Origin of the sequence: Nonomuraea sp. 10N515B (genome assembly GCF_052245915.1) — a bacterium.
Classification (GTDB): domain Bacteria; phylum Actinomycetota; class Actinomycetes; order Streptosporangiales; family Streptosporangiaceae; genus Nonomuraea.
Window position 1 is genome coordinate 225,919 of sequence record NZ_JBQQBQ010000010.1, and the last position, 55,812, is coordinate 281,730.

The 55,812-nt window shown below is 69.9% G+C and carries 55 protein-coding genes (2 of these 55 cut by a window edge); 36 read left to right on the top strand and 19 right to left on the bottom strand.

Annotated elements, in window-relative coordinates; translation table 11 throughout:
* Positions 1-167 carry the 5' portion of a glycosyltransferase family 2 protein gene (locus tag ACTWQA_RS17710; RefSeq protein WP_443160292.1) on the bottom strand. The gene continues 853 nt to the left of window position 1, outside the view, so 167 of the gene's 1,020 nt are visible here — the first part of the coding sequence; its start codon is at positions 165-167; its stop codon lies beyond the left edge, outside the window.
* Entirely contained in the window at positions 164-1,807 is a 1,644-nt protein-coding gene (locus tag ACTWQA_RS17715) for a carbamoyltransferase family protein (protein ID WP_443160293.1), read from the bottom strand. The genes ACTWQA_RS17710 and ACTWQA_RS17715 overlap by 4 nt, the downstream gene beginning before the upstream one ends.
* Before the next feature lie 170 nt (positions 1,808-1,977).
* Between ACTWQA_RS17715 and ACTWQA_RS17720 the strand changes: the two genes are divergently transcribed.
* Genes ACTWQA_RS17720 through ACTWQA_RS17730 form a run of 3 tightly spaced genes read left to right on the top strand, consistent with a single transcriptional unit; the run spans position 1,978 to position 3,806 of the window.
* Positions 1,978-2,577, top strand: a complete 600-nt coding sequence (locus ACTWQA_RS17720; protein ID WP_327580963.1) for a D-glycero-alpha-D-manno-heptose-1,7-bisphosphate 7-phosphatase — start codon at positions 1,978-1,980, stop codon at positions 2,575-2,577.
* On the top strand, positions 2,574-3,494 hold the full coding sequence (locus tag ACTWQA_RS17725; protein WP_443160294.1) for a glycosyltransferase: 921 nt from the start codon (positions 2,574-2,576) through the stop codon (positions 3,492-3,494). Before ACTWQA_RS17720 ends, ACTWQA_RS17725 begins: the two co-directional genes overlap by 4 nt.
* Positions 3,495-3,524: 30 nt before the next feature.
* A complete protein-coding gene (locus ACTWQA_RS17730; protein ID WP_443160295.1) occupies positions 3,525-3,806 on the top strand; it encodes a WhiB family transcriptional regulator in 282 nt (93 codons plus the stop codon).
* Here the strand turns inward: ACTWQA_RS17730 and def are convergent.
* A complete protein-coding gene (gene def / locus ACTWQA_RS17735) occupies positions 3,745-4,206 on the bottom strand; it encodes a peptide deformylase (protein ID WP_305921426.1) in 462 nt (153 codons plus the stop codon). The genes ACTWQA_RS17730 and def overlap by 62 nt on opposite strands.
* A gap of 249 nt (positions 4,207-4,455) precedes the next feature.
* Between def and ACTWQA_RS17740 the strand changes: the two genes are divergently transcribed.
* Both ACTWQA_RS17740 and ACTWQA_RS17745 read left to right on the top strand, forming a co-directional pair.
* Positions 4,456-5,622 carry a uroporphyrinogen-III synthase gene (locus tag ACTWQA_RS17740; RefSeq protein ID WP_443160296.1) on the top strand — a complete coding sequence of 389 codons (1,167 nt, stop codon included), beginning with the start codon at positions 4,456-4,458 and terminating at the stop codon, positions 5,620-5,622.
* Positions 5,622-6,335 carry a sirohydrochlorin chelatase gene (locus tag ACTWQA_RS17745; RefSeq protein ID WP_443160297.1) on the top strand — a complete coding sequence of 238 codons (714 nt, stop codon included), beginning with the start codon at positions 5,622-5,624 and terminating at the stop codon, positions 6,333-6,335. Before ACTWQA_RS17740 ends, ACTWQA_RS17745 begins: the two co-directional genes overlap by 1 nt.
* 39 nt (positions 6,336-6,374) lie before the next feature.
* On the opposite strand, the gene ACTWQA_RS17750 is transcribed toward ACTWQA_RS17745, so the two are convergent.
* The 3 genes from ACTWQA_RS17750 to ACTWQA_RS17760 all read right to left on the bottom strand — a co-directional run bounded on the left by ACTWQA_RS17750 (position 6,375) and on the right by ACTWQA_RS17760 (position 8,811).
* On the bottom strand, positions 6,375-6,875 hold the full coding sequence (locus tag ACTWQA_RS17750; protein ID WP_443160298.1) for a hypothetical protein: 501 nt from the start codon (positions 6,873-6,875) through the stop codon (positions 6,375-6,377).
* A gap of 277 nt (positions 6,876-7,152) precedes the next feature.
* The gene (locus ACTWQA_RS17755) at positions 7,153-8,007 is read right to left on the bottom strand and encodes a PAC2 family protein (protein WP_305921430.1); all 855 of its coding nucleotides are present in this window, start codon (positions 8,005-8,007) and stop codon (positions 7,153-7,155) included.
* 345 nt (positions 8,008-8,352) lie between these two features.
* Positions 8,353-8,811: a universal stress protein gene (locus ACTWQA_RS17760; protein WP_443160299.1), complete on the bottom strand. Its 459-nt coding sequence runs from the start codon at positions 8,809-8,811 to the stop codon at positions 8,353-8,355.
* A gap of 120 nt (positions 8,812-8,931) precedes the next feature.
* On the opposite strand from ACTWQA_RS17760, the gene metH reads away from it, so the two are divergent.
* The 8 genes from metH to ACTWQA_RS17800 all read left to right on the top strand — a co-directional run bounded on the left by metH (position 8,932) and on the right by ACTWQA_RS17800 (position 19,972).
* Positions 8,932-12,396: a methionine synthase gene (gene metH / locus ACTWQA_RS17765; RefSeq protein ID WP_443160300.1), complete on the top strand. Its 3,465-nt coding sequence runs from the start codon at positions 8,932-8,934 to the stop codon at positions 12,394-12,396.
* A 165-nt stretch (positions 12,397-12,561) separates the two neighbouring features.
* Positions 12,562-13,206 carry an HAD family hydrolase gene (locus tag ACTWQA_RS17770; RefSeq protein ID WP_443160301.1) on the top strand — a complete coding sequence of 215 codons (645 nt, stop codon included), beginning with the start codon at positions 12,562-12,564 and terminating at the stop codon, positions 13,204-13,206.
* A 100-nt stretch (positions 13,207-13,306) separates the two neighbouring features.
* Complete coding sequence (locus tag ACTWQA_RS17775; RefSeq protein ID WP_443160302.1) at positions 13,307-13,801, top strand: cellulose synthase; 495 nt, start codon at positions 13,307-13,309, stop codon at positions 13,799-13,801.
* A 225-nt stretch (positions 13,802-14,026) separates the two neighbouring features.
* Positions 14,027-15,019: an ABC transporter permease gene (locus ACTWQA_RS17780; protein ID WP_305921434.1), complete on the top strand. Its 993-nt coding sequence runs from the start codon at positions 14,027-14,029 to the stop codon at positions 15,017-15,019.
* A 47-nt stretch (positions 15,020-15,066) separates the two neighbouring features.
* The gene (locus ACTWQA_RS17785; protein WP_443160303.1) at positions 15,067-16,830 is read left to right on the top strand and encodes an ABC transporter substrate-binding protein; all 1,764 of its coding nucleotides are present in this window, start codon (positions 15,067-15,069) and stop codon (positions 16,828-16,830) included.
* Positions 16,831-16,917: 87 nt separating this feature from the next.
* Positions 16,918-17,931: an ABC transporter permease gene (locus ACTWQA_RS17790; RefSeq protein ID WP_443160304.1), complete on the top strand. Its 1,014-nt coding sequence runs from the start codon at positions 16,918-16,920 to the stop codon at positions 17,929-17,931.
* Positions 17,928-18,953, top strand: a complete 1,026-nt coding sequence (locus ACTWQA_RS17795; protein ID WP_443160305.1) for an ABC transporter ATP-binding protein — start codon at positions 17,928-17,930, stop codon at positions 18,951-18,953. The genes ACTWQA_RS17790 and ACTWQA_RS17795 overlap by 4 nt, the downstream gene beginning before the upstream one ends.
* Positions 18,954-18,985: 32 nt before the next feature.
* Positions 18,986-19,972, top strand: a complete 987-nt coding sequence (locus tag ACTWQA_RS17800) for an ABC transporter ATP-binding protein (protein WP_443160357.1) — start codon at positions 18,986-18,988, stop codon at positions 19,970-19,972.
* Between the two features lie 13 nt (positions 19,973-19,985).
* Here ACTWQA_RS17800 and ACTWQA_RS17805 read toward each other — a convergent pair whose 3' ends face one another.
* From ACTWQA_RS17805 to ACTWQA_RS17815, 3 genes are all read right to left on the bottom strand, one after another.
* A complete protein-coding gene (locus ACTWQA_RS17805; RefSeq protein WP_305921438.1) occupies positions 19,986-20,669 on the bottom strand; it encodes a response regulator in 684 nt (227 codons plus the stop codon).
* Positions 20,666-21,841, bottom strand: a complete 1,176-nt coding sequence (locus ACTWQA_RS17810; protein WP_443160306.1) for a sensor histidine kinase — start codon at positions 21,839-21,841, stop codon at positions 20,666-20,668. The genes ACTWQA_RS17805 and ACTWQA_RS17810 overlap by 4 nt, the downstream gene beginning before the upstream one ends.
* A gap of 197 nt (positions 21,842-22,038) precedes the next feature.
* Positions 22,039-22,899: a RecB family exonuclease gene (locus tag ACTWQA_RS17815; RefSeq protein ID WP_443160307.1), complete on the bottom strand. Its 861-nt coding sequence runs from the start codon at positions 22,897-22,899 to the stop codon at positions 22,039-22,041.
* 156 nt (positions 22,900-23,055) lie between these two features.
* Here ACTWQA_RS17815 and ACTWQA_RS17820 point away from each other — a divergent pair, with 156 nt between their 5' ends.
* Together ACTWQA_RS17820 and ACTWQA_RS17825 are read left to right on the top strand one after the other, a co-directional pair.
* Positions 23,056-24,192, top strand: a complete 1,137-nt coding sequence (locus tag ACTWQA_RS17820; protein WP_443160308.1) for a site-2 protease family protein — start codon at positions 23,056-23,058, stop codon at positions 24,190-24,192.
* Positions 24,193-24,682: 490 nt separating this feature from the next.
* On the top strand, positions 24,683-26,197 hold the full coding sequence (locus ACTWQA_RS17825; RefSeq protein ID WP_443160309.1) for an FHA domain-containing protein: 1,515 nt from the start codon (positions 24,683-24,685) through the stop codon (positions 26,195-26,197).
* Between the two features lie 517 nt (positions 26,198-26,714).
* On the opposite strand, the gene ACTWQA_RS17830 is transcribed toward ACTWQA_RS17825, so the two are convergent.
* The 3 genes from ACTWQA_RS17830 to ACTWQA_RS17840 all read right to left on the bottom strand — a co-directional run bounded on the left by ACTWQA_RS17830 (position 26,715) and on the right by ACTWQA_RS17840 (position 29,754).
* Positions 26,715-27,545 carry an SDR family oxidoreductase gene (locus tag ACTWQA_RS17830; RefSeq protein WP_443160310.1) on the bottom strand — a complete coding sequence of 277 codons (831 nt, stop codon included), beginning with the start codon at positions 27,543-27,545 and terminating at the stop codon, positions 26,715-26,717.
* 378 nt (positions 27,546-27,923) lie between these two features.
* Positions 27,924-28,421 carry a hypothetical protein gene (locus tag ACTWQA_RS17835; RefSeq protein WP_443160311.1) on the bottom strand — a complete coding sequence of 166 codons (498 nt, stop codon included), beginning with the start codon at positions 28,419-28,421 and terminating at the stop codon, positions 27,924-27,926.
* A gap of 241 nt (positions 28,422-28,662) precedes the next feature.
* On the bottom strand, positions 28,663-29,754 hold the full coding sequence (locus ACTWQA_RS17840; protein WP_443160312.1) for a GNAT family N-acetyltransferase: 1,092 nt from the start codon (positions 29,752-29,754) through the stop codon (positions 28,663-28,665).
* A gap of 55 nt (positions 29,755-29,809) precedes the next feature.
* On the opposite strand from ACTWQA_RS17840, the gene ACTWQA_RS17845 reads away from it, so the two are divergent.
* From ACTWQA_RS17845 to dop, 5 genes are all read left to right on the top strand, one after another.
* The gene (locus ACTWQA_RS17845) at positions 29,810-30,661 is read left to right on the top strand and encodes a tRNA (adenine-N1)-methyltransferase (protein WP_443160313.1); all 852 of its coding nucleotides are present in this window, start codon (positions 29,810-29,812) and stop codon (positions 30,659-30,661) included.
* 204 nt (positions 30,662-30,865) lie between these two features.
* Positions 30,866-32,629 carry a proteasome ATPase gene (gene arc / locus ACTWQA_RS17850; RefSeq protein WP_327580982.1) on the top strand — a complete coding sequence of 588 codons (1,764 nt, stop codon included), beginning with the start codon at positions 30,866-30,868 and terminating at the stop codon, positions 32,627-32,629.
* A 388-nt stretch (positions 32,630-33,017) separates the two neighbouring features.
* Positions 33,018-33,272, top strand: coding sequence for a hypothetical protein (locus tag ACTWQA_RS17855; RefSeq protein WP_443160314.1), 255 nt, complete (start codon positions 33,018-33,020; stop codon positions 33,270-33,272).
* A gap of 88 nt (positions 33,273-33,360) precedes the next feature.
* Positions 33,361-34,458, top strand: coding sequence for an acyltransferase family protein (locus ACTWQA_RS17860; protein WP_443160315.1), 1,098 nt, complete (start codon positions 33,361-33,363; stop codon positions 34,456-34,458).
* 86 nt (positions 34,459-34,544) lie between these two features.
* Positions 34,545-36,059: a depupylase/deamidase Dop gene (gene dop, locus ACTWQA_RS17865; protein WP_443160316.1), complete on the top strand. Its 1,515-nt coding sequence runs from the start codon at positions 34,545-34,547 to the stop codon at positions 36,057-36,059.
* A gap of 3 nt (positions 36,060-36,062) precedes the next feature.
* Here the strand turns inward: dop and ACTWQA_RS17870 are convergent, their stop codons facing one another.
* Positions 36,063-36,470 carry a hypothetical protein gene (locus ACTWQA_RS17870; RefSeq protein WP_327580986.1) on the bottom strand — a complete coding sequence of 136 codons (408 nt, stop codon included), beginning with the start codon at positions 36,468-36,470 and terminating at the stop codon, positions 36,063-36,065.
* Positions 36,471-36,616: 146 nt separating this feature from the next.
* Between ACTWQA_RS17870 and ACTWQA_RS17875 the strand changes: the two genes are divergently transcribed.
* Positions 36,617-36,826 (top strand): ubiquitin-like protein Pup, encoded by a 210-nt coding sequence (locus ACTWQA_RS17875; protein ID WP_305921452.1) that lies wholly within the window; start codon positions 36,617-36,619, stop codon positions 36,824-36,826.
* 185 nt (positions 36,827-37,011) lie between these two features.
* Complete coding sequence (locus ACTWQA_RS17880) at positions 37,012-37,860, top strand: endonuclease VII domain-containing protein (RefSeq protein WP_443160317.1); 849 nt, start codon at positions 37,012-37,014, stop codon at positions 37,858-37,860.
* Between the two features lie 6 nt (positions 37,861-37,866).
* Here the strand turns inward: ACTWQA_RS17880 and ACTWQA_RS17885 are convergent, their stop codons facing one another.
* The 5 genes from ACTWQA_RS17885 to ACTWQA_RS17905 are packed head-to-tail and all read right to left on the bottom strand — an operon-like array spanning position 37,867 to position 43,124.
* Positions 37,867-38,925 carry a DNA polymerase IV gene (locus ACTWQA_RS17885; RefSeq protein WP_443160318.1) on the bottom strand — a complete coding sequence of 353 codons (1,059 nt, stop codon included), beginning with the start codon at positions 38,923-38,925 and terminating at the stop codon, positions 37,867-37,869.
* Between the two features lie 48 nt (positions 38,926-38,973).
* Positions 38,974-40,038, bottom strand: a complete 1,065-nt coding sequence (locus ACTWQA_RS17890; RefSeq protein ID WP_443160319.1) for an ABC transporter ATP-binding protein — start codon at positions 40,036-40,038, stop codon at positions 38,974-38,976.
* Positions 40,035-40,853: a carbohydrate ABC transporter permease gene (locus ACTWQA_RS17895; RefSeq protein ID WP_327580990.1), complete on the bottom strand. Its 819-nt coding sequence runs from the start codon at positions 40,851-40,853 to the stop codon at positions 40,035-40,037. Before ACTWQA_RS17895 ends, ACTWQA_RS17890 begins: the two co-directional genes overlap by 4 nt.
* The gene (locus ACTWQA_RS17900) at positions 40,850-41,776 is read right to left on the bottom strand and encodes a carbohydrate ABC transporter permease (protein WP_443160320.1); all 927 of its coding nucleotides are present in this window, start codon (positions 41,774-41,776) and stop codon (positions 40,850-40,852) included. Before ACTWQA_RS17900 ends, ACTWQA_RS17895 begins: the two co-directional genes overlap by 4 nt.
* The gene (locus ACTWQA_RS17905) at positions 41,751-43,124 is read right to left on the bottom strand and encodes an extracellular solute-binding protein (RefSeq protein WP_443160321.1); all 1,374 of its coding nucleotides are present in this window, start codon (positions 43,122-43,124) and stop codon (positions 41,751-41,753) included. The genes ACTWQA_RS17900 and ACTWQA_RS17905 overlap by 26 nt, the downstream gene beginning before the upstream one ends.
* Positions 43,125-43,410: 286 nt before the next feature.
* Here ACTWQA_RS17905 and prcB point away from each other — a divergent pair, with 286 nt between their 5' ends.
* The 8 genes from prcB (at position 43,411) to ACTWQA_RS17945 (ending at position 50,849) form a co-directional block, all read left to right on the top strand.
* Positions 43,411-44,178: a proteasome subunit beta gene (prcB, locus tag ACTWQA_RS17910; RefSeq protein WP_327580993.1), complete on the top strand. Its 768-nt coding sequence runs from the start codon at positions 43,411-43,413 to the stop codon at positions 44,176-44,178.
* A 21-nt stretch (positions 44,179-44,199) separates the two neighbouring features.
* Positions 44,200-44,988: a proteasome subunit alpha gene (gene prcA, locus ACTWQA_RS17915; protein ID WP_443160358.1), complete on the top strand. Its 789-nt coding sequence runs from the start codon at positions 44,200-44,202 to the stop codon at positions 44,986-44,988.
* 350 nt (positions 44,989-45,338) lie between these two features.
* Entirely contained in the window at positions 45,339-45,863 is a 525-nt protein-coding gene (locus ACTWQA_RS17920) for a hypothetical protein (RefSeq protein WP_443160322.1), read from the top strand.
* A 127-nt stretch (positions 45,864-45,990) separates the two neighbouring features.
* Positions 45,991-47,349, top strand: a complete 1,359-nt coding sequence (gene pafA, locus ACTWQA_RS17925) for a Pup--protein ligase (protein ID WP_305921461.1) — start codon at positions 45,991-45,993, stop codon at positions 47,347-47,349.
* 75 nt (positions 47,350-47,424) lie between these two features.
* Entirely contained in the window at positions 47,425-48,360 is a 936-nt protein-coding gene (locus tag ACTWQA_RS17930; protein WP_443160323.1) for an FKBP-type peptidyl-prolyl cis-trans isomerase, read from the top strand.
* 383 nt (positions 48,361-48,743) lie between these two features.
* Positions 48,744-49,643 (top strand): FKBP-type peptidyl-prolyl cis-trans isomerase, encoded by a 900-nt coding sequence (locus ACTWQA_RS17935; RefSeq protein ID WP_443160324.1) that lies wholly within the window; start codon positions 48,744-48,746, stop codon positions 49,641-49,643.
* A gap of 48 nt (positions 49,644-49,691) precedes the next feature.
* Positions 49,692-50,336, top strand: a complete 645-nt coding sequence (locus ACTWQA_RS17940) for a helix-turn-helix transcriptional regulator (protein ID WP_443160325.1) — start codon at positions 49,692-49,694, stop codon at positions 50,334-50,336.
* 33 nt (positions 50,337-50,369) lie between these two features.
* Positions 50,370-50,849, top strand: coding sequence for a DUF3291 domain-containing protein (locus ACTWQA_RS17945; protein ID WP_443160326.1), 480 nt, complete (start codon positions 50,370-50,372; stop codon positions 50,847-50,849).
* On the opposite strand, the gene ACTWQA_RS17950 is transcribed toward ACTWQA_RS17945, so the two are convergent.
* Entirely contained in the window at positions 50,795-51,862 is a 1,068-nt protein-coding gene (locus tag ACTWQA_RS17950) for a DUF3866 family protein (protein ID WP_443160327.1), read from the bottom strand. The genes ACTWQA_RS17945 and ACTWQA_RS17950 overlap by 55 nt on opposite strands.
* A gap of 37 nt (positions 51,863-51,899) precedes the next feature.
* Here ACTWQA_RS17950 and ACTWQA_RS17955 point away from each other — a divergent pair, with 37 nt between their 5' ends.
* The 6 genes from ACTWQA_RS17955 to ACTWQA_RS17980 form a co-directional block, all read left to right on the top strand.
* Positions 51,900-52,850, top strand: a complete 951-nt coding sequence (locus ACTWQA_RS17955; RefSeq protein WP_443160328.1) for a helix-turn-helix transcriptional regulator — start codon at positions 51,900-51,902, stop codon at positions 52,848-52,850.
* Between the two features lie 138 nt (positions 52,851-52,988).
* Positions 52,989-53,960 (top strand): helix-turn-helix transcriptional regulator, encoded by a 972-nt coding sequence (locus tag ACTWQA_RS17960; RefSeq protein ID WP_443160329.1) that lies wholly within the window; start codon positions 52,989-52,991, stop codon positions 53,958-53,960.
* Positions 53,957-54,112, top strand: coding sequence for a hypothetical protein (locus tag ACTWQA_RS17965; RefSeq protein ID WP_305921469.1), 156 nt, complete (start codon positions 53,957-53,959; stop codon positions 54,110-54,112). The genes ACTWQA_RS17960 and ACTWQA_RS17965 overlap by 4 nt, the downstream gene beginning before the upstream one ends.
* Before the next feature lie 67 nt (positions 54,113-54,179).
* Positions 54,180-54,491 (top strand): Sec-independent protein translocase subunit TatA, encoded by a 312-nt coding sequence (tatA, locus tag ACTWQA_RS17970; protein ID WP_443160330.1) that lies wholly within the window; start codon positions 54,180-54,182, stop codon positions 54,489-54,491.
* Between the two features lie 26 nt (positions 54,492-54,517).
* Positions 54,518-55,432, top strand: coding sequence for a twin-arginine translocase subunit TatC (gene tatC / locus ACTWQA_RS17975; protein ID WP_327581004.1), 915 nt, complete (start codon positions 54,518-54,520; stop codon positions 55,430-55,432).
* A gap of 80 nt (positions 55,433-55,512) precedes the next feature.
* Positions 55,513-55,812, top strand: the 5' portion of a protein-coding gene (locus tag ACTWQA_RS17980) for a diacylglycerol/lipid kinase family protein (protein ID WP_443160331.1). The gene runs 588 nt beyond the window's last position; the window shows 300 of its 888 coding nt (coding positions 1-300); it begins with the start codon at positions 55,513-55,515; its stop codon lies off the right edge, out of view.

Genomic DNA, 55,812 nt, shown 5'->3' on the forward strand with positions numbered 1-55,812 from the left:
ACACCACGCTCCTTCGTGCGACTGCCACCGCCACAACGAAGAGTACCCGCTCGATCGCGATCCGTAACCCGATCGTCCACCACGATCACCGGCACCCCGGAGCCCACGGCGGCGACCGTGTCGCCGAGCGTCGGCCGTCCGATGGTGGGGATCACGACGGTGATCACGAGGCGAACACCTCCCCGCGCCGCACCACGTACGGCCCGAGCACGAGCACGTCCACCGGCGCCGACCCGAAGCATTCGAGCGCGTCACGCGGGTCGTCCACCATGGGCCGCCCCGCGGTGTTCAGGCTCGTGTTGACGATCACCGGCAGCCCCGTGCGGGCCTCGAACTCCGCCAGCACCCGCGCCATCAGCGGCTCGGCGGCGGGGGAGACCGTCTGGATGCGGGCGGTCCCGTCCACGTGCACGACCGCCGGGATGCGTGCCGCCCAGTCCGGGTGCACGTCGTGCACGAACAGCATGTACGGCGACGGCACGGGCCCCCGTCCGAAGATCTGGGCCGCCCGCGACTCCAGCACCATCGGCGCGATCGGCCGGAACTGCTCACGGCCCTTCACGTCGTTGAGCCGCTCGGTGTTGTGCGCGTGCCCGGGATGGGCCAGCAGCGACCGGTGCCCGAGCGCCCGCGGCCCGTACTCGGCCCGCCCCTGGAACCAGGCCACGATCTTGTCGGCGGCCAGCTCGGCGGCCACCGCCGCGGCCAGGTCGGCGGGCCGGGTGTGCGGCACGCGGGCCACCTCCAGCCACGCCCCCAGCTCCTCGTCGGTGAAGCCGCGCCCCAGCGCCGCGGTCGGCATGGGGGCGGCCGGCTCGCCGTAGGCCTGCGCCAGGTGCAGCGCGCCGCCCAGCGCGGTCCCGGAGTCGCCGGCCGCGGGCTGTGCCCACACCTCGTCGAACGGCCCCTCGTCCAGCAGCCGGGTGTTGGCCACGCAGTTCAGCGCCACGCCGCCGGCCAGCGCGAGCCGCCGCTCGCCGGTGCGCCCGTGCAGCCAGCGCACGAGCTCCATGAGCACCTCCTCCAGCCTGGCCTGCACGCTGGCGGCCAGGTCGGCGTGGTCGGAGGTCCAGGCGCCGCCCTTGGGCAGGGCCTTGGCGTAGAGGTTCCAGTCGACGGGCTCGACGCGGAAACCGCCGTCGCCGGTCGGGTAGATCGCCTCGCGCAGCGCCTCCAGGTGGCGGGGCGTGCCGTAGGAGGCCATCGCCATGACCTTGTACTCGTCGCAGGAGCGCAGGAAGCCGAGGTGCTCGGTGACGTCCTCGTACATGAGGCCGAGGGAGTGCGGCAGCTCCTGGGTGGCCAGGACGTCCAGCTCGCCGTCGCGGTAGCGGCCCGCCAGGTGGGAGACGTTCTCGCCACGGCCGTCGCACACCAGCACCGCGCAGTCGCGTCCCTCCGTCGACCATTGGCAGGCCAGCCCCGCCGAGGCGGCGTGCGCCACGTGATGCGGCACGTAGCGGACCTGGCCGGGGTCCAAGCCCGGCAATGCCGTGGCAAGGAACAGCGGAGCGCGCACCGCGTACGTCGTGCGCAGGTCCTCCCAGTCGCCGTCCGGGCGCTGCGTCACCAGCGCCGGGTCGTACGAATAGGCGACCGCGTCGATGTCCTCGGGGGCGAGACCCGCCTCGCTCAGGCACCAGGCGGCGGCCTGCTCGGGCAGTTCCCACGCCGAGAACGCCACCGGCCGCTTGCCGTGCTTGCGGCGGCTGAAGCGTTCCTCCTCCGCCGCGGCCACGATCCTCCCGTCGGCCACCAGTGCCGCCGCCGGGTCATGAAAGATCGCGTTAATGCCGAGAAATCGCATATGTCCCCCCTCGGGATGTCGTGAACGGCTACCGAGAGAAGCGGTCCTCAAACCTGCCGCAGGCCCCGGAGGTGCGGAAACAGGTGCGGCGCCCTGCGCTTTGTCACTGTAAGTAGTTGTTTGCCGGTTCGGTCCCCGGGTAGCTGCCCGGCATGCGACGGAGGTGAAAGGTGTTCGAAAAGCGACGTCCCGGCGCCGTGCTCTTCGATCGGGACGGGACCTTGATCAGGGACGTGCCCTACAACGGCGACCCGAGGCGGGTCGAGCCGATGCCGGGCGCGCTGGAGGCGCTGGGCCGGCTGCGCCGCGCCGAGGTGCCGGTGGCCGTGGTGACCAACCAGTCGGGCGTGGCCAAGGGCCTGGTCTCCCCGGACGAGATGGACCAGGTGAACGCGAGGGTGGAGGAGCTGCTCGGCCCGTTCGACGCGTGGGCGATCTGCGTCCACGACGACGCCGACGGCTGCACCTGCCGCAAACCCGCGCCCGGGCTCGTGATCAGGGCCGCCGCCGTGCTCGACGTCAGCCCCCGCGACTGCGTGGTGGTCGGCGACATCGGCAGGGACATGGAGGCCGCCAGGGCCGCCGGCGCCAGGGGCATCCTCGTCCCGACCGAGCAGACGCGACCGGAGGAGATCGAGCAGGCCCCCGAGGTCGCCGACGACCTGACCGACGTCGTGGACCGTGTGCTCAGCGACGCCGAAGGCCCCGTGCCCGCCGGCGCCCGCGTCTCCGCGCCGTGGGCCCGCGCCATGGGCTGGAGCCGCTGGTGAGGATCCTCCTCTGGCACGTGCACGGCTCCTGGACGAGCGCCTTCATCCGCGGCAGGCACACGTACGTGCTGCCGCTCGTCCCCGGTCGGGGTCCGGACGGGCGGGGGCGGGCGGCCACTTACGACTGGCCGGACAGCGCCCGCGAGGTGCCGTGGGACCGGCTCCGCGACGAGCCCGTCGACGTGGCCGTCTACCAGCGGCCGCACGAGATCGACCTGGCCCGCGCATGGCTCGGCCGCGACGTGCCGGGAATCTACGTCGAGCACAACACGCCCAAGGGCGACGTGCCCGCCACCCGGCACCCGCTGGCCGGCCAGGCCGGCATCACGCTCGTCCACGTCACCCACTTCAACGACCTCTACTGGGACAACGGCAAGGCGCCCACGCGCGTCATCGAGCACGGCGTCCCGGACCCCGGCCACCTCTACACGGGCGAGCTGCCCCGGGCCGGCGTCGTGGTCAACGAGCCGGTGCGCCGCACCCGGGTCGCCGGCACCGACCTGCTGCCACGCTTCGCCGAGCGGGTCCCGCTCGACGTGTTCGGCATGAAGGTGAACGGGCTGCCGTACCGGGCCTACGAGGACCTGCCGCAGCACGTCATGCACGCCGAGCTGGCCAGGCGGCGGGTCTACCTGCACCCCTACCGGTGGACCTCCCTGGGGCTGGCCCTCATCGAGGCCATGACCCTGGGCATGCCGGTCGTCGGGCTGGCCGCCACCGAGGCCGTCGAAGCGGTGCCGCCGGAGGCCGGGGTGCTGTCCACGAAGGTCCACGTGCTGGCCGACGCCCTGCACGCCTTCGCCGCCGACCCCGAGAGCGCCGCGCAGGCCGGCAAGGCGGCGCGGGCCGCGGCGCTGGCCCGCTACGGGCTCGGCCGGTTCCTGTCCGACTGGGACCGGCTGCTCGGCGAGGTATGACCGCCTGCGGCCTGGGTAGGCGCGAACGTCATGATGATGCTCGACTGGACACGCAGAGCCGCCTGCCTCGACTTGGACCCGGAATTGTTCTTCCCGATCTCCCTGGAGGGGCCGAGCCAGTCGCAGGTTGAGCGGGCCAAGTCGGTGTGCCACAGGTGCCCCGTGCGCGAGCCGTGCCTGGAGTACGCGTTGGCCACCCGGCAGGCGTACGGCGTCTGGGGTGGCACCGATCCGGAGCAGCGACGGGAGCTCAGCGTGGCAGGGCTGCCGCGAGAAAGCGTTCCCGCTCAGCCGCTTCGAGGTGGTCGCTGAACAACACGCCGTCCAGGTGGTCGGTCTCGTGCTGCAGCACTCGCGCCAGCACGCCGAGCGCCCGCACCGTCACGGGCTTGCCGAACATGTCGCGGCCCCGGGCGGTGACCAGGTAGGAACGTTCCAGCGGCCACCACACGCCGGGCGCGGACAGGCACGCCTCGTCGGCGACGATGCGCCGCTCCGACAGCTCCAGCCGCGGATTGACCAGATGGCCTGATCTGCCGTCGTAGCCGTAGACCAGCACCCGCACCGGCACCCCGATCTGCGGGGCCGCGAGCCCCGCGCGGCCGGCTTGCGCCCGCATCGTGGCGGTCAGCGACTTCACCAGCCGCCGCAGCTCCCGATCGAAGTCGTGGATCGGCTCCGCGACCGAGCGGAGCACAGGATCGTCGAACATGCGAATAGGCCGGACCGTCACCCGCCACTCCCCGATAAGCCGCGCCTTCACGGAAAAGGTTTCCCGTGATCGCCTCCGCCAATCGCGAATGCGCGGCCTTGTAGCACAGCGGTAACAAGAGAGACCCGTGGGCGAAACCACCCGAAAGCAGTATCGGAGGGTGATCTCACTTGCGTCACACGCGCGTGTGATGCCTGGCCGAGTGCTCGGGGCCCGGCCAGGCATCTTCGCATATCTGGAGGTAAAGGCATGAGTGCGCTCCCCCTGGAAGGCAGCGCCGCGCCGGAGACGGCGCCCGACGCGCTGTCGGGCTTCACGGTCGGTGTGACCGCGACCCGGCGGCGCGAGGAGTTCGGCGCCCTGCTGGAGCGGCGCGGCGCGCGGGTGGTCAGCGCCCCCGCGATCCGGCTGGTCCCCCTGGCGGAGGACACCGACCTGCTCGCCGCCACCAGACTCGCCCTCGAATCGCCGCTCGACGACGTCGTCGTCACTACGGGCGTGGGCTTTCGCGGCTGGATGGCCGCCGCCGAAGGCTGGGGGTTGTCGTCCGACCTGGGCGAGCACCTGTCCGGCGCCCGCCTGCTCACCCGCGGGCCCAAGGCCAGGGGAGCGGTGCGGGCCGCCGGGCTCAACGACCACTGGACCCCGGCCACCGAGTCCTGCGAGGAGGTCAAGCAGTATCTGCTCGATCAGGATCTGCGCGGCCGGCGCATCGCGGTGCAGCAGCACGGCGAGCCGCTCGACGACTTCGTGGCCGCGCTGCGCCAGGCCGGCGCCGAGGTGATCGAGATCCCGGTCTACCGGTGGCTGCCGTACCGCGACGTCTCGCCGCTGCGCCGCCTGATCAGCCAGACGATCTCCGGGTCGGTGGACGCGGTTGCCTTCACCAGCGCGCCCGCCGTACACGCCATGCTCGGCATGGCCCGGGCAGAGGGGCTGGAAGACGCGCTGCTCGCGGCCTTCGGCGGGCCCGTCGTGGCCGCCTGCGTGGGGCCCGTCACCGCGGGGCCGCTGACCGCGCGCGGCGTGCCGACCCTGCAGCCGGACCGCTCGCGGCTGGGCGCGCTGGCCCGCGCCCTTGCCAGGCACCTGCCCGAGCATGGCGTCACCAGGCTGGTCGCCGGCGACCACCATCTGGAGATCCGCGGCCACGCCGTGGTGGTGGACGGCGAGCTGCGGCCGCTGCCGCCCGCCCCGATGGCGGTGCTCAAGCGGCTGGCCGACAAGCCCGGGCATGTGGTCTCCCGCGCCGACCTGCGTACCGTGCTGCCGGGCAGCATCGCGCGCGACTCGGCCGAGCACGCCGTGGAGATGGCCATCACGCGGCTGCGCCGCGCGCTCGGCCCGAGCGGGATCGTCGAGACGGTGGTCAAGCGCGGCTACCGGCTCGCGTGCCAGTACGAGGCGGGGATGTGATGCCCACACTCGTCCTGGCCGCGCACGGGACCCGCAGCGCCGCGGGGGAGGAGACCCTGTCGGCCCTGACGCGGACTGTCGCCAGGGCCCGTCCAGGGCAGCGGGTCGAGCTCAGCTACCTCGAGATCAGCTCGCCCCTCCTCGCCGACGTCCTCGACGCCGCCCGCGGCCCGGTGGTGGTGGTCCCGCTGCTGCTGGCGGGCGGATACCACGTGCACATCGACCTGCCCGACGTCATCGCCGAGCACCGTCCCGACGCCGTGGTGGCCGGCTGGCTCGGCCCGCACCGGCTGCTGACGTCGGTGCTGGCCCGCAAGCTCGCCCGGGCCGGGCTGCGCTCCACGGACGCGGTCGTGCTCGGCGCGGCCGGCTCCTCCGACCCGGCCGCGCTCGCCGACGTGCGGGCCGCCGCGCACCAGCTCGCGCTACGCCTGGCCCGCCCGGTCACGGCGGCCTTCGCCTCGGCCGGCTCGCCGTCGCTGGAGGGGGCCATGGAGCGGCTCGGCGCGACCCCGGCCGCCCGCGTGGCGATCGCCTCGTACGTGCTGGCGCCCGGCTTCTTCCACGACCGCCTGGCGGCGGCCGGCGCGGGGCTGGTGAGCGAGCCGCTGGGCGCCGACCCGGACGTGGCGGCCCTGATCTGGCACCGCTACGACGAAGCCCTGCGCGGCCGGCGCACCATGCCGCAGACCGCCCGGGCGTCACGGCACTGAGAGCCCGGCGACCGCGGACGCTCCGCTGCCGCCGGGTCGTCAGGTGACCGCGGAGGTGACGGGCTCCAGGCGCAGCTCCCGCACGATCTCGACCGCGCTCGCCTCACACGTCGGCCCCGCTTCGGCGCCGACGAACATCTCGATGTAGGCCCGGTGGAAACAGCCCGCGATCAGCAGCCGGGCGCTGGCCTCCGGGTCGACGTCGGAGCGCACCCGGCCCAGCCGCTGCTCGGCCGCCAGGTAGGCGGCCAGCGGCGCGGTTTCCGTACGGGGGCCGAGCCCGTTGTCGCGGATGGCCTGGCGGAAGCGGACGGTCACGTTCGGCGAGGTGAAGACGGGGAGCGCCGCGCTCTGTACGTCGATGTAGTAGTCAATGCCCGCCTGGGCAACAGGAAGGAGATTGTCTGAGACGCACCCTTTTCCGACGCGGTCGGAGAGAGCATGGAGAATGCTGAGCCAGAGCGGAAGCCGGTCCTGCAGCAGGGCGAGGAAGTGATCCACGGAGCCGCCGGGCCGGTCGTCCCTGAGGGAGACGGCCATCTCCAGGACGCGCCGCCGGGTGTCCTGACTTCTTTGATGCGGATCTACATGGGAAGTCGCCATGGCGTGCCTAACTGCGCGGTAGTGGGTAGGCATCACGGCGCGAAGCCGAGGTTTCGCGATTTATCGGGTAGGAGGCCTTAAATCTGGGATCCCAACTTCATGTAATCTTGTGGTCCCCGATTATTACCCGAAAGCGCGAAAAATTGTCGGTTTTAATCCCTGAGGGTTAGCTGTCAGTGTCGCGGCTGGTGAGGCTCTCGTTGTCGCGGTGACGTCAGCCGTCGGTGCCGCTGTCCCGCCGGCGCAGGTAACGCTCGAACTCGGCCGCGATGGCGTCCCCGCTGGCCTCGGGCAGCTCGGCGGCGTCCTTGCGCTCCTCCAGCTCCTTGACGTATTCGGCCACTTCGGTGTCCTGCGAGGCCAGCTCGTCGACGCCGTGCTCCCACGCGCGGGCCTCCTCGTCGAGGTCGCCGAGCGGCATCGGGATCTCCAGCACGTCCTCCAGCCTGCGCAGCAACGCCAGCGTCGCCTTCGGGTTGGGCGGCTGGGCCACGTAGTGCGGCACCGACGCCCACAGCGAGATCGCGTCCAGGCCCGCCTGGCCGAACTCGTGCTGCAGCACCCCCACGATGCCCGTCGGGCCCTCGTAGCGGCTCAGCTCCAGGTTGGTGGAGCGGGCCAGCGTCTCGTCCGTCGCGCCACCCAGGATGGGCACGGGACGGGTGTGCGGAGAGTCGTTGAGCAGCGCGCCGAGCATGACGGCCAGCTCCACGCCCAGCTCGCGGCAGACCTCGATGATGTCGGCGCAGAACGAGCGCCAGCGCATGTTGGGCTCGATGCCGCGCAGCAGCACGATGTCGCGCTCCACGCCCTCCGGTCTGGCGCGCAGCAGCCGTGTCGTCGGCCACACGATCGACTGGGTCAGCCCGTCGTTCATCTCGACGACGGGCCGCGTCACCTGGAAGTCGTAGTAGTCGTCCGGGTCGAGCGCGATGAGCGGCTCGGCCTTCCAAGCGGACTCGAGATGGGCGATCACACCGCTGGAGGCCTCGCCCGCGTCGTTCCACCCCTCGAACGCGGCAATGAGCACCGGGTCGACGAGCTCGGGGAGCCCTTCAAGCTCTATCACGTGTCGCCTCCTCCCGCTGTTGTCGATGGTCGCGACCGCTTCGGCGCTCGTTGGCTCGTTCCTCACTCTCTCGCGCCGAGCTCGTTCGCTCCATTGTCCCGCTAAGCCTATGCGGTAAGGAGGCATCGGCGTCACCGATCTCCTTGCGAACGCGCGGCCACCCCGCACCGCCCCTCCGGGCCCTCTCCGCCCGCAAGGCCCGCGACGCGGCCCTCCGGCCCCCCACACGAGCGCGAACGTGTTCACGCTCGGCGGAGCCCCGTGCTCGGACGTTCTTGCGCTCTGTACGGCTTTGCGCTCGGCGCGGACTCGCCTCGCGTTCGGGGCGGACCCGTGTCCGGCCGGTCAGCGCTTGCCGTCGGTGGTGTGCACGATCAGCACATCGCAAGAGGCGCGGTGGGACACGCCCGAGGGCACGGATCCGAGCAGCCGGCCGGCCAGGCTGTTGAGCCCGCGGTTGCCGACCACGATCAGGTCGGCGCGGTGCCTGGCGGCCAGCGAGACCAGCACGTCCACGGCGTCGCCCTGCTCGGCGGCGAGGACCACGCCGGCGGCGCCCGCCGCGACGGCGTGCTCGCGCGCCGCCCGCAGCGCGTCGTCGGCCGGTGTGGATCCGCTCACCTTGTACGCCAGCTCGCCGAGCCGGTCGGCGGCCGCCGACCGCTCGCTCTCCCGCATGGGCAGATACGCGCAGGCCAGGACGAGAGTGGCGCCGGTCGCCGCGGCCAGGGACGCCGCCGCGGACACGGCGTGGAAGGACGAGGCCGAGCCGTCGGTGCCGACGAGTACGGTGCGGTAGGCCATGATGACCCCTATTGGACGCTGCGTTCAATGACCAGTCGGCAGCCTAACGCCTCGCCCCGAAAGCGATCTCTCGAGCCCGGCTCGAACAGCCCTCGAAGCGCAGCCGATAAGCTCTACCCCATGAGCATTTCGCCGTCCTTCCGAGAAGTGTTGTCCCAGCGCGTGATCGTCGCCGACGGCGCGATGGGCACGATGCTCCAGGCCCAGGACCCGACCCTCGACGACTTCCACGGTCACGAGGGCTGCAACGAGGTGCTCAACGTCACCCGCCCCGACATCGTGCGCGGCGTCCACGACGCTTACTTCGCCGTCGGCGTCGACTGCGTCGAGACCAACACCTTCGGCGCCAACCTCGCCGCACTCGGCGAATACGACATCTCCGAGCGGGTCTTCGAATTCTCCGAGGCAGGCGCCAGGATCGCCCGGGAGTCCGCCGACCACTGGTCCACGCCGGACCAGCCGCGTTTCGTGCTCGGCTCGATGGGCCCGGGCACCAAGCTGCCCACGCTGGGCCATCTGCCCTACGCCAGCCTGCGCGACGCCTACCGGGACAACGCGGCCGGCCTGATCGCGGGCGGCGCCGACGCGCTGATCATCGAGACCTGCCAGGACCTGCTCCAGGTCAAGGCCGCCGTCATCGGCGCCAAGCGGGCCGCCGAGGCCTCCGGCCGGGACATCCCGGTCATCGCCCAGGTCACGATCGAGACCAACGGCGCGATGCTGCTCGGCTCCGAGATCGGCGCCGCGCTGACCGCGATCGAGCCGCTCGGCGTCGACATCATCGGGCTCAACTGCGCGACCGGCCCCGCCGAGATGAGCGAGCACCTGCGTTATCTCGCCCGCCACTCCCGGCTCAAGCTCAGCTGCATGCCCAACGCGGGCCTGCCGGTGCTGACCTCCGACGGCGCCTACTACCCGCTGACGGCGCAGGAGCTGGCCGACGCGCACGGCACGTTCACCCGCGACTACGGCCTGTCCCTGGTCGGCGGCTGCTGCGGCACCACCCCCGAGCATCTGCGCCAGGTCGTCGAGCGGGTCCGCGGCCAGGAGGTGGCGCCGCGCCGGCCGCACCCCGAGCCGGGCGCGTCCTCGCTCTACCAGACCGTGCCGTTCCGGCAGGACACCTCTTACCTGGCCATCGGCGAGCGCTGCAACACCAACGGCTCCAAGGCCTTCCGCGAGGCCATGCTGGCGGGCCGCTGGGACGACTGCGTGGAGACGGCCCGTGACCAGGCCCGCGACGGCGCCCACATGCTCGACCTGTGCGTCGACTACGTCGGCCGCGACGGCGTGAGCGACATGAAGGAGCTGGCCTTCCGCTTCGCCACCGCCTCCACCCTGCCGATCATGCTCGACTCGACCGAGCCGGCGGTGCTGCAGGCCGGGCTGGAGATGCTCGGCGGCCGCGCCGCCGTCAACTCCGTCAACTACGAGGACGGCGACGGCCCCGACTCCCGCTTCCAGAAGATCATGCGTCTGGTGCGCGAGCACGGCTCGGCCGTGGTCGCGCTGACCATCGACGAGGAGGGCCAGGCCCGCACCGCGGACTGGAAGGTGCGCGTCGCCACCCGCCTCATCGAGGACCTGACCGGCAACTGGGGCATGCGGGTCGAGGACATCATCGTCGACTGCCTCACCTTCCCCATCGCCACCGGCCAGGAGGAGACCAGGCGCGACGGCCTGGAGACCATCGAGGCCATCCGCGAGCTCAAGCGCCGCTACCCGGGCGTGCAGACCACGCTGGGCCTGTCCAACATCAGCTTCGGGCTCAACCCGGCCGCCCGCATGGTGCTCAACTCGGTGTTCCTCAACGAGTGCGTCAACGCCGGGCTCGACTCGGCCATCGTGCACGCCTCCAAGATCCTGCCGATGGCGCGCATCCCCGACGAGCAGCGCCAGGTCGCGCTCGACATGGTCTACGACCGCCGCCGCGACGGCTACGACCCGCTGCAGCGGTTCATGGACCTGTTCGAGGGCGTCGACGCCGCCGCCATGCGCGCCGGCAAGGCCGAGGAGCTGGCCGCGCTGCCGCTGTGGGAGCGGCTCAAGCGGCGCATCATCGACGGCGAGCGCAAGGGCCTGGAGGCCGACCTCGACACCGCGCTCGACCAGCGGCCCGCCCTGGAGATCATCAACGAGGTGCTGCTCGACGGCATGAAGACCGTGGGCGAGCTGTTCGGCTCCGGGCAGATGCAGCTGCCGTTCGTGCTGCAGTCGGCCGAGGTCATGAAGGCCGCCGTCGCCTACCTCGAGCCCCACATGGAGCGCGTCGAGGGCGAGACGAAGGGCCGCATCGTGCTGGCCACCGTCAAGGGCGACGTGCACGACATCGGTAAGAACCTCGTCGACATCATCCTGTCCAACAACGGCTACCAGGTCGTCAACCTCGGCATCAAGCAGCCGGTGTCGGCCATCCTGGAGGCCGCCGACGAGCAGAAGGCCGACGTCATCGGCATGTCGGGCCTGCTGGTCAAGTCGACGGTCATCATGAAGGAAAACCTGGAGGAGATGAACTCCAGGGGCCTGTCGCAGAAATACCCCGTGCTGCTCGGCGGCGCCGCCCTGACCCGCGCCTACGTCGAGCAGGACCTCGCCGGGCTGTTCGAGGGCGAGGTGCGCTACGCCCGCGACGCGTTCGAAGGGCTGCGGCTCATGGACGCGTTCATGGCCGTCAAGCGCGGCGTGGCCGGGGCGACGCTGCCGCCGCTGCGCGAGCGGCGCGTCAAGACCGGCGCCGTGCTCACCCGCACCCCGGTCGAGGAGCTGCCCGCCCGCTCCGACGTGGCCGCCGACAACCCCGTGCCGGCGCCGCCCTTCTACGGGGACCGCATCGTCAAGGGCATCTCGCTGACCGACTACTCCGCCTTCCTTGACGAGCGGGCGCTGTTCCTCGGCCAGTGGGGGCTCAAGCCCACCAGGGGCGGCGACGGGCCCGGCTACGAGGAGCTGGTCGAGACCGAGGGCCGGCCGCGGCTGCGCATGTGGCTGGAGCGCATTCAGACCGAGGGCCTGCTGGAGGCGGCCGTCGTCTACGGGCACTTCCCGTGCGTCAGCGACGGCGACTCTCTGATCGTTCTCGACGAGGACGGCGGCGAGCGCACCCGCTTCACCTTCCCGCGCCAGCGCCGTGATCGCCACCTGTGCCTGTCGGACTTCTTCCGGCGCAAGGACTCCGGCGAGGTCGACGTGGTCGGCCTCCAGGTCGTCACCATGGGCTCGAAGATCGCCGAGGCCACGTCCGAGCTGTTCGCCAAGGACGCCTACCGCGACTACCTGGAGCTGCACGGACTGTCGGTGCAGCTCACCGAGGCCCTGGCCGAATACTGGCACGCCCGGGTCCGCTCGGAGTGGGGCATCGGGGGCGAGGAGTCGCTGGACGACATGCTCAAGGTCAACATCCAGGGGTGCCGCTACTCCTTCGGTTACCCGGCGTGCCCCAACCTCGAGGATCAGGTGCAGCTGTTCCAGCTGCTCGACCCCGAGCGCATCGGCGTCACGCTGTCGGAGGAGTTCCAGCTCCACCCGGAGCAGGCCACCTCCGCGCTGGTCGCGCACCATCCCGAGGCCAAATACTTCAACGTCTGACCCGCCCCGGCCGCTCTGCCGCCCCGCCCGCGTCGTCGGGCGGTGGTCGTGCCGTCGGGAACGACGGACGCGCGGACCGGTGCGGTCGTTCTTCCTCCACCCGGCCGGACGCGTTCACCCGGCGAGCGCGACAATGGCGTGCACGTACCTACGGATCGGGGGCACATGGAAGCCGTCTTCTTCGACATGGACGGGCTGCTGGTCGACAGCGAGCGGGTGTGGCTGGAGATCGAGACCGAGGTGATGGGCCGGCTCGGCGGGCAGTGGACGCCCGAGCATCAGGCGCACCTGGTCGGCGGGTCCATGGAGCGGACGGTCGGCTACATGCTGGCCGTGTCCGGCTCCGAGGTGGCGGGTGACATCGTGCGGCAGTGGATGCTCGACGGCATGGTGGCGCGCCTGTCGGCGGGCATCTCGGTGATGCCGGGCGCCTCCGAGCTGCTCGACGCCGTCCGGGCCGGGGGAGTCCCCGTGGGGCTCGTCACGTCCTCGCTGAAGGAGATCGCCGACGCGGTGCTCAAGAGCGTCGGCAGGGACCGCTTCGACGTCGTGGTCACCGCCGACGACGTCTCCCGTACCAAGCCGGACCCTGAGCCGTACCTGACGGCCGCGAGCATGCTCGGCGTGGAGCCGGTCCGTTGCGTCGTCCTGGAGGACTCGCCGAACGGCGTGGCCGCGGCCACGGCGGCCGGTTGCGCCGTCGTGGCGGTCCCCAGCCTCCTGCCCATCGAGCCGGCGCCCGGCCGGCTCGTGGTCTCCTCCCTGCACGAGGTCGCGGTCGCCGACCTCAGGGCACTCCTGACGTTCTGAGGGCTCGTCCCCTAAGGGAAAAGTGGTTCTCGCGGAGGAGGCGACCGGGCGTTCGCGTGCCAGGATGGAGTAACGAGCCACACATTGAGGGGGCGGCACCATGGACATGTTCAACCAGCTTGCTTCGCTTTGGCTGCCACTGTGTGCCGGTGCGACGGTCGCCGGGCTGGTGTTCAGCTTCCTGGCGTTCCGCCGCAGGGGTGCTGCTTCGGGGATGCGGGTGGCCGCATGGGCGCTGTTGCCCATGGCGGCCTATCTGACCGGCGCGCTGCAGGCGCTGTGGACCGTCGGCACGACCCTGGTGGGGTTCGTGACCGGGCTGGTCCTCAACCCGCTGGTCTGGGCCGGCGTTGCGGTCACGGGGCTGTCGGTGGTGCTGTTCGTCGTGTCCGGGGTCCTGCGTGGCAGGAGGCTGGCCGCGGGCAGGAAGAAGTCCGCTTCTGACACTCCGGCGCAACAGTCCGTTAAGCCTTCAGCGAACAAGTCGGCCGCCGCACCCAAGCCTCAGCCCGCCGTGGGCGCCCCGAAGCCGGCCAAGAGCGACGACGACTTTTCGGACATCGAGGAACTTCTCAAACGCCGTGGTATCGGCTGAATCCGGCTTGTGTCACAGTTCTGAGACTGAAACGGGACGTGCCCCAGACATTCCGTTCAAGATCGATACGAATGAGTTTCGCATCAATCACAGATTAGCCACATAGCAGCCCGAGGGACTGGTCACAGCAGCTCAGGCCATAGATTCTGCCTCCTGAGGTCGCGACTCGCGGTCTAAAGTCATCTCTAATAGACAGCGTCGTCTAGATGCAGGGGGCAATTTCGCATGACCGCGCCGCTCGACGTTTCCGGTTCCGCGGCGGAGGCGCATCCGGAGTCGGTGCTCGCGGGAGCGGGCAAGGCCATCCAGGGCCGCTCGCTCACCGGGATCGCCTGGATGCGGTTGAGGCGGGACAAGGTCGCGCTCGCCGGCGGGATCTTCGTCATCTTCCTGATCCTGGTGTCCGTTTTCGCCTCGCCGATCATCGCCGCCTTCGGGCACCCGCCGCTGGAGTTCCACCAGGACGCGATCGACCAGAGCACGCTCCTGCCCAAGGGAAACTTCGGCGGCGTGAGCAGTGAATACCTGCTCGGCGTCGAGCCGGTCAACGGCCGCGACATCTTCAGCCGCATCGTGGCCGGCGCGGGGATCTCGCTGCTCATCGGCTTCCTCGCCACCCTCGTGTCCGTGCTCATCGGCACGGTCCTGGGCGTCCTGGCGGGCTATTTCGGCGGATGGGTCGACCAGGTGATCGGCCGGATCATGGACGTCTTCCTCGCCTTCCCGCTGCTGGTCTTCGCGATCGCGCTCGCCGGCGTCGTCCCCGACAAGGGGTTCGGCCTGGAGGGCAACGGACTGCGCGTGGCGATGCTCGTCTTCATCATCGGGTTCTTCAGCTGGCCCAGCATCGGCCGCATCGTACGCGGGCAGACCCTGTCACTGCGGGAGCGGGAGTTCGTCGACGCCGCGCGCAGCCTCGGGGCACGCCACGGCTACATCCTGTTCCGCGAGGTCCTGCCCAACCTGATGGCGCCGATCCTGGTCTACGCGACCCTGCTCATTCCGACCAACATCCTGTTCGAGGCCGCGCTCTCGTTCCTGGGAGTCGGCATCAACCCGCCCACTCCGACGTGGGGCGGCATGCTCTCGGAGGCGGTGCGTTTCTACACACTCCCGCACTTCGTGCTCTTCCCGGGCTTGGCGATCTTCGTTACCGTCCTGGCGTTCAACCTGTTCGGCGACGGGCTGAGGGACGCCTTCGACCCACGCGCGCATTGACCTTCGCCTACGCTCCATCCCCCATCTCACTAACAAGGGGTTAGTCAATGAGAAGGAAATCCGCACTGGCGGCGGCCGCGACAGCGGCGCTCGCCTTGGTGCTCTCCGCCTGTGGCGGAGGTGGCGGCCAGCAGCAGCCGGCCCAGACGGCCACCGCCGGCGGCGCCGCGCAACCCGCGGCGAACGTGGCGCTGACCCAGGTGTTCAATGCTTCCACCAAGAAGGGAGGCACGCTCAAGGCCGCGCACTCCTCCGACTGGGACAGCCTTGACCCGGCCGACACCTATTACGGCTACTCCTTCAACTTCGGCCGCCTCTACTGGCGGACGCTGACGATGTACAAGCCGGGACCGGGGCCCGAGGGCGCCACCGTGGTGCCCGACCTGGCCGAGGGTCTCGGCCAGCCGAGCGCCGACGGCAAGACCTGGACGTACAAGATCAAGAGTGGTCTGAAGTTCGAGGACGGCACGCCGATCACCGCCCAGGACGTGGCGTACGCGGTGGCCAGGTCGTTCGACAAGGAGACCTTCACGCACGGCCCCTCCTACCTCAATGAGCTGCTGGCCTGGCCGAAGGACTTCAAGGGCATCTACAAGACCCCCGACGTCGACTACAAGTCGGCCGTCGAGGCGACGGACGACTCCACGGTCGTTTTCCACCTGACCAAGCCGTTCGCGTCGATGGACTACATCGTCCAGATGCCGATGACGGCCCCGGTGCCCAAGGCCAAGGACACCGGCGCGAAGTACCGCGAGCACGTGATCTCCTCCGGTCCTTACAAGTTCGAGAGCGTCCAGGCCGGCAAGAGCCTGGCGCTGGTGCGCAACGACCAGTGGGACGCGGCGACCGACCCCCACCGTCCGGCGCTGCCCGACCGCATCGAGGTCCAGCTCAACGTCAACGCCGACGACCTGGACAACCAGCTGATGTCCGGCAACATCCACCTGGACGTCCCGGGCACCGGCCTGCAGCCCGCCGCGCTGGGCAAGGTCCTGCCCGACCCGGCGATGAAGGCCCGTACGGACAACCCGGTCCTGCAGCGTCTGTGGTTCGTGTCGGTCATCCCCGACACCAAGCCGCTGGACAACCTCGACTGCCGCAAGGCCATCATGTGGGCCGCGGACCGCGTCGCCAACCAGACCGCCTTCGGCGGCCCGGTCGCCGGCGGCGAGATCGCCACGAACGTCATGCCGCCGCCCATCAAGGGCCAGCAGAAGTTCGACCTGTACCAGACGCCGGAGAACAAGGGCGACGTCACCAAGGCCAAGGAGGCCCTGACGGCCTGCGGCCAGCCCAACGGCTTCTCCACGACCATGTCCTTCCGCTCCGACCGGCCGCGTGAGAAGGCGCTGGCCGAGGCGATGCAGCAGGCGCTGGACAAGGTCGGCATCAAGCTCACGCTCAAGGGCTTCCCGTCCTCCAGCTACTTCTCCGACTACGCCGGCAACGTCGAGTACGTCAAGAAGAACGGCATCGGCCTGGCCGCCCACGGCTGGGGCTCGGACTGGCCCGACGGCTACGGCTTCCTGCAGGCCATCGTCGACAGCCGCACCATCCGCCCGGCCGGCAACTACAACCTCAGCGTCAAGAACCCTGAGGTGGACAAGCTGATCGACCAGGCCTCGTCCGAGCTGGACGCCACGGCCCGCGAGAAGCTCTGGGTCGACGTGGACAAGAAGGTCATGGAGGACGCCTCCCTCCTTCCCGTGGTCTGGGCCAAGGCTCTGCTCCTGCGCGGCCAGAACGTGACGAACGTCGCCTACAACGAGGGCCAGCAGGGCTACGACTACATCATGATGGGCGTCCAGTGACCTGGCGCGCTTCGGGGATCTAGTAAAGGCAGGTGAAGGCGGGAGTGGCCTGGCCCGGCGACGGGCCGGGCCGCTCGGCCGGTAGCGGTGCTCACATATATCATCAGACGTCTGATCGGCGCAGTCGCGATGCTCGTCGTGATCAGCATGGTCACGTTCGGCATCTTCTACATCGTGCCGCAGTGGGCCGGGGCCACCCCCGAGGCCCTCGCCTCACGGTACGTGGGCCGCGCGGCCACACCGGAGACGGTGCACCTGGTCGCCCAGAAGCTGGGCTTCTACGATCCGGTGGTCGTGCAGTACGGCCGGTTCCTCAAGAGCCTCATCTTCGGCGCCGAATACGACTACGGCGCGGGGGTCGAGCAGTGTCCCGCACCGTGCTTCGGCTACTCCTTCATCACCGGCCAGCCCGTCTGGCCGGACCTGATCGACCGCCTGCCGGTGACCATCTCCCTGGCCATCGGCGCCGCCCTCATCTGGGTGGCGGTCGGCATCGGCGTGGGCGTGCTGTCCGCGCTGCGCCGCGGCAGCTTCTTCGACCGCCTGTCGATGGGCACCGCGCTGGCCGGCGTGTCGCTGCCGATCTTCTTCACCGGCATGATCACCCTGGTCTTCTTCAGCTACGGCCTGGGCTGGACCGCGCCCGGCGGCGCCTACGTTCCGTTCACCCAGAACCCGGCGCTGTGGGCCTACGACCTGCTGCTGCCGTGGATCACGCTGGCGTTCCTGTTCGCGGCCGGCTACGCCAGGCTCACCCGGGCGGGGATGCTCGAGACCATGGGGGAGGACTACATCCGCACCGCCCGCGCCAAGGGCCTGCGTGAGCGCGAGGTCATCGTCAAGCACGGCCTGCGCGCCGCGCTGACGCCGGTCCTCACCCTCTTCGGCATCGACTTCGGCCTGCTCATCGGCGGCGCCGTACTCACCGAGACCACCTATACTCTGCCCGGGCTCGGCCAGTACGCCATCCTGGCCATCAGGAACCAGGACTTGCCGCAGGTCATGGGCGTCGTCCTCATGGCCGCGCTGTTCGTCGTGATCGCGAGCCTGATCGTCGACATGCTCTATGCCGTGGTCGACCCGAGGGTGAGGTTGTCGTGAGCTTCCTTGACGTCAAGGATCTGAAGATCCACTTCCCGACCGACGACGGTCTGGTCAGGTCCGTCGACGGGCTGTCGTTCGGCGTCGAGCGCGGCAAGACCCTCGGCATCGTCGGCGAGTCCGGCTCCGGCAAGAGCGTGACCAGCCTCGGCGTGCTCGGCCTGCACAAGGGCGGCCGCGCCAGGATGTCCGGCGAGATCTGGCTCGACGGCGAGGAGCTCATCGGCGCCTCCGCCGAGCACGTGCGCGGGCTGCGCGGCAAGAAGATGGCGATGATCTTCCAGGATCCGCTGTCGTCGATGCACCCCTTCTATACGGTCGGCCACCAGATCATCGAGGCCTACCGCATCCACCACAAGGTCACCAAGCAGGTCGCCCGCAAGCACGCCATCGACATGCTCGGCCGCGTCGGCATCCCCGAGCCGGCCAGGCGCGTCGACGCCTACCCGCACGAGTTCTCCGGCGGCATGCGGCAGCGCGCCATGATCGCGATGGCGCTGTCGTGCGACCCCGAGCTGCTCATCGCCGACGAGCCGACCACCGCGCTCGACGTGACCGTCCAGGCGCAGATCCTCGACCTCATGGTCGACCTGCAGCGCGAGTTCAACTCCGCGCTCATCATCATCACCCACGACCTGGGCGTGGTGGCCCAGGTGTCCGACGACATCCTCGTCATGTACGGCGGCAAGTGCGTCGAATACGGCTCCGCCGACGACATCTTCTACCGCCCCGAGCACCCCTACACCTGGGGCCTGCTGGGCTCCATGCCCCGCCTCGACCGCGAGCCCACCGAACGGCTGCTGCCGATCAAGGGCTCCCCGCCGTCCCTGATCAACGTGCCGCCCGGCTGCGCCTTCCACCCTCGCTGCCCGTACTCCGAGCGCACCGACGGCAGGGCGGACACCGAAGTGCCCGCCCTGGCCGAAACCGAAGGCGGCCACCTGGTGCGCTGCCACATGAGCAGGACCGAACGGCGGAGCCTGTGGGAGACCGAGATCAAGCCAGTGCTGGAGACCCAGTGAGCGAAACCGAGCTGCTTCTTTCCGTGCAGAACATGGAGAAGCACTTCCCCGTGACGAAGGGCCTGCTCAAAAGGCAGGTCGGCGCGGTCAAAGCGGTCGACGGGATCAGCTTCGACGTGTTCAAGGGCGAGACGCTCGGGCTGGTGGGCGAGTCCGGCTGCGGCAAGTCCACGACGGGCCGGCTGGTCACCCGCCTGCTCGAGCCCACCGCCGGCAAGGTCGTCTTCGAGGGCCAGGACATCACGCACATGGGCCAGGGCAGGCTCCGCCCGCTCCGGCGCGACATGCAGATGATCTTCCAGGACCCCTATTCGTCGCTCAACCCCCGCCACACGGTCGGCGCCATCGTCGGCGCCCCGTTCCGCATCCAGGGCGTCAAGACCGAGCACGGCATCAAGAAGGCCGTCCAGGACATCCTGGAGCTCGTCGGGCTCAACCCCGAGCACTACAACCGCTACCCGCACGAGTTTTCCGGCGGCCAGCGGCAGCGCATCGGCATCGCCCGCACGCTCGCGCTCAAGCCCAAGCTCATCATCGCCGACGAGCCGGTCTCCGCGCTCGACGTGTCCATCCAGGCGCAGGTCGTCAACCTGCTGGAGGACCTGCAGAACGAGCTCGACCTCACCTACGTCGTGATCGCCCACGACCTGTCGGTGGTGCGCCACATCAGCGACCGCGTCGCCGTCATGTACCTGGGCAAGATCGTCGAGATCGCCGAGCGCAAGCAGCTCTACAGCGCGCCGATGCACCCGTACACGAACGCGCTGCTGTCGGCCGTGCCCGTGCCCGACCCGAAGGCCCGCAAGGAACGCGAGCGCATCCGGCTCGCCGGAGACGTGCCCAGCCCGCTCAACCCGCCGCCGGCCTGCCGCTTCCACACCCGCTGCTGGAAGGCGCAGGAGATCTGCCGGACGGTCGAGCCGCCGCTGGAGGAGCTGGCAAGCGGCCACCGCGTCGCCTGCCACTTCCCGGAGAACGCCCCGGAAATCGCCGCGAAGGAGAGCCCGGCCGCGAAGTGAACCCGGCTGGGGCTCAGGACAACGCGCCCGGGGTGATCAGCCCCGTCTCGTAGGCCAGCACCACGGCCTGCACACGGTCCCGCAGCCCCAGCTTGGTCAGCACGTTTCCGACGTGCGTCTTGACCGTCGTCTCGCTCACCACGAGCTTGGCGGCGATCTCCGCGTTGGACATACCCTTGGCGATGAGCCGCAGCACCTCCAGCTCCCGCTCGGTCAGCCGGTCCAGCCGCGCCGGCGTGGCCTGCTCGTACGCCGACGGCAGCCTTGAGGCGAACCGGTCCAGCAACCGCCTGGTCACGCTCGGCGCCACGATCGCGTCCCCGGCCGCCACCACCCGGATGGCCTGCACCAGCTCATCCGGCGGCACATCCTTCAGCAGGAACCCGGACGCGCCTGAGCGCAGCGCCTCCACGATGTATTCGTCCAGGTCGAACGTCGTCAGCACCAGCACCTTCGGCACGTGCGCCGACGGCGCCGCCTCCCTGACGATCCTGCGGGTCGCCTCGATGCCGTCGACCCCCGGCATCCGGATGTCCATGAGCACCACGTCGGGCAGCAGCGCGCGCGTCTGCTCCATCGCGACCTTGCCGTCCCCGGCCTGGCCCACCACCGTGATGTCGGACTCGGCCTCCAGGATCAGGCGGAATCCCGTGCGCAGCAGCGGCTGATCGTCCACCAGCAGCACTCTGATCGTCATTGGCCGTCCTTCAACGGAAACCTCGCCCGCACCTCGAAACCGCCCCCTGGCAACGGACCGATGTTCAGGATTCCACCATAGAGTGCCACCCGTTCGCGAATGCCGACCAAGCCATGCCCTGACCGCATGGGCAGATCCGGCCCGCCGTTTCCGTCGTCCTCCACCCGTACGTCCAGCTCGCGCGGTTTGTGCTGGACGGTCACCACCGCCTTCGCCCCGGCCCCGGCGTGCCGCAGGCTGTTGGTCAGCCCCTCCTGGACCAGCCGGTACGCGGCCAGGTCCACCCCCGCGGGCAGCGGCCGCGGCTCGCCCTCCACCAGCAGCCGGGCCGGCAGCCCTGCCTCCCGCATCTGCTCCACCAGCGCGGGCAGGTCCTGCACGCCCGGCTGCGGGCCCAGCTCGGCCCTGGCGTCGGTACGCAGCACCCCCACGATGTTGCGCATCTCCGCCATCGCCATCCGGCCCGTCTGCTCGATCGCCGACAGCGCCTCGCCCGCCAGCTCCTGATCGGAGGCCAGCACCCGGCGCGCCGCCGCCGCTTGCACGATCATCACGCTGACGTGGTGGGCGACCACGTCGTGCAGCTCGCGGGCGATCCTGGAGCGCTCCTCGGCGCGTGCCGCTCGCGTGTCGGCCGCGTGCGCCCGCTCCAGCCTGGCCGCCCGGTCCTTCAGCTCCTCCAGGTACGCCCGCCGCAACCGCAGGCTGCGGCCCGCGCCCCACACCGCGCCCAGCACCACCACGACCATCACGTGGTCGGTCCAGCTCGCCGCCCTGAACGGGCCCGTCACGGCCCCGAAGGAGTACGCGGCCAGCGACGCCGCCAGCCCGCCCAGAGCCATCGCCAGGCCCCGATGCGAGGCCACGGAGTACAGCAGCACCAAACCCGCCACGCCCGGCACGCCGTTGCCGTAGCCGGCCGCCGTCAGCACCGCCTCCGGCGCCAGGCCCGCGCACAGCGCCGCCAGCGGCCACCTCCGGCGGGCCGCCACCGGCACGCACGCCAGCACCACCAGCGCCGTTCCGAGCGCGTCTGGGGCGCGCAGTCCTTCCACCAGCAGGCCCGCGGCCTCGAGCCGGTCGGGGTCGTAGAGCACGAACAACACGACCGACGCGACGCCCACCACCCCGGCTAGAACCGTGTCGTGGAGCCTGGTTCGGTCGATGCGCACCGCTTCACTGTAAGACCAGGTGAGAGACCACAACCTCCTCCCTCGGGAGGATTACCCCGCATACGCCTGTTCGCCTCGGCCCCACCCACGCACCAGCCACCCCACTGCCTGCGGCGCGCCGCTTCGCCTGCACCGGGACGCCGAACGGCGACGCGCTGCCGGTCGCTCACGGCCGGACACCCGGGTGGCGACGGTCGTCACAGCTCGTCGGTGGCCGAGCGGCGGTTGCTGCGGACCGTGTCGCCGGGCCGGCGGTCGGGGACCGGGGGAGGGGTGCCGCCGAACTCCGGGCACAGCGCCTGATGGTCGCACCAGTCGCACAGCCGGCTGCGCCGGGCCCGCCACTCGCCGGTCTCCATCGACCGCTCGATCGCCGCCCACAACGCCATCACCTTGCGCTCGGTGGCCAGCAGGTCGGCCTCGTCCGGCGCGTACCGCAGCACCTCGCCGGCCCCGCCCAGGTAAACCAGCTGCAGCAGCCGCGGCACCTGCCCCCGCAGCCGCCACAGCACCAGCGCGTAGAACTTCATCTGGAACAGCGCCTTGGCCTCGAAGTCCGGCCCCGGCGCGCTGCCCGTCTTGTAGTCGACCACCCGGACCTCGCCGGTCGGCGCCACGTCGAGCCGGTCGACGTAGCCGCGCAGCATCAGCCCGCCGTCCAGGACCGCCTCGACGTAGAGCTCGCGCTCGGCAGGCTCCAGCCGCGTCGGGTCCTCCAGCGTGAAGTAGCGCTCCAGCATGCCCCGCGCCTGCGTCAGCCACTCGGCCTGCTCGGCGTCGTCGGCGAACATCTCCGCGAACTGCGGGTCCCCCGCCAGCAGCTGCGCCCACTGCGGCTCCAGCAGCTCCAGCGCCGCCTGCACCGAACGGCGCGGCGCCGGCAGGTCGTAGAGGCGCTCCAGGACCGCGTGGACCACCGTGCCGCGCACCGCCGCCTGCGAGGGTCTCTCCGGCAGCTGGTCGATCACCCGGAAGCGGTAGAGCAGGGGGCAGGTCATGAAATCGCCCGCCCGGGACGGGGAGAGAGCTCCGATGATCACCGGCTCGGTCAACGTCATGCACCGCACTCTAGGTGAAGACCCCGACAGAATAGGCCCCCGCGAAACGAGGTTCACGTGCCGCGGCGCGTAGCATCAAGGGCAGCGACACCACGTACCGGCGGGAGGACCGCGCCCCTGACGGGCCCCCGGCGACAAGGACGTACAAGGAGTACGGTGAGCGAGCAAAGCCCGCGGCAGGAGTTCTCCGGCCTTCGGATGGGAAAACCGTTCGGGATTCCCGTTTACGTCTCATGGACGTGGTTCCTCGTGGCGGCCTTCATCACGGTGATGTTCGGGCCGCAGATGCAGCAGATGCTGCCCGAGCTCGACAGCGCCGCGGCATACGCGGTGGCGTTCGTGTTCGCGGTGCTGCTGTACGTCTCGGTGCTGCTGCACGAGCTCGCGCACAGCGTCCTGGCCAAGTGGTACGGCCTGCCGGTGCGCAGGATCACCCTCTACCTCCTCGGCGGCGTGTCGGAGATCGAGAAGGAGCCGCCGACGCCGGGCAAGGAGTTCGCGATCGCCGCGGCCGGCCCGGCGCTCTCCCTCGGGCTGGCCGGGGTGGGCGTGGCCGCCGACATCTTCGTGATCAACAGCGGCGGCATCGTCGAGGCGCTGACCTGGCAGCTGTGGGTCGCCAACCTCATCGTCGGCGTGTTCAACCTGCTGCCCGGCCTGCCCCTCGACGGCGGCAGGATGTTGCGCGCCGGCGTGTGGAAGCTGACCAGGAACCCCGGCTCCGGCACCATCGTCGCCGCCTGGGGCGGGCGGGTGCTGGCCGTGGTGCTGGTGGTGTTCGCGCTGGCGACCACCCTGACGGGCGACCGGGAGGCCGACTTCACCAACCTCGTGTGGCCGCTGGTGCTGGCCTCGTTCATCTGGATGGGAGCGACGCAGTCGCTGCGCGTTGCCAAGATCAGGGCTAGGATTCCGCAGGTCAACGCCCGCGCACTGGCCCGCAGGGCGATCCCGGTGACGGCGGAGACGCCGCTGTCCGAGGCCCTGCGGCAGGCCGCTGAGCAGAGGGCGGGCGCCCTCGTCGTGGTCGACCACGACGGCACGCCCCTGGCGATCGTGAACGAGGCCGCCGTGCAGGCCACCCCTGAGCACCGCCGCCCCTGGGTGAACGTCGCCTCCCTCGCCAAGTCCCTCGACCCCACCATGGTGCTCGACGCCGGTCTGACCGGGGAGCCGCTCATCGACGCCATGCGGGAGGCCCCCGGCAGCGAGTATCTGCTCGTCGAGCCCGGCGGCGCAGTCTATGGCGTGCTGGCCACAGCCGATGTGAACCGGGTTTTCACCGGCGTCTGATTTGTCCCACTCGTTTAAGCGGCGGCCCCCGGATAGGGTCGTGTCCAGCAGTTTCGGGCGGGCCGCTTCTGACTCCGGCGATTTCTGCGATGCGATGACTGGCCGATAGTGTTCGGTTTGGCCAAACTTGCACAGTTAAGGGGTTTGTTGCGGTCCACCGGTTCACCGAATCGAGACGACGGGGCAGCGACACGCCCTCGCCGTCTGGGTATGCGTATGGCTGGTGGGGCCACCGCAAGCCAGCACAGCAGTGCGGGTGCCGTGACATCGCCGGCTTCCGGGGAGGAGAGTTGAGTGACCGAGCGAAGCGAGGGCACCAATCGGCACAGCGACCTGGTCGCAAGGCCGACGGAGGAGGCCCTGTGACCGAGCGAAGCGAGGGCACCAATTCGGCACAGCGACCTGGTCGCAAGGCCGACGGAGGAGGCCTTGTGACCGAGCGAAGCGAGGGCACCAATGAGCGCAGCACGGTCGTCATGAAGGAGGACGCATGACCGACCAAGGTTTCGGAACGGTGCGTCCGCTTCCTGGAAATGGACTGGTCGCCTACGTGGGCGGGCTGCTGCTGGTGTGCGACCCGGGTGAGGCCACCGCCGACGGCCTGCTCGAGGCGCTGCGCGAGACGGCCGCCTCGGGCGGGGACGGCAGGGCGCTGGCCCGCCGCGCCGCGCAGGTCCTGGCGGCCAACATGGCCGGGGACCCGGCCACGTGCGCCGTCGCGGGCGCCGTGAGCGGCGGTGTGGCCGTGCTGGTCAGCGGCGCGGCGTCGGCCACCATCGGCACCTCGTCGGGCGAGACGCGGCTGGCCGGCAGCGACTCCCTGACCTGGGCCGACCGGCTCGTCACCGGCACCGTCGAACGCGTCGAGCTGACCATGCCCGGCGCCGGCAGCCCTCACCCCGCAGTGCGTTTCGAGGGCGGCGTGGTTCACGGCGGCGGCCTCATCGGCGACCTCACCGACCAGCCGTTCGAGCCCGCCCCGTCCAGGCCGCTGACCAGCGAGATGCCCGCCACGGCCTTCCACCTCGAGGCCGACCTGATCCAGCCGCCCGCACAGCAGCAGGTCGAGCGACCTCCCTACCCGCTGGCCGACCAGCCACCGGTCCTGCAAGGGCCGCCCTCGGGCCCGCAGCCAGCGCCGCCGGCCGCAGAGCAGCCGCCGCCTTACCAGCCGCCGCAGGACCAGCCCCAGCCGTCGTACGTGCCGCACCAGGAGCAGTCTCCCTTCCAGGGGCCGCAAGAGCAGCCGCCCTACCACCACCCACAAGAGCAGCCGCCCTATCAGCAGGAGCAGCCGCCGCCTTACCAGCCGCAGGACCAGCCGCCGCCGCTGCCGGAGCCGCAGCAGCAGTTCCCGTCGTACGACGAGCCGCCACCCTCCGGCAACGGCGCCGGCGAGCCGCAGGTCCCGCAGCACATGGGCCCGCCGGAGCACTTCGACCAGCCCGCGCCGCCCCTGCTCGGTCCGCCCGACCATTTCGACCACCCGGGGCCGCCGCCTCAGGAGCAGCAGCAGTCCGAGCAGGGCGACCGCCCGCTCGTCTACGGGGTCGACTGCAAGAACGACCACTTCAACGACCCCCGCGTGCCCTACTGCGCCGTCTGCGGCATCGCCCTGGTCCAGCGGACGCTCGTCCCCTACAAGGGTCCGCGCCCCTCGCTGGGCGTCCTCATCCTGGACGACGGGACCGCGCTGCCGCTGGAGAGCGACTACCTGCTCGGGCGCGACCCCGAGCGGGCGCCCGAGGTGGCCGGAGGCACCGCCAGGCCCGCCAAGGTGACCAGCCCGGACGGGTCGGTGTCGCGGCGGCACCTGCGGGTGGCGCTGGACGGCTGGGACGTCAACCTGGTGGACCTGGGCTCCGTCAACGGCACCCAGATCCAGCCGCCCGGCGACCCCAACTTCTACGACATCCCGCCGAACGAGCCCGTCACCATCGCACCGGGGACCACGGTTCGCGTGGGCGTCTCCCGCACGCTCCGCTTCGAGGCGCACCGGGGGTAGGACGGCCCGTCATACCGACCGCGTCCCCGGGCCCCATGGGTCCGGGGACGCGTGCGTTCGAGGGCACGGCGTGGAGACCTGGCCGCGATGACGCGACCGGCCTCGCGCCGGTCACGCGTCCCTGGCCAGGTCCAGGTGCGGCATTCGCGGCCTGCCGTCGCGACGCCGGCCCGCCGGAGCCGCCGGAGGGGGACGGACGCTGGGGCCGTCGTCCTCTCGCGAGGAGGCACGCTCGCAGGGGTGTAGCAGGCAGTCTGGGGGCCGAGCCGGCGGAGCTGAAGGGACGCCGACACCGGAGCAGGGCCGTGGTGATGCAGGCGGTGAGGGCTGGGCTGCTGGAGGCAGTCTGCGGGTGCAGGAGGCGCCCAGTGGTGTGGAGCCGACGGGTGCAGGAGGCGGCCAGTGGTGTGGAGCCGACGGGTGCAGGGGTGCAGGCGGTCGCCGGTGGGGTGCTGGAGGCGGGCACTCGGTGGGATGCGGGCCTGTCGGCTTGGACGGGGTCGGGACGCGGACCGGGTCAGAGCGCGGACCGGGTCAGGAATGCGCGGGCGCCGCGGAGGCGGGTGCTGAGCCGTCGTTGGGTCGCCGTGCAGTCCAGGCGGACGTCGTACGGTCCGGGCAGGGCCGTGTCGGCGCGGCGGCCGGTGGGCAGGCGCCCGGCGTCGAGGCCGTCCCTGCGCGCGATCAGCACCCCCAGCTCGTGGCGGCTCAGCGCGTCGGTGCCGGCCAGGTGCCACATGCCCGCGTCCCCGCGGACCGCCAGCTCCACGAGCGCCGCCGCGAGGTCGGCGACGTCCACCGGGCACCGGACATCGTCCGTGAACAGAACCCCGTCCCCGCGCCCCGCGGCGAGCGTCCGGACGAACGCCTCGTGCGGGGACCCGCCCCGCCCGATGATCAAGGATGTGCGGGCGATCGCGGCGTCGGGCAGGATGGCCCGCACCGCCGTCTCGGCGGCGGCCTTGGCGGCGCCGTACGGGCTGACCGGGTCCGGCACGCACGTCTCGTCATAGCGGGGCGCGGAGCCCGAGAAGACGGCGTCGCTGGAGACGTGCACCAGCCGCCCGCCCGCCGCCGCCACGGCCAGGGCGAGGTGCGCCGCGCCGTCCGCCGTGGCCGTCCAGTCCCGCTGCCGGTATGCCGCGTTGATCGTCACCTCCGGCCGGAACGCCGCGACGACGGAGGCGGCCTCCGCACGCGAGCGCACGTCCAGAGGCAGCCACGCGACTTCTGGGACCTCCCCGGCCCGGGTCAGGTACGTCGCGCCCACGTCATGACCCGACGCCACGCACAGGCGCACAAGCTCGCCTCCGAGAAAGCCGCTCCCGCCCACGATGAGAATCCGCACGAACACCACCTTCGTCAATACGGCCCCCGGAGACCAGCTTGTTTCTTCAGCCCATCCATGCGCAAATACGACATATCGGGCAAGGGGTTTTCGTGTGGGTGACCGGAACCCTGTCGGAGGCCACCCATGATCCGCTGGCCGAGGGCGGGAACCCCGGGACTCAGGGGCTCGCCGCCGCGCGGACGGGTCAGGGAGGAGTGGCACGGGGAACATTCCGCCGTCCCCGGGTAAATGCTCCCGACATTGTAGATAAATCGCCAAATAACTGAAAAATCATCGGAAAATGTGGGTTGTTGAAACGACCTCACATCAGCATGACCAACGCATTACCGCCCGGTAACCGACCATCCCTTTCCCGGTGATCCGGACGCCCCAACACTAGGCCGGTCGGAAGGCCCGGATGCCGCGCAGCATCCGTACCGCCGCCTCCAGCCCACTGGCCGCCTCCAGCGCCCGCCCCGCCGCCGTCGCGAACCTGCCCAGCAGATGCTCGTCCGCGTCCCCGAAGCGGCGGCCCGCGACCCACACGAACGTGTGCTCCCGAGCCACCACCGGCACCAGAGTGGCCAGGAACCCCGGCTCGCCCACAGCCGCGTCCTGAGCCAGTCGCAGCGTGCCCGCCGATAAAGCGAGCTCCTTCAGCACTCCCGATTCCGCCAGCCACGGGCCTATCCGCAGCGGATCCCCGGGTGGGCCGTGCAGGTGGACCGGCAGCGCCTCCCGCCGCAGCGGGTCCACCCGTACGAACCCCGCATAGGCGGTGCCCGCGACGGCGGCGGCGGCGCGCGCCAGCCGATCGACGAGGTCGTCGGCCTGCAGACACGAGAAGTCGGCGACGAGTTCACGCATGGCGACATCGACACGGTTGTACAGCATCGCGATGATCCCTCAAGCGGAGGCGGCGAGATCGCGCGGCCCGGTCGCGCGACTCGAGTGCGGGTGCCCCGACTATCACTCCCGACGAGGCCCTTGACTAGCCCCACATCAGGAAATCCAGATTTTTGCCCATTTCGGTCCTCGGGCGGGACCCGCCGTATGGCCGGCCGGCGAGCCGCCACGACGAGCGCGGTCCCGCCCACGCCAGGTCCGCCACGCCGCAGCGGCGCCCACGCGACGTCTACGACGGCCGCAGCCGCGCCCACGCCACGTCGTCGGCCCGCCCGCCGCCCGGCTTCGGGAACAGCTCGCGGTGCACGCCCTCCCTGCGGAAGCCGGCCCGTTCCAGCACCCGGTGCGAGGCCGTGTTCCCTGCCTCGGTCCCGGCCACGATCCGGTGCAGCGCCGTGTTCGCGAACGCCCACTCCACCAGCAGGTCGACCGCCCGCGTCATGAACCCCTTGCCCCGGAACTCCGGCACCAGCGAATAACCGATCATCGCCTGTCCCAGTACCGGTGCCACCTGCGTCAGCTGCACGTGCCCCGCGAACGCCCCGGAGCCCGCGTCCCTGATCGCCACCTCGATCCTCTGCCCCGACATCCACCAGTATCCGGTGTAGCGGCAGCGCCGCTCGTCGTCCTCCATCGTGCTCGGCGGCCCCACGAAGTAGGCCGCCACGCTCGGCTCGGTCACCATCCGGTGGAAGTCCGCGGCGTCCTCGACGGCCAGGGGTTCGAGCCGCACCACGCCGTCCGACAGCCACCCGTCCTCGAAGAACGGCAGGTACGGCTCCGCCGCCTCCACCGCGTCGCCCTTCAGCCTGGCGAAGGCCACGAGGTCGGCGTACCGGCCGTCGCGCATCGACTTGGCCTCCCGCTTGCGTCCCTCCTCGCGGAAGCCGCACTTGTAGGCCACCCGCAGGCTCGCCACGTTCTCCACGGCCGCCTGCAGCTCCACCCGGCGTATCCCGTGGTCGAACAGCCAGTCGGTGACGGCCCTGACCGCCCTGGAGGCCACGCCCTTGCCCCGCGCCCACGGCGCCACCATGTAGCCGATCTCGGCCACGTTCCACGGGTCCGGTGGCCGCACGCCGACGGAGCCGGAGTAGCGCCCGTTCTCGACGATCGCGAACTCCGCGCCGCCGCCTTCCCACTTGGCCGCCGCATGGGCGAAGTAGTCGCGCGTGTCCTCCATCCGGTACGGCGACGGCAGGAGCGGCAGGAACCAGGCCGTCACCGGATCGTCGCAGGTCTCGACGATCCCCTGGGCGTCGCCTTCCACGGGAGGCCGCAGGATCAGGGGACCGCTGGAGATCACGTCGCGCGGGAGCATCCCCCATAGATACCGTGCGTCCGGACGCGCTCGAAAGCCCTATAACCTTGCGGCCATGGGTTTCCGCAGGCATGGGCCTTTTCAGGCGGGGGATCAGGTGCAGCTCACCGACCCCAAGAACAAGCGCCACACGATCACGCTGAAGCAGGACGGCGTCTTCCACACCCATAAGGGCGCCATCCCGCACAGCGACCTGATCGGGCAGCCTGAGGGCTCCGTCGTGCGCTCCTCCGGCGGCACCCAATACCTCGCCTTCCGCCACCTGCTGCAGGACTACACGCTCGCCATGCCGCGCGGCGCGGCGGTCATCTACCCCAAGGACGCCTCGATGATCGTCGGCATGGCCGACGTCTTCCCCGGCGCCCGGGTGATCGAGGCCGGAGTAGGCTCGGGCGCGCTGACCTGCTTCCTGCTGCGGGCCGTCGGCCCCGAGGGCCACGTGACCTCCTACGAGCGGCGCGAGGAGTTCGCCGACGTGGCCCGCAAGAACGTCGAGAAGTTCTACGGCGGGCCCATGGACGACAACTGGCGCCTGGTCGTCGGCGACCTGGTCCACTCCATCGACGAGGTCGACGTCGACCGGGTCATCCTCGACATGCTCGCCCCGTGGGAGTGCGTCGACGCCGCCGCGAAGGCGCTCACGCCAGGTGGCGTGATCTGCTGCTACGTCGCCACGACCACGCAGATGTCCAAGACGGTCGAGACGATCCGCGATCACGGGTGTTTCACCGAGCCGCATGCGTGGGAGACCCTGGTTCGCGACTGGCATGTCGAAGGGCTCGCGGTAAGACCTGATCATCGGATGATCGGCCACACGGGCTTCCTCGTCACCGCCCGCCGCATGGCGGACGGGGTGACGCCCCCGCCGAGACGCCGTCGACCGAAGGGGACCACTGAAGAACTATGACAATTTGGCCACGAGGGTGCGTTCGTGCGTGACACGGGAACAGATTGCCGTGTTCCTATGCTGGGAGTATTAAACGCACTATTGAGGATTATTCACCGAACACTGAATGTCACTCTACGAACACTGCCCGGCCAGGTTACGGAGGGGCCCGAGATAGGTAAGGTCCTAAGTAGTCGCCCTCGACTGGGAAGGAGGTGACGGGGCGTGGCAGCTCGCGATGATGCTGAGGCTCGAGCCGCGCAGCGCGAACGGGAGGTCGCTGATCTTTCAACACAGGTCTCCTTCCTCCAGGAGGAGATCACCGCGCTGAGGCGGAAGCTGGCCGAGTCACCCCGTCAGGCCAGGGTCCTCGAAGAACGTCTCCATGAGGCGCAGGCGAACCTCGCGGCCGTGACCGGCCAGAACGAACGCCTGGTGGCCACACTCAAGGAGGCCAGGGACCAAATCGTCGCTCTCAAGGAGGAGGTCGACCGGCTGGCGCAGCCGCCATCCGGCTTCGGCACCTTCCTCGAGGCCAGAGAAGACGGCACGATCGAGGTGTTCACCGGCGGCCGCAAGCTGCGGGTGAACGTCAGCCCCGCCGTCGACATCGACTCGCTGCGGCGTGGCCAGGAGGTCATGCTCAACGAGGCGCTCAACGTGGTCGAAGCACTCGGCTACGAAGAGGTCGGCGAGATCGTGATGCTCAAAGAACTGCTCGACGAGGGCAAGCGGGCCCTGGTCATCTCGCACGCCGACGAAGAGCGTGTCGTGCGCCTGGCCGAATCGCTGGTCGGCCAGCCCATCAGGGCCGGCGACTCGCTCCTGCTCGAACCTCGCTCCGGCTACGTCTACGAGCGCATACCCAAGTCCGAAGTCGAAGAGCTCGTGCTCGAAGAGGTCCCCGACATCTCCTACGAGGAGATCGGCGGCCTCAGCAGGCAGATCGAGCAGATCAGGGACGCCATCGAGCTGCCCTACCTGCACGCCGACCTGTTCCGCGAGCACAAGCTGCGGCCCCCCAAGGGCGTGCTGCTTTACGGCCCGCCCGGCTGCGGCAAGACGCTCATCGCCAAGGCCGTCGCCAACTCCCTGGCCAAGCAGGTCGCGGAGAAGACCGGCCAATCAGGCAAGAGCTTCTTCCTCAACATCAAGGGCCCGGAGCTGCTCAACAAGTACGTCGGCGAGACCGAGCGGCACATCCGCCTGGTCTTCCAGCGGGCCCGTGAGAAGGCCTCAGAGGGCACCCCGGTGATCGTGTTCTTCGACGAGATGGACTCGATCTTCCGCACCCGCGGCTCCGGCGTGTCGTCCGACGTGGAAAACACCATCGTCCCCCAGCTGCTGTCGGAGATCGACGGCGTCGAGGGCCTGGAGAACGTCATCGTCATCGGCGCCTCCAACCGCGAGGACATGATCGACCCGGCGATCCTGCGGCCCGGCCGCCTGGACGTCAAGATCAAGATCGAGCGGCCGGACGCCGAGGCGGCCAAGGACATCTTCTCCAAGTACCTGGTCGCCGACCTGCCGCTGCACCCCGAAGACCTCTCGGAGCACAGCGGGTCTCGCGAGGCCACGATCGGCGGCATGATCCAGAGCGTCGTCGAGCGGATGTACACCGAGAGCGAGGAAAACCGCTTCCTCGAGGTGACCTACGCCAACGGCGACAAGGAAGTCCTCTACTTCAAGGACTTCAACTCCGGAGCGATGATCCAGAACATCGTCGACCGGGGCAAGAAGATGGCCATCAAGCAGTTCCTCGAAAGCGGCCAGAAGGGCCTGCGGGTGCAGCACCTGCTCACGGCCTGCGTGGACGAGTTCTCCGAGAACGAGGACCTGCCCAACACCACCAATCCCGACGACTGGGCCCGCATCTCCGGCAAGAAGGGCGAGCGGATCGTCTACATCCGCACGCTCGTCTCCGGCAAGCAGGGCACCGAGGCCGGCCGTTCCATCGACACCGTCGCCAACACCGGTCAATACCTGTAACACCACACGAGAGCGGGAGGGCCGGGCGGCCCTCCCGCTCTCGTGTGCCCCACGGCCGTCCCGACCCGGCGACCGCGCCCGCTAGGCCCGCGCCCACTTCGACCGGCACCCCGCCCACCGGCCCACGCCCGTTCACATCCTGCCCGGCCTGGCCCGGGCACGCGGGCCGTGCACGTCAAGGACGAGAGCGGCCGCATGGGGCCCGGCAGCTTCACAAGCGCCCGGCGGCGCCTACGCCGTCCACCTGCCCGCCCAGCGGCCCGGTCGTCTGCGCAGGCGACGGCACCCACAGGATGTCCGTCGCCTCCGGCGTGCGCGAGGTCGCGCGCCGTCTACGTCAGCCAGGGCGTCCCCGAGGTGTTCGCGCGGCGGCTGCGCGCGCTCGGGGGTGCGGCGCGACGGCGACGACTACGGGGCCACCATGGCCGCCCGGGTAGCGGGCCGCGCACGAGCGCGGGTGGCGGCTCGCCGCCTTCATCGTGCACCGGCAGGACCCTGGCGAGCCAGGCACCGCCTCCTGACGCGCCTCGCCGACCTCACCATCACCGACGACCAGGCCAAGGCGGCCACCCGGCGGCCCGCCGGCCACGGCGCCGCTCTCGGCCTCGACGCCGCCTCGCGCGTGTTGCTCCTGGGAATATAGGTGCTAATGGAACCAAAGTGACCTTATTTCCGTCAAAGATGGCGTGCATTCCCCCAACCGGCCCAAACACGCTCGGGAGGACGGCCGGTTGGCCGAACTCGACCTCCTGCGCTTCGTCGCCGCTCTGGCCGTCGTCGCCTTCCACTACCTGGTCGCCTTCGCCTCCGTCTGGGGCGACCGGCCCGCCGAGCTGTTCCCCGCGCTCGCGCCGTTCGCCGGGCTCGGCATCCTCGGCGTCGAACTGTTCTTCATCATCAGCGGGTTCGTCATCCTCATGACCGTCTGGGGGCGCGGCCTGGGCGCGTTCGCCCGCTCCCGGCTCGTCCGCCTCTACCCGGCGTACTGGCTCAGCCTCGGTGCCGTCGCCGCCCTCTACGGGCTCACCGGTGTCAAAGTGCTCGACCCAAAACTTTCCCCAGGCGAATACCTGGTGAACGCCACCATGTTCCAGCGGTTGTTCAAGATCACCGATGCCAGCGGCGTCTACTGGTCGCTGTGGGCCGAACTCCGCTTCTACCTGCTGATGGCGATCCTCGTGATCATCGGCGTCACGTACGGGCGCGTCCTGGCCTTCGCCGGCCTCTGGCTGGCCGCCGCCCTGGCGGTCAAAGTGCTCGGGCACGCCGGGATTCTCGACAATCCGGTCCTCGACGAGATCGTCATGCCCGACTACGCCCCCTACTTCGTCGCCGGCATGAGCCTGTACCTCGTCCGCCAACACGGCAGCTCCTGGCTGCCCTGGCTCTACGTCGCCGCCGCCTACGGCATGTCGATCGACTCCGCGCTCGCCCGCGTCCACCGGCGCATCGACGCCGCCGGGTTCAAGAACATGCCCGTCACCGACACCAGCGTCATCATCACCATCACCGTGATCTTCGCGGTGATGGCGCTCGCGGCGCTCGGCTTCCTACGCCTCAAACCCTCCAAAACGCTCACCGCGCTCGGAGGCACCACATACCCTCTTTACCTGTTCCATGGGGTCGTCGCCGCCCTCCTCATTCCCGCGCTCACCGGCGACCTGCCCCCCTGGGCCGTCGCCGTCATCGCCACGCTGACGGCCATCCTGCTGTCGTACCTGGTCTACTCCTTTGCCGAACGCCCCATCCAGCGGCTACTCAAGCCCCGCAGACCCACACAAACCCCAACAGCTCCGGCCGTACAGGTGGAAAAGGCGTCGGTGCCATAACTCTGTGACCCTGGGGCACTGTGAAGGGCATAGGCTCGGGCATATAAACGGCGGATAGACAGATCCGGACGAACAGAGGGTGTTGCATGACGGTGCGTCGGGTGATGGGCATCGAGACCGAGTACGGCATCTCCGTACCCGGCCAGCCAGGCGCCAACGCGATGGTGACCTCCTCACAGGTCGTGAACGCCTACCTGGCCGCCTCGGCGGCCCGCGCGCGCAGGGCACGATGGGACTTCGAAGAAGAAAACCCGCTGCGCGACGCGCGCGGTTTCGACCTCGCCAGAGAGGTCGCCGACCCCACCCAGCTCACCGACGAAGACCTCGGGCTGGCCAACGTCATCCTCACCAACGGCGCCCGGCTCTACGTCGACCACGCCCACCCCGAATACTCCTCGCCCGAATGCACCAACCCCCGGGCCGCCGTCCTCTGGGACAAAGCCGGAGAACGCGTCATGTACGACGCCGCCACCCGCGCCTCCGCCATTCCCTCCAACACGCCCATCCAGCTCTACAAGAACAACACCGACGCCAAAGGCGCCTCCTACGGCTGCCACGAGAACTACCTCATGCGGCGCGCCACCCCCTTCGCCGACATCGTCCGCCACCTCACCCCCTTCTTCGTCTCCCGTCAAGTCGTCGTCGGCGCCGGAAAAGTCGGCATCGGCCAGGACTCCCGCGGCGAAGGCTTCCAGATCAGCCAGCGCGCCGACTTCTTCGAAGTCGAAGTCGGCCTCGAGACCACGCTCAAGCGGCCCATCATCAACACCCGCGACGAGCCCCACGCCGACCCCGAGAAATACCGGCGACTCCACGTGATCATCGGCGACGCCAACATGTCGGAGATCTCCACCTACCTCAAGCTCGGCTCCACCGCGCTCGTGCTGGCAATGATCGAAGAAGGCTTCCTCACCCGCGACCTGGCTGTTGAAAGCCCCGTACAGGCGCTCCGGGCCGTCTCCCACGACCCCAGCTGCAAGTACGAGATCCCCATGCGCGACGGACGCAAGCTCACCGCCATCCAGCTCCAGATGGAATACCTCGAGCAAGCCCGCAAATACGTCGAAGAACGCGGCACCGCCCAGGACGAGATGAACAAGGACATCCTCGACCGCTGGGAGTCCGTCCTCACCCGCCTCGCCGAAGACCCCATGCAGCTCTCCCGCGAGCTCGACTGGGTCGCCAAACTCGAACTCCTCGAGGGCTACCGCAGCCGCGACGGCCTCGCCTGGTCCCACCCCAGACTCCAGCTCGTCGACCTCCAATACTCCGACATCCGGCCCGAGCGCGGCCTCTACAACCGGCTCGTCGCCCGTGGCCGCATGCAGCGCCTCGTCACCGAAGACGAAGTCCAGCGGGCCGTGGAAAGTCCCCCGAACGACACCCGCGCCTACTTCCGCGGCCGGTGCCTGAGCCAATACAGCGAATCCGTCGCCGCCGCCTCCTGGGACTCCGTCATCTTCGACATCCCCGGCCGCGAATCGCTGCAGCGGGTGCCGACCTTGGAGCCCCTGCGGGGCACCAAGGCCCACGTGGGTGAGCTGTTCGACCGGTGCAGGACCGCTGCGGACCTCGTCGCGGCACTCACCGGCGGAGACTGACCCTTACAGCAGCAGGCCGATCCCCAGCGTCAGCGTGCCCGCCGCCAGGCACGCGCCGCCGGCGAACGTCAGCCAGATCAGCCTGCTCGGCTTCGTGTCGCTCGGGCGCACCACTGACAGGAAGAAACCCAGCGGCATCAAGATCGGTGCTGCCACGATCAGCGTGCGCGTCAGCGCCTTCACGCCCTCGGGCAGGCTCGCCTGGTCCACGTACAGCATCGCCACCAGGCTGAACAGGACCAGGACGCCCGCATGCGCGTGGCCGGCCCGCCACAGGCCGCGGCGGACCGGGTTGTCCAGGTAGCCCGGGACGTTGCGCATGAGGAACTTGAGCAACGTGATGCCGCCGAAGGCCACGCCGGGGACTGTGATGAGGAGCACACCTGCGGTGCTCAGGGACGAAGGGGACATCTCAACCTCCTTGTGGGTACGGCATCCCAGTATTGGATAGGAGGACTATCTAGTCAATAGGACAAGATCGCTGGGCGATCGGCGCGAAATGTCGGCTGGTTCGGGGAAGATATGCCTAGAGGCAGTCCCCCAAGTGGAGGTAGGACATGGCTACCAAGGACACCGGCGGTCAGAAGCAGACCGGGAAGCGTGAGGCCGAGGTCGAGGAGACCCAGGCTGCGGAGGCGTCTGACGTTCAGGAGCGACAGGAGAAGCTCACTGACGATGTCGACGCGATTCTGGACGAAATAGACGAAGTTCTCGAAGAGAACGCAGAGGAATTCGTGCGCAGTTACGTGCAAAAGGGCGGAGAGTAGGGCAAAACGGACAGGCGAATGGGGTAGATCGGGTGGAAACGCCGGACGGAGCTAAGTGGTGCCCGGACTGTGGGGAGACCAAGGCGGTCTCTGAGTTCGGGCGCAATAAGCGCATGGCTGATGGGCTTGCGCGGTATTGCAAGGGCTGCTTCCGGAAGCGTTCCACTCAGAGTTATCGCAAGCGCATGGGCGAGCAAGGGAAAACCGTGCGCGAGCGGGTTGAAATTCCCGAAGGGCAGAAGTTCTGTCCTCGGTGTTCGGAGATCAAGCCCCGTGCCGAGTTCGGTAGCAATCGGTCCAGCAATGATGGGCTCACTGCGTACTGCAAGCCGTGCCACACGTTGGTGGTTCGCGAGAACAAAATTAAGAATCACGGGAGCGATCGGAATTACAAGCTGAAGCTCCGTTACGGCATCACCGAGGACGACTTTGAGCGCATGCTCGCCCAGCAGGGCGGGCTCTGCGCCATCTGCCGGGCCGTGCCGGGCACGTTCGTCGACCACAGTCACGCGACCGGGCAGGTCCGGGGCGTTCTCTGTTTCAACTGCAACAACGGGCTCGGCCACTTCGGCGACAACACGGTGCTGCTGGAGTTGGCCGCGCTCTATCTGGACGGGGAGGTTCTCTGGCCGGATTTCGTCATTCTGCCGGAGCAGCGTGACGGCGGTTCTGTGGCGCGGACGCGGACTTATCACCTGTCGCAGCGTTATCGGATGCGGCATGAGGACGTCGAGAAGATGGTCGCGGCGCAGCACGGCTTGTGTGTGGTGTGCTGGGATCGGCCGCCGGAGCATGTGGACCATTGTCATCGGACCGGTGATGTGCGGCATGCGTTGTGTTTGCCGTGCAATACCGGGATCGGGCAGTTCAGGGATGATCCGGCGGTGGTGTGGCGGGCGCTTTCGTATGTCGAGGCGGTCTCGCCGGATGATTTCGAGGAGGTGGCGGTCTCCGAGGAGGAGTTGGCGGAGTTGTTCCGGGCGGAGGAGGAGCTTCGTGCTGATTTCTATTCCCGGGCGACCCGGGTGGGTTGAGCCCGGTTATTTCTCCGGCATGGTGTAGTCGACTCCTACGCCGAGGAGGCGTACGGGGCGGTTGAGGTCGAAGCGGCCGAGGATGGCGACTGCCGTGCGGGACAGGGTGTCCGGGTCGGTGGTGGGGGCGGGGAGCTTCGACTGGCGGGTGCGGGTGAGGAACGGGCTGAAGCGGACCTTGACGGAGACGCGGATCGCTTCGCGGCCTGCGGTGGCGGCGTCGTGGGCGACCTGTTGGGCGAGGGCGGCGACGTGGCGGGTGATCTCGGCCGGGTCGGTGAGGTCGTGGGGGAAGGTGGTTTCGCGGCTGTGGCCGCGGGCGATCCAGGGTGTGGTGACGACTTCGGCTTCGCCTTTGCCGAGGGCGAGGTAGCGCAGCCAGGGGCCGTTGGTGGGGCCGAAGGCGCGGGCGAGTGCGGCGGGGTCGGCGGCGGCGAGGTCGGCGACGGTGTGCAGGCCGAGGGCGGCGAGTTTCTTGGAGATTTTGGCGCCGATGCCCCAGAGGGCGTCGGTGGGGCGGGCGTACATGATCTCGGCCCAGTTGTCGCTGGTGAGGCGGTAGATCCCGGCGGGTTTGGCGAAGCCGGAGGCGAGCTTGGCCTGGTTTTTGTTGTCGCCGATGCCGACGGAGCAGGACAGGTCGGTGCGGGCGCGCACGGCGCGCTGGAGGTCGGCGGCGAGGGCTTCGGGGTCGTCGGTGGCGGCGCCGATGAAGGCTTCGTCCCAGCCCCAGACTTCGACGCGGACGGGGAATTCGCGGAGCACGGCCATGACGCGTGCTGAGGCGGCTTCGTAGGCGGGTGGGTCGCTGGGGAGGAAGATCGCGTCGGGGCAGCGTCTGAGGGCGGTGCGCAGCGGCATGCCGGAGTGGATGCCGTGCTCGCGGGCTTCGTAGGTGGCGGTGGCGGCGACGGTGCGGGGTTGGGTGGGGTCGCCGCTGCCGCCGACGACGACGGGTTTGCCGCGGAGTTCGGGGTGGCGGAGGATTTCGACGGCGGCGATGAACTGGTCGAGGTCGACGTGCAGGATCCAGTCCCTGGCGGGGCTGGATGGCCTGGTGGTCATGCTGTCCAGTATGGCCGGTGCGGGGCGGAGGGCCCCGTTGCGCCGCTTTCAGCGGGCCTGGTGGTTCTCGCTGGTGTGGAGTGTCTCGTCGCGGTAGATGAGGCTGCGGCGCGGCACGGCCCAGGCTTGGGTTCCGGTGGGGGGTTCGTCGCCTTCGGGGACGACCAGTTGGATGAGGGTTTCCGGGGTTTCGAGGGTGACGAGGGTGTGGGTGCCGAGGTTTTCCAGGACGGAGACCGTGCCGGGGAAGGCGTCGGGGCGTGGGGTGGGGGACAGGTGCATGTATTCGGGGCGTACGCCGTAGGTGATGTGGTCGCCGGGGGCGAGGCCGGGCGGGACGGGGAAGGCGGCGCCGGCGACGTGGAGGGCGGCGGGGGTGACCTCTGCGGGGAGGAGGTTCATGGGGGTGGAGCCGATGAAGGAGGCGACGAAGGTGGTGCCGGGGCGGTGGAAGATGTCGGCGGGGGTGCCGATCTGGATCATGCGGCCGTGGGACATGACGGCGATGCGGTCGGCGAGGGCGAGGGCTTCGGCCTGGTCATGGGTGACGAAGACGGTGGTGACGGCGAGTTCGCGTTGAAGCCGTTTGAGGAAGGTGCGGGCTTCGAGGCGGAGGCGGGCGTCGAGGTTGGACAGGGGCTCGTCGAAGAGGAAGGCGGCGGGGTGGCAGGCGATGGCGCGGGCGAGGGCGACGCGTTGCTGCTGGCCGCCGGACAGTTCGCCGGGGCGGCGGCGGAGGAGTTCGGTGAGGCTGAGCCGGGCGGCGACTTCGGCGGCTTTGGCGGTGCGCTGGGCGCGCGGGACCTTTTTGATGCGCAGGGGGTAGGCGATGTTGGCGGTGACGTCCATGTGGGGGAAGATCGCGTAGTCCTGGAAGACCATGGCGACGTCGCGGTCGCCGGGCGGGAGGGCGGTGACGTCTCTGCCGTCGATGCGGACGCTGCCGGCGGTGGGGGTTTCGAGGCCGGCGATGGTGCGCAGGAGGGTGGTCTTGCCGCAGCCGGAGGGGCCGAGGAGGGCGAAGAACTCGCCGTCGGCGATGGTGAGCTCGATGCCGTCGAGGGCGCGCACCCCGCCGGGGAAGATCTTGGTGAGGCCGTGAAGAGAGATCACCGTTTGATCCCTCCGTGGAAGCGGAAGCCGTACCGCTGGGAGACGAACAGGTACATGACGACGACGGGCAGCGAGTACAGCAGGGAGAAAGTGGAGATGAGGTCGAGTCTGGGGGCGCCGCCTTCGGTGTAGAGGGTGTAGAGGATGACGGAGCCGGGGGCCTTTTCCGGGTCGCGCAGCAGGATGAACTGGAACAGGAAGCCGCCCCAGACGCTGGCGAGGGCCCAGACGGCGATGGTGGCGAGGCCCGGCCGGACCAGGGGGATGACGATGTGGCGCAGGATCTGCAGGGGTGAGGCGCCGAAGACGCGGGCGGACTCCTCGTAGGAGGTGGGCGTCTCGTCCATGAAGTCCTTCAGGATGAAGATCGCGGCGGGCAGGAGGCCGCCGGAGACGACGAGGATGACGCCGAGGTGGGTGTCGATGAGGTCGAGCCGGGTGGCGAGTTCGAAGATGGGCACCATGGCGGCGGTGCCGGTGACGACGGACGACAGCAGCAGGAGCAGATAGAGCAGCGCGTCGCGGCCGGGTACGCGGACTCGGGACAGGGCGTAGGCGGCGAGGGCGGCGAGGGCGACGACGAGCGCGGCGGCGCCGCCGCCTTGGATGAGGGAGTTGCCGATGGAGCCGAGCGCGTAGGGGTTGTCGAGGATGGCGGCGAAGTTGCGCAGCGTGAACTCGGGGATCGATGTGGTGATGGTGGGGGTGTCGTCGAAGGGGGCGCTGGCCAGCCAGAGCATGGGGAGGGCGAAGAAGGCCAGGACGACGGCGATGAAGACGGTGGCGGCGAGGCGGCCGACGACGTGGCGGATCATGCGGGTGGTCCTCCGGCGGCGGCGACCTCCTGCTGGCGGCGCTGGCCGCGCAGCAGCCGCAGGTAGGCCAGGGCGAAGATCAGGTTGATGAGCAGGATGAGGAAGGAGATGGCGGCGCCGGCGCCGAGCTGGCCGTCTCTGAGCGCGACGCGGTAGACGTACACGGGCAGGATCTCCGAGCGGCCTTCGGGGCCGCCGCCGGTGAGGACGAACGGCGTGAAGTCGTTGAACGTCCACAGGCTGATGAGCAGCAGGTTCGTCAGGATGTGCCGGCGGATGCGGGGGAAGACGACGTCGCGCAGCTGCTGCGGCACACTGGCGCCGGCCAGGCGGGCGGTCTCCAGGTGTGAGGGGGGCACGTTCTCGAGTGCGGCCGCGTACAACATCATGGAGAACGCGGTGCCGCGCCACACGTTGAAGATGATGATCGACAGCAGCGGGTAGTCGAGCAGCCAGGCGAATCCGGGGGTGTGCAGCAGCGCGTTGAGTGTTCCCTCGTCGCGGTCGAGCAGCGCGAACCACAGGAAGCCGACGACGGTGCTGGGCAGGATCCACGACAGCAGCACAACGCCTTCGACGAGGCGGCGCACGGGGCCGGTGCGGGCGCGCAGGATCCAGGCGAGGGTGAAGCCGAGCCCGGCCTGGCCGATGATGGCCGAGCCGCCGACGTACAGGACGGTCAGCCACAGCGAGGTGAGGAAGCGGGGGTCTTCGAGCGCGCCGGTGTAGTTGTCCAGGCCCACGACCTGCGGGTTGGCCGCGGCCAGGCCGGTGAGCCGGTAGTCGGTCAGCCCGAGGTAGATGGTCCACAGCGCGGGGAAGACGAGAAAGACGGCGATGAGGACGAGGGCGGGCAGGACGAACGTGATCGCCCTGCCCTTGCCCAGCCCGGCGGCGTCAGCCGCCGACGTTGGCCGCGCCACCGACCACTTCCTCCAGTTTGGTCTGGTAGGCGGCGGCCGCCTCGCCGGCGCTCTTGCCGCTGACGACGGCGGCGGTGGCCTCCTGCAGAGCGGTCGACACCTGCGGGTAGACGGCCAGTCCCGGCCGGTAGGCGGTGAGGGGCAGCACCTCGTCGGCGATGTACTTGAGCATCGGGTCGGCGGTGAGCACCTCGCTGTTGACGTCGGTGCGGGAGCTGATGCGCACCTGGCCGGCCAGCTGCGACTTCGTCGCCTCGGCGGAGTGCATGAAGGCGAGCAGGTCCCAGGCGAGCTTGGGGTTCTTGGAGAACGGGTTGAGCACGCGTACGGCGCCGCCTGACATGCTGACGTGATCCTGGCCGCGGATGCCGCCGCCGGGCTGCTTGGCGGGGATCTTGGTGTAGCCGACGACCTGGTCGCGGTCCTTCATGGGCGCGACGCCGGCGTTGGGCTCGACGACGGAGCGCCAGAAGTAGTCGCTCTCGGCCAGGATGCCGATCTTGCCTTGCGCGAATTGGGCGAAGGACTTGTCGCGGCCCTTGGCCTCCTGCTGGAGTTTGGGGTCGCCGAGGCCGCTGCCTCCGTAGATCTGCTGGTAGAAACCGAGCACGTCCTTGACGGCCGGCGAGTCGCCGGCCCACTTGCCGGCGGCGTAGATCTCGGAGCCGGCGCCGGCCAGCAGCGGCAGCACGCCTTGCATGGTGGTGGCCTCGCCCATGGCGGTGCCGGCGTTGATCTGGATGGGGACGGGCACGCCGGCGGCTTTGAGCTTGTTGCCGGCGTCGATGATGTCCTGCCAGCTCTTGGGCTCCCACGTCTCGGGCAGCCCGGCCTTGGCGAACAGGGTCTTGTTGTAGAACAGGACGCGGCCGTCGGTGCCTTGCGGCAGGCCGTACTTCTTGCCGTCGAAGATGCCCAGCCCTTGGACGGCCTGCGGGATCTGCGACCAGCCCTCCCACTGCTCGACGCCGGGCCCGCCGACGTCGGTCAGCGGCTTGATGTAGCCGGCCTGGGCGAACTCGCCCACCCAGATGCCGTCGACGTCGACGTCGATGACGTCGGCGCCGGCCTTCGACTTGAGGTCGAGGGCGATCTTCGTCTTGTACTGCTCGTCGTCGACGCCGCTGGGCTGGAACAGCACTTTGACGTTCTGGTGGGTCTTCTCGAACTCGGGGATCACCCAGTTCTTGATCCAGGTGGCCGACTCGGAGTTCTTACCGCCCTGGATGGAGTTGGCGGCGATGGTGAGGGTGATGCTCCCCGGGCTGGATTCGGTGCCCGTGCCGCAGGAGGTGAGGACGAGGACGGCGGTGGCGGCGATCACCGCAGGTCGGCTGGGGAATCGCATGTCGGCCTCCTGTGCAGGACGTGCAGACATACCGACAATCGCATGGGCCGTTGGCGGCGTAAAGAAACGATCTGGATACGAGGCCCGGCGTTTTCGGGGGTCACGCAGGGGAGGGGTTCGCCGTGAGCTGATCGTGGGAAGTGCAGACAGCAGCACAACATGAGTAGGGTCGCCCTAGGAACACTGACGTTTGGGAAGGAGTCGCGTGGCATCGCACAGGGATCTGCCCGCCGGCTTGGTGGACCATCTTTTCCGTAACACCGGGAGCTCTTCGTTCACGGAGTTCATGAGCTCGTATGCGCCGGAGTTGCTGCCGCTGCGGGATGAGGTTCTGGCCACTCCGATCGGCGACCAGGTTCCGCACGCGACCACGATCGTGGCCGCCACCTTCGCCGGTGGCGTGGTCATGGCGGGCGACCGGCGGGCGACGTCGGGCAACATCATCTCGCAGCGTGACGTGGAGAAGGTGTTCCGCGCCGACGAATACTCGTGCATGGGCATCGCGGGCACGGCGAGCACGGGCATCGAGTTCGCCCGGTTGTTCCGCGTGGAGCTGGAGCACTACGAAAAGCTCGAGGGCCTGGGCATGTCGGTGAAGGGCAAGGCCAACCGGCTGGCCACCATGATCAGGGGCAACCTGGCCATGGCCATGCAGGGGCTGGTGGTGGTGCCGCTGTTCGCCGCCTACGACCCGGACAAGGACGAGGGGCGCATCTTCAGCTACGACGTGGCGGGCGGGCCTTACGAGCGGGAGAGGTTCGACGCGATCGGCTCGGGCTCGATCTTCGCCCGCGGGTCGCTGAAGAAGCTCTACCGCGACGGCGCGTCGGCGGACGACATGGCGATGACGCTGATTCAGGCGCTTTATGACGCGGCCGACGACGACTCCGCGACCGGCGGTCCCGACGTGACGAGGAAGATCTGGCCGATCGTGGCGGTGATCGACGCCGACGGTTTCCGCAGGCTGAGCGAGGAGCAGATCTCCGGCTACGTCGACCAGATGCTGGAAGCCCGCCTGATCTCGCCCGACGGCCCCATCGCCCCGCTGCGCTAGAAAGGACCACCGCCTGTGTCCATGCCTTTTGGATATGCGTCCCCTGAGCAGATCATGCGGGACAAGGCCGACTACGCGCGCAAGGGCATCGCGCGGGGCCGTTCCGTCGTCGTGCTGCAGTATGTCGACGGGTTGTTGTTCGTGGCGCCCAACCCGTCGCGGGCGCTGCACAAGATCAGCGAGATCTACGACCGCATCGGGTTCGCGGCCGTGGGCCGCTACAACGAGTTCGAGGAGCTGCGGCGCGGCGGCATCCGCTACGCCGACATCAACGGCTTCACCTATGACCGCACCGACGTGACCGGCCGCGGCCTGGCCAACCTCTATGCCTCCAACCTGGGCCGCATCTTCACCGAGTCGATCAAGTCGCTGGAGGTGGAGGTCGTGATCGCCGAGGTGGGTGAGACTCCGGAGAGCGATGCGATCTACCGGTTGACGTTCGACGGGTCGGTGTTCGACGAGCACGGTTTCGCGGCCATGGGAGGCCAGGCGGAGGCGGTGGTCAGCCGGCTGAAGGAGCGTTACCGGGAGTCGATGTCGCTGGCCGACGCGCTGGAGGTGGCCCTGCAGGCGCTGACGGAGCCCGGTGGGGAGCGGCCGCCGGTGGGGCAGCTGGAGGTGGCGGTTCTCGACCGCAACCGGGAGCACCGTAAGTTCCTGCGGCTGACGGGCGTTCGCCTGGAGCGCCTCCTGGCTCAGACCTCCGCCACCCCACCTCCGCCCGAGCCGCCGCCCACGGCCCCATCTTCCGACACCCCGCCTCCCACCGGCCCCGAAGGGCCCGTGGACGACGGCTCCTCGCCCCTGTAGGTTCTCTCCCGATTTTCCCCCGGGGCCGTCGCCCGATCGGCGGTTCCCGGGCAGATAGCCGGGCCAGGCCGGGCCGTGCTCGGCCGCCCGCCGATCCCCCTGGCGGGTCCGTGCGCGGAGCCCGTGGACGAGGGCTCCTCGCCCTGCCGGCCTACTGACGTCCCCATGGCTGCTCCTCGGTCCACGGCCCTTCGAGGGCAGACGCGCCCCCGGGTGCTGGAGCGGTGTGCTGAGCGGGTGAGGGGGCGCAGTGGGCGCGGCATGTGCCGGACGCCGCGCCGGTCGGCGATGTGATCTGTATCACCCTGATATGCCCGAACCGGCTGGCGTGATCGAGGATCTCAGAATCCGTGAACACTTCCCTGCGGGCCCTCGTGGCCGGCGGCGCGGCCGCTGCGGTGATGCTGACGTCGGGCGTGGCCGCCCACGCCGCCACCGCCTACCCGGACTACAAGGCGCCCAAGACCTTCGGCACCTCGTTCCAGCCCGACCCGAAGCATGACTTCACCAAGGGCATCCACTCCCGCCACGACGGCATCCTGCGCGGCTGGATCACCCACGTGCGGGGCGGCGTGGCCGAGTACGAGCCGATCAAGTGGAAGAAGGGCAGCCACACCGAAGGGCACTTCGTGGGGCCGCCCGAGGGCGACGCGACGGCGTACGCCTCGCCCATCGCCAACGACGTGCTGTTCCTGTCGGCGTACGGCTGCAAGGCGTCGATGGGGGACCTGACCGTGAGCAGCAAGACCGGCCTGGGCAGCAAGAAGTGCTCCAGGACCACGCTGATCAAGCGGCACGGCCGCACGCCGGTGCCCGCGCTCATCACCGTGCACAAGAGCAGGATCGTCAAGGTTCAGGAGATCTATACGCCCTGACGCGCACGCCTGCGAGCACCCGCGCCCCGTGGGGGCGGGCGCGGGACGAGGCGGGCCGTACGCGCGCGGCGGAAAACACCTGGGAAGATCTCTCCCACTGGCCGACCCGCAGGCATAGTGTGAGGTAATGGATCGTCGCATCTTCGGGCTGGAGAACGAGTACGGCGTGACCTGCACGTTCAGGGGACAGCGCAGGCTGTCGCCCGACGAGGTCGCGCGCTACTTGTTCCGGCGGGTCGTGTCCTGGGGCCGATCGAGCAACGTCTTCCTCCGCAACGGCGCACGTCTGTATCTGGACGTGGGCAGCCATCCTGAATACGCAACACCCGAGTGTGACAACGTCATCGAGCTCGTCACCCACGACAAGGCCGGCGAGCGCATCCTCGAAGGACTCCTCGTCGACGCAGAGAAGCGGCTGCGCGAGGAGGGCATCGCGGGTGACATCTACCTGTTCAAGAACAACACGGACTCGGCCGGCAACTCCTACGGCTGCCACGAGAACTACCTGGTCGGCAGGCACGGGGAGTTCGGGCGGCTGGCGGACGTGCTGATCCCGTTCCTGGTGACGCGGCAGATCGTGTGCGGGGCCGGCAAGGTGCTGCAGACGCCCCGCGGCGCCGTCTACTGCGTGTCGCAGCGGGCCGAGCACATCTGGGAAGGCGTCTCCAGCGCCACCACCCGGTCCCGGCCCATCATCAACACCCGTGACGAGCCGCACTCCGACGCCGAGCGGTTCCGCCGCCTGCACGTCATCGTGGGCGACTCCAACATGAGCGAGACCACCATGCTGCTCAAGGTCGGCGCCACCGACCTGGTGCTGCGCATGATCGAGGCGGGCACGGTGATGCGCGACCTGTCGCTGGAAAACCCGATCAGGGCCATCCGCGAGGTCTCCCACGACATGACCGGCCGCCGTCGGGTCCGCCTGGCCAACGGGCGGGAGGCGTCGAGCCTGGAGATCCAGCAGGAATACCTGTCGAAGGCGAAGGACTTCGTCGACCGGCGCGGCGGCGACGCCATCGCGCACCGGGTGCTGGAGCTGTGGGAGCGCACGCTGCGCGCGGTCGACACCGGCGACCTCGACCTGGTCTCGCGGGAGATCGACTGGGTGACGAAATACCAGCTGATCGAGCGCTACCGCAAGAAGTACGACCTGCCGCTGTCGTCGCCGCGGGTGGCGCAGCTGGACCTCGCCTACCATGACGTGCACCGCAAGCGTGGCCTGTTCTACCTGCTGCAGAAGCGCGGCTCGGTGGAGCGGGTGGCCTCCGACCTGAAGATCTTCGAGGCCAAGTCGGTGCCGCCGCAGACGACCAGGGCGCGGCTGCGGGGCGAGTTCATCCGCAAGGCGCAGGAGAAGCGCCGCGACTTCACCGTCGACTGGGTGCATCTCAAGCTGAACGACCAGGCGCAGCGCACGGTGCTGTGCAAGGATCCGTTCCGCAGCGTGGACGAGCGGGTGGACAAGCTCATCGCCGGGATGTAGCCATCGGTTTACCTCGGCCCTACCCGGGAGTCGGGTAGGGTGACGCGAATCTGCCGTCTTTTCCGAGGGAAGCGCATGCGCCGCGTTCTGGCCGTTCTGGCCGCCATGCCGTTGATCTTTTTCGCCGCCGCGTGCGGCTCTGAAGAGAGTCCCGCGACCGGCGCTTCCGCCGGGGTGAACGCTGGGGTGAAGGTCACCGGGAATGTGGGCGCCAAGCCCACGGTGACCTTCCCCTCCGGCTCGCCCGCGACCAAGTCGTCGTATGAGGTGATCCAGCCGGGCACCGGCGCCGCGGTCAAGGCCGGCGACAAGCTGATCGTCAACCTCACCGTCTTCAACTGGGACGGCAAGGGCAACGCCGTCCAGGGCTCCTCGTACGACACGAAGGCGCCCGAGACGATCCCGGTCAACGAGCAGCTGCCGCAGGTGCTGCAGGAGGGCTTCACCAAGGTCAAGCACGGCGGCCGGCTGCTGGCCGTGCTGGCCAACGACTCGATCCCGCAACAGCAGCAGCAGACCGCGCCGGCCGAGCCGACCAAGGTGTTCGTGATCGACGTGGTCGGCGCGCAGCCGGCGGCGCTGAAGGCCGCCACCGGCAAGGAGACCGGCCAGAGCCTCGCGGGCGCCAAGGTCGAGAACCCGGGCGGCGACAAGGCGCCCACGCTGACCACGAAGACCTCCGAGAAGCCGTCGGACAAGCTCGTCGTCAAGACGATCATCGAGGGCACCGGGGCGAAGGTGCAGCCCACTCAGACGCTGACCGTGCACTACACGGGCAAGATCTGGGGCACCGACAAGCAGTTCGACTCCAGCTGGGAGCGGGGGCAGCCGGCCGAGTTCCCGCTCAACGGAGTGATCAAGGGGTGGCAGCAGGGGCTGGCCGGGGTGCCGGTCGGCAGCCGGGTCGTGCTGAGCATCCCGCCGGACCTGGGGTACGGCGACCAGGCGCAGCAGAACATTCCCGCGAAGAGCACGCTGGTGTTCGTCGTGGACATCCTCGCCGCCTACTGACCCGGTTCGTTGGGCGCCCACGGTCCGGGCAGGGTGTGCGCTGCCCCGCGTACCCTGCCCGGACCGCCGGGCCGCAGGTCGGCGCCGCGTCTGCCGTGGCTCAGCGTCCCGTGGTGGGCGAGGGTGAGAGTCACGCGCCGTGTCCGGCGATGGCCGGTTGCCGTGGCGTGGTTCCGGCGGAGGGCCGTACTGCGCGTCGGGCGCTGGGGTGGCGCTCATGGGGGCACTGTGGCGGCTGTGCGGGATTGTGGGCCACGAGGGGACATGGGGTCTCACGGCATGGGGGGATATTTCCGGGCTTGCTGACGTGTGATCTGGCGTCGCGGTAGCATCGCCAGGCCCGGCGGCGCAGCGTCGGCGGGCCGTTTCGCGTGGGAGGACCGATGCTCCGCCGTGCCGTCGCCCCGCTCCTGTCGGCGCTCCTGCTGGCGGCCGGCTGCACGGGCGCGCCGGCGGGGAGCCTGGAGCTGAAGGTGGGCGGCGCGTTCGGTGCCAGGCCCACGATCGCCTTCCCCGACGGCAGGCCGGCGGCCGGGCTGCAGGTGGACGAGCTGGCCACCGGCAAGGGCGGGCGGCTCGAGCCGGACGACGTGGCGATCGTCGCGTACACCGCGCACGTGTGGGACGGCGGCCAGAACCGCCTGGTCGACTCCAGCTTCAACCGCGGAGCCCCGGCCGCGTTCCCCGTGGGGCGGCTGCTGCCGGGCCTGGACCGGGCGTTGCGGGGCCGCACGGTCGGCAGCCGGGTGATCGCGGCGATCCCGCCCGAGCAGGGCTTCGGCCCCAACCCGCCGAGCGGCGTGCAGCCGGCCGAGGAGCTGTTCTACGTCGTCGACATCCTCGGCGCCCACCCCAAGGGCGCCTCGATCGACGGCCGCGGCGGCACGCTGGCAGGTGTGCGCGTCACCGGCGGCGCATGCCCGAAGCTGACGGTGCCCGCGACGGCGCCGCCTGCGCGGTTCGCCGCCAAGGTGCTCGAGCGCGGCGCCGGGCGCAGGACGCAGGCCGGGCAGCTCGTGGTCGTCCAGTACACGGGCGCGGTCTGGAGCGGCCGCCGGATCTTCGACACGACCTGGACGACGGGGCAGCCGAAGGCGTTCAGGATCGGCGATGGCACCGTGATCAAGGCCTGGGACCGGGCGCTGGCAGGCGTCCCGGCCGGCAGTCGCGTCCTGGTGATCGTCCCGCCCGCGTACGGGTACGGCGCCCCGGGGCACCCCGCGTACGGGATCAAGGGCTCCGACACGCTCGTCTTCGTGGTGGACGTCCTGGCCGCGTACTGACGGCGAAACAGACGCGGACCAAGAGACGCGGAGAAATAGACTCCGCGTGTGAGTACCGACGACCTCGAGGCGCTGGCCTTGCTGCACGACCCCGTACGCCGCAGCCTCTACGACGCCGTCACCGCCGGCGGCGGCGACGTGGGCAGGGGAGAGGCGGCCGAGGCGGCGGGCGTGTCCAGGACGCTGGCCGGGCACCACCTGGACAGGCTCGTCGAGGCGGGCCTGCTGGAGAGCGGGTTCCGGCAGCAGGAGAAGAAGGGCCCGGGCAGCGGCCGTCCCGCCAAGGTCTACCGCAGGGCCAGGGGCGAGCGGTCGGTGAGCCTGCCGCCGCGCGACTACGCCGCCCTCGCCTCGGTGCTGGCCGGCGTGGTGGACCTGCTCGGGGCCGAGGAGCAGGCCGAGGAGGCGGCGCGGCGCGCGGGCGAGCGCATGGCCGGCCGGCACGCCGGGCAGCCGGTCGAGCGGGTGCTGGGGGAGCGCGGCTACGAGCCGTACGAGGAGGCCGGGGTGGTGCGGCTGCGCAACTGCCCGTTCCACGCCTTGTCCGAGGAGCAGCCGCTGCTGGTGTGCTCCATGAACCTGGCCCTGTGCCAGGGGCTGCTCCAGGGGCTCGGCGACGACCCGGCCAGGGCGAGGCTGGATCCGCGGCCGGGGGAGTGCTGCGTCGCCCTTTCTAAAACAAATATAGATTGACATAGAAGGGGCAGGGATGGTGTGCTGAGCGCCATGCATCTCGCAGAGCTGAACATCGCCCATTTGCGCGCGCCCATCGACTCCGCCGAGCTCGCCGAGTTCGTCGCCCTGCTCGAGCCCATCAACGCCATCGCCGACGAGGCCCCCGGGTTCGTCTGGCGGCTGAAGGAGAGCGAGAGCGACCCCACCGCCACCGTCGTGCACGACTACGGCGACTACCTGCTGATCAACTTCTCGGTGTGGGAGTCGCTCGACACGCTGTGGAACTACGTCTACCGCAGCGCCCACCTGGGCGTGCTGCGCCGCCGCAGGGAGTGGTTCCTGCGCATGGCGGAGCCGTACATGGTGATGTGGTGGGTCCCGGAAGGGCACATCCCGTCGCTGGCCGAGGGCATGGCGCGGCTGGAACGCCTCAAGGCGGAGGGCCCCAGCCCCGAGGCGTTCACGTTCAAGGACGCCTACGACAGCAGCGAGGCCGCCAGCCTGCCGGCCGCCGCCGAGGCCAGGAAGTAGGCCAGGTCCTCCTCCAGCCCCCGGCCCATCGTCGACAGCTTGACCGGCGAGCCGCGCAGCGCCTCGTGCAGGCCGTCCACCGGCACCGGCACCAGGCGGTGCCGGACGGCCAGCAGCTCGGCCTGGTCCCTGACCCGCTCGCCGAACTCGCCGGGCAGCTCCGGCACCGGCACGTCCGCCGGACTCAGCGCCACCCGGCCGTAGGCGGTCAGCGAGTGGTGCGAGACGCCGTAGTGGCGCTCGCGCAGGTCGCCCTCGCTGACCCGCAGCGCCGCCACCGGCCGTCCCCGCAGCACCCCGGCCGCGTTGACCGCCTCGCCCGCCGCCACGCCTGAGAAGCCCCACTTGGTGCCCGTGCCCAGGTTGCCCGGGCCCTGGGTGACGATCGCGACGTCGGCCTCCAGCACGTGCCTGGCCGCCAGCAGGCCCGTGTGCACGGTGACCGCCTCCACCTCGCCGCCGAACGCCTGCCCGACCGTCACCACGCCCGCCAGCCAGCCGGCTTCCCGCAGCCGCGCCGCGGCCATCGAGAACCACACCGGCAGCGCGCCGCCGTCCTGCATCACGTACGCCACCCGCCTGCCGGGCGCGGACTCGTACAGACCGCACAGGATCGGAGCGAGCGCCGAGTGCAGGTCGGCCACCACCACCGGCATCCCGTCCAGCGCGTCCGCCTCGCGCAATCTGTCGTGATGGGGGGAATCCTGCTCGTCCGCGCCCAGCACTGTGGCCTGCAGCGGCGTGTACCGGGCCTTCACCAGGTGCCCGGGCCCCTCAGGATCTTGCGGCAAACGGTTCGGGAGGGCCACCACCATGGCGTAACCTCCCGTACCGAGACCCATCGCGAGCGCGGTCGTGTTGAGCAGCACCTCGTCGCCGGGTTCCGGGCGGCCCACCAACGGCGGGTACGCGAGCGCCCGGCACTCCCCCTCGGGGACGGCGACGTCCAGCTCCACCGCTCCCGGCCACTCGCGTCGGATCCGTACGACCTCGCCCTTGCGCCATCTGATCACGGGGGCAGGGTAGCGTCATGAAGGAGGAGTGAGGCAGATGTCGCGCCGGAAAACGGAACGGTTGCTCAATCTGGTGATCTGCCTGCTCGCCACCCGGCGCCCGCTGTCGGCCGAGCAGATCCGTCAGGCCGTGCCCGGCTACGACCGGGACGGCGACGAGGCGTTCCAGCGCATGTTCGAGCGGGACAAGAACGAGTTGCGCGAGCTCGGCATCCCCATCGACGTGGTGCGCGACCCGTGGGAGGACGAGCCGGGCTACCGGATCGAGCGGCAGTCCTACGAGCTGCCCGAGATCACCCTGGAGCCCGACGAGGCCGCCGTGCTGGGGCTGGCCGCGCAGGTGTGGCAGCGCGCCAGCCTGGCCGAGGCGGCCTCAGGGGCGCTGCTGAAGCTGCGCGCCGGCGGCGTGGCCACCGACCAGCCCGTCGGCACCGGGGCCCTGGAGTTGCGCGTCGACACCCGCGACCCGGCCTTTCCCGCGCTGTGGGACGCCGTACGCGACCAGCGGGTCGTGCGCTTCGACTACCGCGGCGCCGGCAGCGAGAGCGTGCGCAGCCGTACCGTGGAGCCGTGGGGTGTGGTCAGCCGCCGCGGCAAGTGGTATCTGGCGGGCTTCGACCGCGACCGGCAGGCACCGCGCGCCTTCCGGCTCAGCCGCATCACCGGGCAGGTCGCCGCGCTCGGCAAGGCGGGCGCCGTGCAGGTGCCCCAGGGTGTCGACCTGCGGGCCATGGTTGGCTTCCCCGACGAGCCCATGGACGAGCGGGTCGCCGTCGTCCGCGTGCGCCAGGGGACGTGCGAGGGGCTGCGGCAGCTGGCCAGGGCCGTGCATCCGGGCATCGACGGGTGGGACGAGGCCGAGCTGGCCTTCTCCGACCCCGAACGGCTGGCCGGGTGGATGGCCAGCCTCGGCGCCGACGTCGAGGTCGTCGAGCCGCCGGACGCCCGCGAGGCCGTCATCCGCAGACTGAAGGGGGCCATGGCGTGAGCGAGCGGAGCGAGCGAACAATCAGACGCAGCAGTGGCCCACTCATGCGACCGACGAAGGAGGGCACGTGAGCGAGCGCAGCGAGCGAGCAATTAGACGCAGCAGTGGCCCACTCATGCGACCGACGAAGGAGGGCGCATGAGTGGGTCGGCGGATCGGCTGCCTAGGTTGCTGGCGCTGGTGCCCTACCTGATGTCCCACCCGGGGGCGCAGGTCGGCGAGGTGGCCGCGGTGTTCGGGCTGAGCGAGAAGCAGCTCATCGACGACCTGCAGCTCGTGTGGATGTGCGGGCTGCCCGGCCACACCCCCGGTGACCTGATCGACGTGTCCTGGGACGGCGGCGAGATCATCATCGACAACGCCGACACCATCGCCAGGCCGCTGCGGCTCGGCATCGACGAGGCCAGCGCCCTGCTGGTCGCGCTGCGCATGCTGGCCGCCACCCCGGAGCTGGCCGAAGTGCAGGCCGGCAGCGACGCGCTGCCGCGGGTGATGGCCAAGCTGGAGCGGGCCGCCGGCGAGGGCGCCGCCACCGTCAGCAGCCAGGTCGCCGTCGACGTCGACGCCACCCCCGACGCGCTGCCGCGCGTGCGCGAAGGACTCAAACGAGGCCGCAGGCTGTCACTGCGCTACTACGTGCCCGGCCGCGACGAGGTGACGCCGCGCGAGGTCGACCCCACCCGGGTCGTGGTCGTCGACGGCCGCGCCTACCTCGAGGGCTGGTGCTACCGGGCCGAGGCGATGCGGCTGTTCAGGCTCGACCGGATGCTCGGCGTGGACGTGCTCGACGTGCCCGCCGACCCGCCGGAGGAGGCCGAGCCGATCGACGTCACCCAGGGCGTCTTCCGGCCCTCGCCGACCGACGAGCTGGTCGAGCTGGAGGTCAGCGCCGCCGGGCGCTGGGTGGCCGAGTACTACCCGTGTGAGCAGGTCACCGAGCTGGGCGAGGGGCGGCTGCGGGTGGCGTTGCGGGCCCGCGACGAGGACTGGATACTCAAGCTGGCGCTGCGGCTGGGCGACACCGGCAGGGTCGTCTCCCCGCCGCGGATGGCCGAGACCGTGCACCGGGAGGCCGAGCGCGCCCTGGCCCTGTACGCTCACCGGCCATGACGTGGATCTTCTTGACCGGCGGGCTCGTCCTGGCCGGGCTGGCCGTCCTCGCGGCCGCGGCCGCCCGCGTCGTGGCCGCGGCACGCGGGTTGAACAGGGAAATCGCTCAAATTCACGAGCAATTCAGGCTTAAAGAGGACCTCAAGGGATGAGGCAGAGCCGCTGGCAGCGTACGATCGGGGGGAAGTACAGCACCGCTCTCACCATGAAGGACGTCACATGAACTTGGGAGCTCCAGAGATCATCCTGATCCTGGTGGCGTTGGTCCTGCTCTTCGGGGCCAAGAAGCTGCCGGACCTCGCCCGTGGCGTCGGCCGGTCCCTGCGCATCTTCAAGGCCGAGACCAGCAAGATGACCGAGGACGATGACAAGCCGACGGTCGTGCAGGCCACGCCCGAGCCCCAGCAGGCGCCCGTGCCCCCGCAGCAGATCCCGGCCGCGCCGGTGATCTCCGCCGAGGAGCAGGCCCGCCGGCTCGAGGAGGAGGCCGCGCGCCTGCGTGCCGGCGCTCAGGCAGACAAGCGTCCCTGACCACCCCTCGTCCCCAGGACTGCTGAATGGCGCTGCTGAAACGGTCGGGTCCCAAGCCCAAGCCGGAGCCGGACCCCGAAGGCCGGATGCCGCTCATGGAGCACCTGCGTGAGCTTCGCAACCGGTTGCTCATCGCGTTCGCCGCCGTGGCGGTGGGCCTGATCATCGGCTGGATCGTCTCCGGCCCGGTGTGGGAGCTGCTCAAGGAGCCCTACTGCTCGACCCCGCAATCGCGCCAGCTCAACGGGGAGTGCAGTCTGACCTACAACGGCATCTTCTCGTCGTTCTTCATCACGCTGAAGGTCTCGTTGATGGTCGGCCTCGTGGTGTCCTCGCCCGCCTGGCTCTACCAGCTCTGGGCGTTCGTCACCCCGGCCCTCTACCGCACCGAGAAGCGTTACACGATGACGTTCCTCGCGCTGGCCATCCCGCTGTTCGCGCTGGGCGCGGCGCTGTCCTACATCATCATGGACACCGCCCTGGGGTTCCTGCTGGGGTTCTCCCTCGACGGCACGGTCGCCACCATCTCGATCGACGACTACCTCGACTACGTCCTGATCATGCTGATGATCTTCGGGGTGTCGTTCGAGCTGCCGCTGGTGCTGGTGTTCCTCAACATCATCGGGGTGCTGCCGCACGCGACGGTCGCCAAGCACCGGCGGCTGGTCATCTTCCTGATGTTCGTGTTCGGCGCCATCGTGACGCCCGGCGGCGACCCGATCACCATGATGGCGCTGGCGGCGCCGATGATCGTGCTGTTCTCGGCCGCCGAGCTGTTCATGTACCTGCGGGAGAAGCGGCGGCCGCAGAGCGAGTTCGCGGACCTGTCCGACGACGAGGCCTCGCCCCTGCCGGAGGACACGCCGCTGCCGGAGGACACGCCGCTCGACGACGACGATCCCGACAAACGCCTTGAAGAGGACTCCGGTCCGGCGCGCTAACGGACAGGGCTCCGGGCCTCCGGAGCTCTCCAGGCCAGAAGAGGATTCCGGTTCCGGCCGATAGGCGATAGGTTCCGGGCGTGTCCCCGCAAATCGCGCTGCTCGTCAACCCGGCCGCCCGCGGCGGCCGGACGCTGCGCCTGCTCGAGCCCGTGGCCCGCCGGTTGCGTGCCGGAGGCGCCGAGCTCTCGGTGATCGTCGGCGACAACGCCGCGGACGCGCTCGAACGCGCCTGCACCGCCGTCGCCGAACGCCCCGACGCGCTCGTCGCCTTCGGCGGCGACGGCCTGGTCCACCTGGCCGTGCAGGCCGTGGCCGGCACCGACGTGCCGCTCGGCGTCATCCCCGCCGGCACCGGCAACGACATCGCGGCCGCGCTC

Excerpts from the sequence above, each read along its gene's own strand:
- ACTWQA_RS17715 (WP_443160293.1), bottom strand. The coding sequence starts at position 1,807 with ATGCGATTTCTCGGCATTAACGCGATCTTTCATGACCCGGCGGCGGCA.
- ACTWQA_RS17730 (WP_443160295.1), top strand. The coding sequence starts at position 3,525 with ATGATGATGCTCGACTGGACACGCAGAGCCGCCTGCCTCGACTTGGAC.
- def (WP_305921426.1), bottom strand. The coding sequence starts at position 4,206 with ATGTTCGACGATCCTGTGCTCCGCTCGGTCGCGGAGCCGATCCACGAC.
- ACTWQA_RS17740 (WP_443160296.1), top strand. The coding sequence starts at position 4,456 with ATGAGTGCGCTCCCCCTGGAAGGCAGCGCCGCGCCGGAGACGGCGCCC.
- ACTWQA_RS17745 (WP_443160297.1), top strand. The coding sequence starts at position 5,622 with ATGCCCACACTCGTCCTGGCCGCGCACGGGACCCGCAGCGCCGCGGGG.
- ACTWQA_RS17750 (WP_443160298.1), bottom strand. The coding sequence starts at position 6,875 with ATGGCCGTCTCCCTCAGGGACGACCGGCCCGGCGGCTCCGTGGATCAC.
- ACTWQA_RS17760 (WP_443160299.1), bottom strand. The coding sequence starts at position 8,811 with ATGGCCTACCGCACCGTACTCGTCGGCACCGACGGCTCGGCCTCGTCC.
- metH (WP_443160300.1), top strand. The coding sequence starts at position 8,932 with ATGAGCATTTCGCCGTCCTTCCGAGAAGTGTTGTCCCAGCGCGTGATC.
- ACTWQA_RS17770 (WP_443160301.1), top strand. The coding sequence starts at position 12,562 with ATGGAAGCCGTCTTCTTCGACATGGACGGGCTGCTGGTCGACAGCGAG.
- ACTWQA_RS17775 (WP_443160302.1), top strand. The coding sequence starts at position 13,307 with ATGGACATGTTCAACCAGCTTGCTTCGCTTTGGCTGCCACTGTGTGCC.
- ACTWQA_RS17780 (WP_305921434.1), top strand. The coding sequence starts at position 14,027 with ATGACCGCGCCGCTCGACGTTTCCGGTTCCGCGGCGGAGGCGCATCCG.
- ACTWQA_RS17785 (WP_443160303.1), top strand. The coding sequence starts at position 15,067 with ATGAGAAGGAAATCCGCACTGGCGGCGGCCGCGACAGCGGCGCTCGCC.
- ACTWQA_RS17800 (WP_443160357.1), top strand. The coding sequence starts at position 18,986 with ATGGAGAAGCACTTCCCCGTGACGAAGGGCCTGCTCAAAAGGCAGGTC.
- ACTWQA_RS17805 (WP_305921438.1), bottom strand. The coding sequence starts at position 20,669 with ATGACGATCAGAGTGCTGCTGGTGGACGATCAGCCGCTGCTGCGCACG.
- ACTWQA_RS17815 (WP_443160307.1), bottom strand. The coding sequence starts at position 22,899 with ATGACGTTGACCGAGCCGGTGATCATCGGAGCTCTCTCCCCGTCCCGG.
- ACTWQA_RS17825 (WP_443160309.1), top strand. The coding sequence starts at position 24,683 with ATGACCGACCAAGGTTTCGGAACGGTGCGTCCGCTTCCTGGAAATGGA.
- ACTWQA_RS17835 (WP_443160311.1), bottom strand. The coding sequence starts at position 28,421 with ATGCTGTACAACCGTGTCGATGTCGCCATGCGTGAACTCGTCGCCGAC.
- ACTWQA_RS17840 (WP_443160312.1), bottom strand. The coding sequence starts at position 29,754 with ATGCTCCCGCGCGACGTGATCTCCAGCGGTCCCCTGATCCTGCGGCCT.
- ACTWQA_RS17845 (WP_443160313.1), top strand. The coding sequence starts at position 29,810 with ATGGGTTTCCGCAGGCATGGGCCTTTTCAGGCGGGGGATCAGGTGCAG.
- dop (WP_443160316.1), top strand. The coding sequence starts at position 34,545 with ATGACGGTGCGTCGGGTGATGGGCATCGAGACCGAGTACGGCATCTCC.
- ACTWQA_RS17870 (WP_327580986.1), bottom strand. The coding sequence starts at position 36,470 with ATGTCCCCTTCGTCCCTGAGCACCGCAGGTGTGCTCCTCATCACAGTC.
- ACTWQA_RS17875 (WP_305921452.1), top strand. The coding sequence starts at position 36,617 with ATGGCTACCAAGGACACCGGCGGTCAGAAGCAGACCGGGAAGCGTGAG.
- ACTWQA_RS17880 (WP_443160317.1), top strand. The coding sequence starts at position 37,012 with ATGGGCGAGCAAGGGAAAACCGTGCGCGAGCGGGTTGAAATTCCCGAA.
- ACTWQA_RS17885 (WP_443160318.1), bottom strand. The coding sequence starts at position 38,925 with ATGACCACCAGGCCATCCAGCCCCGCCAGGGACTGGATCCTGCACGTC.
- ACTWQA_RS17895 (WP_327580990.1), bottom strand. The coding sequence starts at position 40,853 with ATGATCCGCCACGTCGTCGGCCGCCTCGCCGCCACCGTCTTCATCGCC.
- ACTWQA_RS17905 (WP_443160321.1), bottom strand. The coding sequence starts at position 43,124 with ATGCGATTCCCCAGCCGACCTGCGGTGATCGCCGCCACCGCCGTCCTC.
- prcB (WP_327580993.1), top strand. The coding sequence starts at position 43,411 with ATGAGCTCGTATGCGCCGGAGTTGCTGCCGCTGCGGGATGAGGTTCTG.
- prcA (WP_443160358.1), top strand. The coding sequence starts at position 44,200 with ATGCCTTTTGGATATGCGTCCCCTGAGCAGATCATGCGGGACAAGGCC.
- pafA (WP_305921461.1), top strand. The coding sequence starts at position 45,991 with ATGGATCGTCGCATCTTCGGGCTGGAGAACGAGTACGGCGTGACCTGC.
- ACTWQA_RS17930 (WP_443160323.1), top strand. The coding sequence starts at position 47,425 with ATGCGCCGCGTTCTGGCCGTTCTGGCCGCCATGCCGTTGATCTTTTTC.
- ACTWQA_RS17935 (WP_443160324.1), top strand. The coding sequence starts at position 48,744 with ATGCTCCGCCGTGCCGTCGCCCCGCTCCTGTCGGCGCTCCTGCTGGCG.
- ACTWQA_RS17945 (WP_443160326.1), top strand. The coding sequence starts at position 50,370 with ATGCATCTCGCAGAGCTGAACATCGCCCATTTGCGCGCGCCCATCGAC.
- ACTWQA_RS17955 (WP_443160328.1), top strand. The coding sequence starts at position 51,900 with ATGTCGCGCCGGAAAACGGAACGGTTGCTCAATCTGGTGATCTGCCTG.
- ACTWQA_RS17960 (WP_443160329.1), top strand. The coding sequence starts at position 52,989 with ATGAGTGGGTCGGCGGATCGGCTGCCTAGGTTGCTGGCGCTGGTGCCC.
- ACTWQA_RS17965 (WP_305921469.1), top strand. The coding sequence starts at position 53,957 with ATGACGTGGATCTTCTTGACCGGCGGGCTCGTCCTGGCCGGGCTGGCC.
- tatA (WP_443160330.1), top strand. The coding sequence starts at position 54,180 with ATGAACTTGGGAGCTCCAGAGATCATCCTGATCCTGGTGGCGTTGGTC.
- tatC (WP_327581004.1), top strand. The coding sequence starts at position 54,518 with ATGGCGCTGCTGAAACGGTCGGGTCCCAAGCCCAAGCCGGAGCCGGAC.